Source organism: Streptomyces sp. NPDC059895 (assembly GCF_042731035.1).
Lineage (GTDB): Bacteria > Actinomycetota > Actinomycetes > Streptomycetales > Streptomycetaceae > Streptomyces.
Genome location: NZ_JBHWKO010000030.1, coordinates 1 through 57,179 on the forward strand (window position 1 = coordinate 1; position 57,179 = coordinate 57,179).

General features: G+C 73.1%; 50 protein-coding genes, 2 pseudogenes and 1 riboswitch (1 of these 53 running past the window's edge). Of the genes and pseudogenes, 43 read left to right on the forward strand and 9 right to left on the reverse strand.

Annotated elements, in window-relative coordinates:
* Nucleotides 1-60 precede the first annotated feature (60 nt).
* Nucleotides 61-561, reverse strand: a complete 501-nt coding sequence (gene bldD / locus ACFV9M_RS28170; RefSeq protein WP_385067049.1) for a transcriptional regulator BldD — start codon at nt 559-561, stop codon at nt 61-63.
* Nucleotides 562-811: 250 nt separating this feature from the next.
* Between bldD and pyrR the strand changes: the two genes are divergently transcribed.
* From pyrR to ACFV9M_RS28240, 14 genes are all read left to right on the forward strand, one after another.
* Nucleotides 812-1,405, forward strand: coding sequence for a bifunctional pyr operon transcriptional regulator/uracil phosphoribosyltransferase PyrR (pyrR, locus tag ACFV9M_RS28175; protein ID WP_385067052.1), 594 nt, complete (start codon nt 812-814; stop codon nt 1,403-1,405).
* Between the two features lie 82 nt (nt 1,406-1,487).
* Complete coding sequence (locus tag ACFV9M_RS28180) at nt 1,488-2,477, forward strand: aspartate carbamoyltransferase catalytic subunit (protein WP_385067055.1); 990 nt, start codon at nt 1,488-1,490, stop codon at nt 2,475-2,477.
* 6 nt (nt 2,478-2,483) lie between these two features.
* Nucleotides 2,484-3,770, forward strand: coding sequence for a dihydroorotase (locus ACFV9M_RS28185; protein WP_385067058.1), 1,287 nt, complete (start codon nt 2,484-2,486; stop codon nt 3,768-3,770).
* Nucleotides 3,767-4,345 carry a hypothetical protein gene (locus tag ACFV9M_RS28190; protein WP_385067061.1) on the forward strand — a complete coding sequence of 193 codons (579 nt, stop codon included), beginning with the start codon at nt 3,767-3,769 and terminating at the stop codon, nt 4,343-4,345. Before ACFV9M_RS28185 ends, ACFV9M_RS28190 begins: the two co-directional genes overlap by 4 nt.
* A complete protein-coding gene (gene carA / locus ACFV9M_RS28195; protein WP_385067064.1) occupies nt 4,342-5,484 on the forward strand; it encodes a glutamine-hydrolyzing carbamoyl-phosphate synthase small subunit in 1,143 nt (380 codons plus the stop codon). The genes ACFV9M_RS28190 and carA overlap by 4 nt, the downstream gene beginning before the upstream one ends.
* Nucleotides 5,477-8,785 (forward strand): carbamoyl-phosphate synthase large subunit, encoded by a 3,309-nt coding sequence (carB, locus tag ACFV9M_RS28200; protein ID WP_385067067.1) that lies wholly within the window; start codon nt 5,477-5,479, stop codon nt 8,783-8,785. Before carA ends, carB begins: the two co-directional genes overlap by 8 nt.
* Nucleotides 8,786-8,846: 61 nt before the next feature.
* Nucleotides 8,847-9,953 carry a quinone-dependent dihydroorotate dehydrogenase gene (locus ACFV9M_RS28205; RefSeq protein WP_385067070.1) on the forward strand — a complete coding sequence of 369 codons (1,107 nt, stop codon included), beginning with the start codon at nt 8,847-8,849 and terminating at the stop codon, nt 9,951-9,953.
* Nucleotides 9,950-10,792, forward strand: coding sequence for an orotidine-5'-phosphate decarboxylase (gene pyrF / locus ACFV9M_RS28210; protein WP_385067073.1), 843 nt, complete (start codon nt 9,950-9,952; stop codon nt 10,790-10,792). Before ACFV9M_RS28205 ends, pyrF begins: the two co-directional genes overlap by 4 nt.
* A 278-nt stretch (nt 10,793-11,070) precedes the next feature.
* On the forward strand, nt 11,071-11,394 hold the full coding sequence (locus tag ACFV9M_RS28215; RefSeq protein WP_130444535.1) for an integration host factor: 324 nt from the start codon (nt 11,071-11,073) through the stop codon (nt 11,392-11,394).
* A 60-nt stretch (nt 11,395-11,454) separates the two neighbouring features.
* Nucleotides 11,455-12,012, forward strand: a complete 558-nt coding sequence (gmk, locus tag ACFV9M_RS28220; RefSeq protein WP_385067076.1) for a guanylate kinase — start codon at nt 11,455-11,457, stop codon at nt 12,010-12,012.
* A gap of 51 nt (nt 12,013-12,063) precedes the next feature.
* Nucleotides 12,064-12,336: a DNA-directed RNA polymerase subunit omega gene (gene rpoZ, locus ACFV9M_RS28225; protein ID WP_003977348.1), complete on the forward strand. Its 273-nt coding sequence runs from the start codon at nt 12,064-12,066 to the stop codon at nt 12,334-12,336.
* Nucleotides 12,337-12,456: 120 nt separating this feature from the next.
* On the forward strand, nt 12,457-13,659 hold the full coding sequence (coaBC, locus tag ACFV9M_RS28230; protein ID WP_385067080.1) for a bifunctional phosphopantothenoylcysteine decarboxylase/phosphopantothenate--cysteine ligase CoaBC: 1,203 nt from the start codon (nt 12,457-12,459) through the stop codon (nt 13,657-13,659).
* A gap of 239 nt (nt 13,660-13,898) precedes the next feature.
* Nucleotides 13,899-15,107, forward strand: coding sequence for a methionine adenosyltransferase (metK, locus tag ACFV9M_RS28235; protein WP_385067083.1), 1,209 nt, complete (start codon nt 13,899-13,901; stop codon nt 15,105-15,107).
* 169 nt (nt 15,108-15,276) lie between these two features.
* Nucleotides 15,277-17,445 carry a primosomal protein N' gene (locus tag ACFV9M_RS28240; protein ID WP_385067085.1) on the forward strand — a complete coding sequence of 723 codons (2,169 nt, stop codon included), beginning with the start codon at nt 15,277-15,279 and terminating at the stop codon, nt 17,443-17,445.
* Between the two features lie 304 nt (nt 17,446-17,749).
* Here the strand turns inward: ACFV9M_RS28240 and ACFV9M_RS28245 are convergent, their stop codons facing one another.
* Nucleotides 17,750-18,292, reverse strand: a complete 543-nt coding sequence (locus ACFV9M_RS28245; protein ID WP_385067088.1) for a hypothetical protein — start codon at nt 18,290-18,292, stop codon at nt 17,750-17,752.
* A 467-nt stretch (nt 18,293-18,759) separates the two neighbouring features.
* Here ACFV9M_RS28245 and fmt point away from each other — a divergent pair, with 467 nt between their 5' ends.
* The 10 genes and pseudogenes from fmt (at nt 18,760) to ACFV9M_RS28295 (ending at nt 29,846) form a co-directional block, all read left to right on the forward strand.
* Nucleotides 18,760-19,692 carry a methionyl-tRNA formyltransferase gene (fmt, locus tag ACFV9M_RS28250; protein ID WP_385067090.1) on the forward strand — a complete coding sequence of 311 codons (933 nt, stop codon included), beginning with the start codon at nt 18,760-18,762 and terminating at the stop codon, nt 19,690-19,692.
* Nucleotides 19,693-19,768: 76 nt separating this feature from the next.
* A complete protein-coding gene (locus tag ACFV9M_RS28255) occupies nt 19,769-21,193 on the forward strand; it encodes an RsmB/NOP family class I SAM-dependent RNA methyltransferase (protein WP_385067093.1) in 1,425 nt (474 codons plus the stop codon).
* Between the two features lie 150 nt (nt 21,194-21,343).
* A complete protein-coding gene (locus ACFV9M_RS28260) occupies nt 21,344-22,333 on the forward strand; it encodes an STM4015 family protein (protein WP_385067096.1) in 990 nt (329 codons plus the stop codon).
* Nucleotides 22,334-22,374: 41 nt separating this feature from the next.
* The gene (locus tag ACFV9M_RS28265) at nt 22,375-25,098 is read left to right on the forward strand and encodes a hypothetical protein (protein ID WP_385067100.1); all 2,724 of its coding nucleotides are present in this window, start codon (nt 22,375-22,377) and stop codon (nt 25,096-25,098) included.
* Between the two features lie 263 nt (nt 25,099-25,361).
* Entirely contained in the window at nt 25,362-26,048 is a 687-nt protein-coding gene (gene rpe, locus ACFV9M_RS28270; RefSeq protein WP_385067103.1) for a ribulose-phosphate 3-epimerase, read from the forward strand.
* A gap of 78 nt (nt 26,049-26,126) precedes the next feature.
* The gene (locus ACFV9M_RS28275) at nt 26,127-27,170 is read left to right on the forward strand and encodes a sugar-binding transcriptional regulator (protein WP_385067106.1); all 1,044 of its coding nucleotides are present in this window, start codon (nt 26,127-26,129) and stop codon (nt 27,168-27,170) included.
* Between the two features lie 77 nt (nt 27,171-27,247).
* The gene (locus ACFV9M_RS28280) at nt 27,248-27,553 is read left to right on the forward strand and encodes a barstar family protein (RefSeq protein WP_385067109.1); all 306 of its coding nucleotides are present in this window, start codon (nt 27,248-27,250) and stop codon (nt 27,551-27,553) included.
* Between the two features lie 129 nt (nt 27,554-27,682).
* A complete protein-coding gene (locus ACFV9M_RS28285; protein ID WP_385067273.1) occupies nt 27,683-29,122 on the forward strand; it encodes a GuaB1 family IMP dehydrogenase-related protein in 1,440 nt (479 codons plus the stop codon).
* 115 nt (nt 29,123-29,237) lie between these two features.
* A pseudogene (locus ACFV9M_RS28290) lies at nt 29,238-29,383 on the forward strand (amino acid permease C-terminal domain-containing protein); the annotation flags it as partial.
* Nucleotides 29,384-29,393: 10 nt separating this feature from the next.
* Nucleotides 29,394-29,846, forward strand: coding sequence for an Lrp/AsnC family transcriptional regulator (locus ACFV9M_RS28295; protein WP_385067111.1), 453 nt, complete (start codon nt 29,394-29,396; stop codon nt 29,844-29,846).
* A 117-nt stretch (nt 29,847-29,963) separates the two neighbouring features.
* Here ACFV9M_RS28295 and ACFV9M_RS28300 read toward each other — a convergent pair whose 3' ends face one another.
* Complete coding sequence (locus ACFV9M_RS28300; protein WP_385067113.1) at nt 29,964-30,461, reverse strand: hypothetical protein; 498 nt, start codon at nt 30,459-30,461, stop codon at nt 29,964-29,966.
* A 94-nt stretch (nt 30,462-30,555) separates the two neighbouring features.
* Between ACFV9M_RS28300 and ACFV9M_RS28305 the strand changes: the two genes are divergently transcribed.
* The 3 genes from ACFV9M_RS28305 (at nt 30,556) to ACFV9M_RS28315 (ending at nt 34,435) form a co-directional block, all read left to right on the forward strand.
* Nucleotides 30,556-31,734: an MFS transporter gene (locus tag ACFV9M_RS28305; protein WP_385067114.1), complete on the forward strand. Its 1,179-nt coding sequence runs from the start codon at nt 30,556-30,558 to the stop codon at nt 31,732-31,734.
* A gap of 148 nt (nt 31,735-31,882) precedes the next feature.
* The gene (locus ACFV9M_RS28310; RefSeq protein ID WP_385067117.1) at nt 31,883-32,680 is read left to right on the forward strand and encodes a carbon-nitrogen hydrolase family protein; all 798 of its coding nucleotides are present in this window, start codon (nt 31,883-31,885) and stop codon (nt 32,678-32,680) included.
* 42 nt (nt 32,681-32,722) lie between these two features.
* A complete protein-coding gene (locus ACFV9M_RS28315; RefSeq protein ID WP_385067120.1) occupies nt 32,723-34,435 on the forward strand; it encodes a flavin monoamine oxidase family protein in 1,713 nt (570 codons plus the stop codon).
* A gap of 6 nt (nt 34,436-34,441) precedes the next feature.
* Here ACFV9M_RS28315 and ACFV9M_RS28320 read toward each other — a convergent pair whose 3' ends face one another.
* On the reverse strand, nt 34,442-35,158 hold the full coding sequence (locus tag ACFV9M_RS28320; RefSeq protein ID WP_385067122.1) for a DUF5995 family protein: 717 nt from the start codon (nt 35,156-35,158) through the stop codon (nt 34,442-34,444).
* Between the two features lie 141 nt (nt 35,159-35,299).
* Here ACFV9M_RS28320 and ACFV9M_RS28325 point away from each other — a divergent pair.
* Nucleotides 35,300-36,356 (forward strand): annotated as a pseudogene (locus ACFV9M_RS28325) (glycoside hydrolase family 6 protein).
* Here the strand turns inward: ACFV9M_RS28325 and ACFV9M_RS28330 are convergent.
* Entirely contained in the window at nt 36,338-37,756 is a 1,419-nt protein-coding gene (locus ACFV9M_RS28330) for a uracil-xanthine permease family protein (RefSeq protein ID WP_385067125.1), read from the reverse strand. The pseudogene ACFV9M_RS28325 and the gene ACFV9M_RS28330 overlap by 19 nt on opposite strands.
* 144 nt (nt 37,757-37,900) lie before the next feature.
* Here ACFV9M_RS28330 and ACFV9M_RS28335 point away from each other — a divergent pair, with 144 nt between their 5' ends.
* Nucleotides 37,901-38,359 (forward strand): acyl-CoA thioesterase, encoded by a 459-nt coding sequence (locus ACFV9M_RS28335; protein WP_385067126.1) that lies wholly within the window; start codon nt 37,901-37,903, stop codon nt 38,357-38,359.
* Here ACFV9M_RS28335 and ACFV9M_RS28340 read toward each other — a convergent pair.
* Entirely contained in the window at nt 38,319-39,530 is a 1,212-nt protein-coding gene (locus tag ACFV9M_RS28340; protein ID WP_385067128.1) for an MFS transporter, read from the reverse strand. The two genes, ACFV9M_RS28335 and ACFV9M_RS28340, sit on opposite strands and share 41 nt — an antisense overlap.
* Nucleotides 39,531-39,638: 108 nt before the next feature.
* On the opposite strand from ACFV9M_RS28340, the gene ACFV9M_RS28345 reads away from it, so the two are divergent.
* From ACFV9M_RS28345 to ACFV9M_RS28390, 10 genes are all read left to right on the forward strand, one after another.
* A complete protein-coding gene (locus ACFV9M_RS28345; RefSeq protein ID WP_385067131.1) occupies nt 39,639-40,931 on the forward strand; it encodes an ROK family transcriptional regulator in 1,293 nt (430 codons plus the stop codon).
* 212 nt (nt 40,932-41,143) lie between these two features.
* A riboswitch (FMN riboswitch) is annotated at nt 41,144-41,274 on the forward strand.
* A 148-nt stretch (nt 41,275-41,422) separates the two neighbouring features.
* Nucleotides 41,423-42,028, forward strand: a complete 606-nt coding sequence (locus ACFV9M_RS28350) for a riboflavin synthase (protein WP_385067134.1) — start codon at nt 41,423-41,425, stop codon at nt 42,026-42,028.
* Nucleotides 42,025-42,669, forward strand: coding sequence for a nicotinamide riboside transporter PnuC (locus tag ACFV9M_RS28355; protein ID WP_385067136.1), 645 nt, complete (start codon nt 42,025-42,027; stop codon nt 42,667-42,669). The genes ACFV9M_RS28350 and ACFV9M_RS28355 overlap by 4 nt, the downstream gene beginning before the upstream one ends.
* Entirely contained in the window at nt 42,666-43,955 is a 1,290-nt protein-coding gene (locus tag ACFV9M_RS28360) for a bifunctional 3,4-dihydroxy-2-butanone-4-phosphate synthase/GTP cyclohydrolase II (protein ID WP_385067138.1), read from the forward strand. Before ACFV9M_RS28355 ends, ACFV9M_RS28360 begins: the two co-directional genes overlap by 4 nt.
* A 52-nt stretch (nt 43,956-44,007) precedes the next feature.
* On the forward strand, nt 44,008-44,514 hold the full coding sequence (gene ribH / locus ACFV9M_RS28365; protein WP_385067141.1) for a 6,7-dimethyl-8-ribityllumazine synthase: 507 nt from the start codon (nt 44,008-44,010) through the stop codon (nt 44,512-44,514).
* Between the two features lie 13 nt (nt 44,515-44,527).
* Nucleotides 44,528-44,800: a phosphoribosyl-ATP diphosphatase gene (locus tag ACFV9M_RS28370; protein ID WP_189936437.1), complete on the forward strand. Its 273-nt coding sequence runs from the start codon at nt 44,528-44,530 to the stop codon at nt 44,798-44,800.
* Between the two features lie 59 nt (nt 44,801-44,859).
* Nucleotides 44,860-45,708, forward strand: coding sequence for an ATP phosphoribosyltransferase (gene hisG, locus ACFV9M_RS28375; protein WP_385067144.1), 849 nt, complete (start codon nt 44,860-44,862; stop codon nt 45,706-45,708).
* A gap of 14 nt (nt 45,709-45,722) precedes the next feature.
* On the forward strand, nt 45,723-46,178 hold the full coding sequence (locus ACFV9M_RS28380) for a PH domain-containing protein (protein ID WP_385067147.1): 456 nt from the start codon (nt 45,723-45,725) through the stop codon (nt 46,176-46,178).
* A 200-nt stretch (nt 46,179-46,378) separates the two neighbouring features.
* Complete coding sequence (locus tag ACFV9M_RS28385) at nt 46,379-47,704, forward strand: hemolysin family protein (protein WP_385067149.1); 1,326 nt, start codon at nt 46,379-46,381, stop codon at nt 47,702-47,704.
* Nucleotides 47,701-48,747 (forward strand): hemolysin family protein, encoded by a 1,047-nt coding sequence (locus ACFV9M_RS28390; RefSeq protein WP_385067152.1) that lies wholly within the window; start codon nt 47,701-47,703, stop codon nt 48,745-48,747. Before ACFV9M_RS28385 ends, ACFV9M_RS28390 begins: the two co-directional genes overlap by 4 nt.
* Nucleotides 48,748-48,804: 57 nt before the next feature.
* Here ACFV9M_RS28390 and ACFV9M_RS28395 read toward each other — a convergent pair whose 3' ends face one another.
* Entirely contained in the window at nt 48,805-50,670 is a 1,866-nt protein-coding gene (locus ACFV9M_RS28395) for an AAA family ATPase (protein ID WP_385067155.1), read from the reverse strand.
* 490 nt (nt 50,671-51,160) lie between these two features.
* Entirely contained in the window at nt 51,161-51,733 is a 573-nt protein-coding gene (locus ACFV9M_RS28400; RefSeq protein ID WP_385067275.1) for a uridine kinase, read from the reverse strand.
* Between the two features lie 438 nt (nt 51,734-52,171).
* On the opposite strand from ACFV9M_RS28400, the gene ACFV9M_RS28405 reads away from it, so the two are divergent.
* The 3 genes from ACFV9M_RS28405 to ACFV9M_RS28415 all read left to right on the forward strand — a co-directional run bounded on the left by ACFV9M_RS28405 (nt 52,172) and on the right by ACFV9M_RS28415 (nt 54,630).
* A complete protein-coding gene (locus ACFV9M_RS28405) occupies nt 52,172-53,617 on the forward strand; it encodes a peptidase C39 family protein (protein ID WP_385067158.1) in 1,446 nt (481 codons plus the stop codon).
* 117 nt (nt 53,618-53,734) lie between these two features.
* Nucleotides 53,735-53,875, forward strand: a complete 141-nt coding sequence (locus ACFV9M_RS28410) for an SCO1431 family membrane protein (RefSeq protein ID WP_385067160.1) — start codon at nt 53,735-53,737, stop codon at nt 53,873-53,875.
* A gap of 95 nt (nt 53,876-53,970) precedes the next feature.
* Nucleotides 53,971-54,630, forward strand: a complete 660-nt coding sequence (locus ACFV9M_RS28415; RefSeq protein WP_385067161.1) for a TetR/AcrR family transcriptional regulator — start codon at nt 53,971-53,973, stop codon at nt 54,628-54,630.
* A 57-nt stretch (nt 54,631-54,687) separates the two neighbouring features.
* Here the strand turns inward: ACFV9M_RS28415 and ACFV9M_RS28420 are convergent, their stop codons facing one another.
* Entirely contained in the window at nt 54,688-55,989 is a 1,302-nt protein-coding gene (locus tag ACFV9M_RS28420) for a glycoside hydrolase family 18 protein (RefSeq protein WP_385067163.1), read from the reverse strand.
* A gap of 224 nt (nt 55,990-56,213) precedes the next feature.
* Between ACFV9M_RS28420 and ACFV9M_RS28425 the strand changes: the two genes are divergently transcribed.
* Nucleotides 56,214-57,179, forward strand: the 5' portion of a protein-coding gene (locus ACFV9M_RS28425) for an acyl-CoA dehydrogenase family protein (RefSeq protein ID WP_385067166.1). 207 nt of this gene lie beyond the right edge of the window; only the first 966 of its 1,173 coding nucleotides appear in the window; its start codon is at nt 56,214-56,216; its stop codon lies off the right edge, out of view.

The following is a 57,179-nucleotide window of genomic DNA, read 5'->3' on the forward strand; positions in this document are numbered from 1 at the left end:
GGCCGGAACCGTACGGTTCCGGCCACCCCGGCGGCACGTTTCTGCTGAGACGCCCGGCGCTCAGTTCTCCTCGTGGGTGACCGCGCGACGCGCGTCCGCGTCCAGGACGCCCCAGCTGATCAGCTGCTCGGTCAGGACCGACGGCGACTGGTCGTAGATGACGGCGAGCGTGCGCAGGTCGTCCTGGCGGATCGAGAGCACCTTGCCGTTGTAGTCGCCGCGCTGCGACTGGATCGTCGCCGCGTACCGCTGGAGCGGACCGGCCTTCTCGACCGGCACGTGGGCCAGCCGCTCCAGGTCCAGGACGAGCTTCGGCGGGGGCTCGGCCGCGCCGCCCGGCGTGGTGCCCGGCAGCAGTTCCTGTACCGGGACGCCGTAGAAGTCGGCCAGTTCCGCAAGACGCTGCACGGTCACGGCACGGTCGCCGCGCTCGTACGAACCGACCACGACCGCCTTCCAGCGTCCCTGGGACTTCTCCTCGACACCGTGGAGGGAAAGGCCCTGCTGGGTGCGGATCGCCCGGAGCTTGGCCCCGAGCTGTTTGGCGTATTCGCTGGACATATGGCTCCCGGCACTGGGTCGACGCGGCCGGCGTGTTCCCTGCCGCGCGGTTGGTAACTCACTGTGAGGTTACGCAGCGTGATTCTTCTGCGTCAAGCCGAATGGTCCACCCCGACTCTTCCGTGGTATCGATGGCCGGTTGCGCCAGGGGGGTGATCAGGGGTGTCGTTCCGGCCTGATACCGTGGATGGCGCAATTCCGACGTCCTTTAAGGTCCGTCCCGTGAGGCGGAGAAGGAGGTCCGTTTCTTATGGACAAGCAGGACACCCGGCCCGAGACACAGCGGTCCGACGCGAGGCCCGTCCTCGAGGCCCCCGACATCGCGCGGGTGCTGACCCGCATCGCCCACGAGATCGTCGAACGCGCCAAGGGCGCCGACGACGTGGTACTCCTCGGCATCCCCACCAGGGGCGTCTTCCTCGCCCGCAGGCTGGCCGGCAAGCTGGAGGAGATCACCGACCGCGGCATCCCGGTCGGCTCCCTGGACATCACGATGTACCGCGACGACCTGCGCATGCACCCGCCGCGTGCGCTGGCCCGCACCGAGATCCCCGGTGACGGCCTCGACGGCAAGCTGGTCGTCCTCGTCGACGACGTGCTGTTCTCCGGCCGCACCATCCGCGCCGCCCTCGACGCCCTGAACGACATCGGGCGCCCGCGCGCGGTGCAGCTCGCGGTCCTGGTCGACAGAGGCCACCGCGAACTGCCCATCCGCGCCGACTACGTCGGCAAGAACCTCCCCACGTCGCTGCGGGAGACGGTCAAGGTCCAGCTCGCCGAGGAGGACGGTCGCGACACCGTGCTGCTCGGTGTGAAGCAGGCCGCCCCGGGCGCGCAGCACTAGCGGTCCGGCGTACGCCCACGCGTGCGTGCCCCTGTGCGCCCGCATGCCCGAAAACTCCCGAAAGTCTTACGGAGCCTGACAGATGCAGCGTCATCTCATCTCGGCCGCCGACCTCACCCGCGACGACGCCGTCCACATTCTCGACACCGCGGAGGAGATGGCCCGGGTCGCCGACCGGCCCATCAAGAAGCTGCCGACCCTGCGCGGCCGCACGATCGTCAACCTCTTCTTCGAGGACTCCACGCGCACCCGGATCTCCTTCGAGGCGGCCGAGAAGCGGCTGTCCGCGGACGTGATCAACTTCTCCGCCAAGGGGTCCAGCGTCTCCAAGGGCGAGTCCCTGAAGGACACCGCCCAGACCCTGGAGGCCATGGGCGTCGACGCCGTCGTCATCCGGCACGGCGCCTCCGGAGCCCCCTACCGCCTGGCCAACTCCGGCTGGATCGACGCCGCCGTCATCAACGCCGGCGACGGCACCCACCAGCACCCCACCCAGGCCCTGCTCGACGCCTTCACCATGCGCCGGCGGCTCGTCGGCCGGGACGCCGGCCTCGGCCAGGACCTGTCCGGCCGGCGCATCACCCTCGTCGGGGACGTCCTGCACAGCCGGGTCGCCCGCTCCAACGTCGACCTGCTGCACACCCTCGGTGCCGAGGTCACCCTCGTCGCCCCGCCCACCCTGGTGCCGGTCGGCGTCGAGACCTGGCCCTGCGCGGTCTCGTACGACCTCGACAGCACGCTGGCCAAGTCCGACGCGGTGATGATGCTGCGCGTCCAGCGCGAGCGGATGAACGCCGCGTTCTTCCCGACCGAGCGCGAGTACTCGCGCCGCTACGGCCTCGACGCGGACCGGATGGCGCGGATGCCCGAGCACGCCATCGTGATGCACCCCGGGCCGATGGTCCGCGGCATGGAGATCACCGCCGAGGTCGCCGACTCCGACCGCTGCACCGTCGTCGAGCAGGTTGCCAACGGCGTGTCCATCCGCATGGCCGTCCTCTACCTGCTCCTGGGCGGGAACGAACCCGCCGTCCGCCACACCCGTACCACCGGTCCCACCGAGGAGAAGTAAGCGACCATGAGCAAGATCCTGATCCGTGGTGCGAAGGTGCTCGGCGGCGAGCCGCAGGACGTCCTGATCGACGGAGAGATCATCGAGGCCGTCGGTGCCGGGCTGTCCGCCGACGGCGCCCAGGTCGTCGAGGCCGACGGCAAGGTGCTGCTGCCCGGCCTGGTCGACCTGCACACCCATCTGCGCGAGCCGGGCCGCGAGGACTCCGAGACCGTCCTGACCGGCACCCGGGCGGCCGCCTCCGGCGGTTACACGGCCGTGTTCGCCATGGCCAACACCTTCCCCGTGGCCGACACGGCCGGTGTCGTCGAGCAGGTCTACCGGCTCGGCCGGGAGCACGGCTACTGCGACGTGCAGCCCATCGGCGCCGTCACCGTCGGCCTGGAGGGCAGCAAGCTCGCCGAGCTGGGCGCCATGCACGAGTCGGCGGCCGGCGTCACCGTCTTCTCCGACGACGGCAAGTGCGTCCACGACGCGGTGATCATGCGGCGGGCGCTGGAGTACGTGAAGGCCTTCGGCGGTGTCGTCGCCCAGCACGCGCAGGAGCCCCGGCTGACCGAGGGCGCCCAGATGAACGAGGGCATCGTCTCCTCCGAGCTGGGCCTGGGCGGCTGGCCCGCGGTGGCCGAGGAATCGATCATCGCCCGGGACGTCCTGCTCGCCGAGCACGTCGGCTCCCGCGTCCACATCTGCCACCTGTCCACCGCGGGCTCGGTCGAGATCGTGCGCTGGGCGAAGTCCCGCGGCATCCAGGTCACCGCCGAGGTCACCCCGCACCACCTGCTCCTCACCGACGAGCTGGTGCGCACCTACGACCCGGTCTACAAGGTCAACCCGCCGCTGCGCACCGAGCGCGACGTGCACGCCCTGCGCGAGGCGCTCGCCGACGGCACGATCGACATCGTCGCCACCGACCACGCCCCGCACCCGCACGAGGACAAGGACTGCGAGTGGGCCGCGGCCGCCATGGGCATGGTCGGCCTGGAGACCGCGCTGTCGGTGGTCCAGGAGACGATGGTGGAGACCGGGCTCCTCGACTGGGCCGGGGTCGCCGACCGCATGTCCTCCACGCCGGCCCGGATCGGGCGGGCGAAGGGCCACGGGCGTCCCGTCTCGGCTGGTGAGCCCGCCAACCTCACGCTCGTCGACTCGGCATACCGTGGGTCGGTGGACCCCGCGGGCTTCGCCTCGCGCAGCCGGAACACCCCGTACGAGGGGCGTGAGCTGCCGGGCCGTGTGACGCACACGTGGCTCCGGGGCAAGGCCACGCTCGTCGACGGGAAACTCACGTGACACCTGTAATCCTGCTCGCGGCCGAGAAGGAATCGGCCGAAGTGACCGACTGGGCCGCCCGGATCGGCTGGGTCGTAGGCCTCGCCCTGTTCGTCGCGCTCGTGTACTGGCTGATGCGCGAGGGCTGGAAGTGGCGCGGCACGCTCCAGGGCGACCTGCCCGCCCTGCCCACCGTGCCGGACGACCCCGGCCCGGCGAGACTGAGCATGAGCGGCCGCTACCACGGCTCCACCACCGCCGGGCAGTGGCTCGACCGCATCGTGGCGCACGGCCTGGGAACCCGCAGCCGGGTGGAGCTCACCCTGACGGACGCGGGACTGGACGTCGTACGCCCCGGCGCGACCGACTTCTTCGTCCCGGCCGGCGCGCTGCGCGAGGCCGTGCTCGGCAAGGGCATCGCCGGCAAGGTCCTCACCGAGGGCGGACTGCTCGTGGTGACCTGGGCGCACGGCGACAAGCTGATCGACTCCGGATTCCGCTCGGACACCGCCGCCGAGCACAACGAGTGGGTCGACACCATCAACGCAATGATCAAAAAGACGGAAACTCAGACGGAAACGGAAGGCGCGCGATGACGACCTCCACCAGGGGAACCGCCAAGGCTCCCGCCGTACTCGTCCTGGAGGACGGCCGTGTCTTCCGCGGCCGTGCCTACGGGGCCGTGGGGGAGACCTTCGGCGAAGCGGTGTTCTCCACCGGCATGACCGGCTACCAGGAGACCCTCACCGACCCGTCGTACGACCGGCAGATCGTCGTCGCGACCGCCCCGCAGATCGGCAACACCGGCTGGAACGACGAGGACGACGAGTCCCGGCGCATCTGGGTCTCCGGCTACGTCGTGCGCGACCCCGCGCGCGTGCCCTCGAACTGGCGCTCCCAGCGGTCGCTCGACGACGAACTGGTGCGCCAGGACGTCGTCGGCATCTCCGGCATCGACACCCGCGCCCTCACCCGCCACCTGCGCGAGCGCGGCTCCATGCGGGCCGGGATCTTCTCCGGCCAGGCCCTCGCCGCCGACGCGGACCTCGTGGCGCGGGTGCAGGCCCAGCCGCACATGAAGGGCGCCAGCCTCTACGAGGAGGTCGCCACCCAGGAGGCGTACGTCGTCCCCGCGGTCGGCGAGAAGCGCTTCACGGTCGCCGCGATCGACCTCGGCATCAAGGGCATGACCCCGCACCGCATGGCCGAGCGCGGCATCGAGGTGCACGTGCTGCCCGCGACGGCCTCCGCGGACGAGGTCTACGCCGTCAACCCCGACGGCGTGTTCTTCTCCAACGGCCCCGGCGACCCGGCCACCGCCGACGGACCGGTCGCGCTGATGACCGAGGTGCTTCAGCGCAGGACGCCCCTGTTCGGCATCTGCTTCGGCAACCAGATCCTCGGCCGCGCCCTCGGCTTCGGCACCTACAAGCTGAAGTACGGCCACCGCGGCATCAACCAGCCGGTCCAGGACCGCACGACCGGCAAGGTCGAGGTCACCGCGCACAACCACGGCTTCGCCGTGGACGCGCCGCTGGACCGGGTCAGCGAGACCGAGTTCGGCCGCGCCGAGGTCTCCCACGTCTGCCTCAACGACGACGTCGTGGAGGGGCTGCAGCTGCTCGACCAGCCGGCCTTCTCCGTCCAGTACCACCCCGAAGCGGCCGCCGGTCCGCACGACGCCGCCTACCTGTTCGACCGCTTCGTATCCCTGATGGAGGGCCAGCGTGCCTAAGCGCACCGATATCCAGTCCGTCCTGGTCATCGGCTCCGGCCCGATCGTCATCGGCCAGGCCGCCGAGTTCGACTACTCCGGCACCCAGGCGTGCCGCATCCTGCGCGCCGAGGGGCTCCGGGTCATCCTGGTCAACTCCAACCCGGCGACGATCATGACCGACCCGGAGATCGCCGACGCCACCTACGTCGAGCCGATCACCCCGGAGTTCGTCGAGAAGATCATCGCCAAGGAGCGCCCCGACGCCCTGCTGCCCACGCTGGGCGGCCAGACGGCCCTGAACACCGCCATCTCGCTGCACGAGAACGGCGTCCTGGACAAGTACGGTGTGGAGCTGATCGGCGCCAACGTCGAGGCCATCCACAAGGGCGAGGACCGCGACCAGTTCAAGCTGGTCGTCGAGGAGGTCCGCAAGAAGATCGGGCACGGCGAGTCCGCCCGCTCGGTCATCTGCCACACCATGGACGACGTCCTCGCCGGCGTCGACGAGCTCGGCGGCTACCCGGTCGTCGTCCGCCCCTCCTTCACCATGGGCGGCGCCGGCTCCGGCTTCGCCCACGACGAGGAGGAGCTGCGCCGCATCGCCGGCCAGGGCCTCACGCTCTCCCCGACCACCGAGGTGCTCCTGGAGGAGTCCATCCTCGGCTGGAAGGAGTACGAGCTGGAGCTGATGCGCGACAAGCACGACAACGTCGTGGTCGTCTGCTCCATCGAGAACTTCGACCCCATGGGCGTGCACACCGGCGACTCGATCACCGTCGCGCCCTCGATGACGCTGACCGACCGCGAGTACCAGGTCCTGCGCGACATCGGCATCGCCGTCATCCGCGAGGTCGGCGTCGACACCGGCGGCTGCAACATCCAGTTCGCGGTGAACCCCGTCGACGGCCGGGTCATCGTCATCGAGATGAACCCGCGCGTGTCCCGCTCCTCGGCGCTGGCCTCCAAGGCGACCGGCTTCCCGATCGCCAAGATCGCGGCCAAGCTCGCCGTCGGCTACACCCTCGACGAGATCCCCAACGACATCACGCAGGAGACCCCGGCCTCCTTCGAGCCGACGCTCGACTACGTGGTCGTGAAGGCCCCCCGCTTCGCCTTCGAGAAGTTCCCGAGCGCCGACTCCACGCTGACGACGACCATGAAGTCGGTCGGCGAGGCCATGGCCATCGGCCGCAACTTCACCGAGGCCTTCCAGAAGGCGCTGCGCTCGCTGGAGAAGAAGGGCAGCCAGTTCACCTTCGTCGGCGAGACCGGTCACAAGGAGGAGCTGCTGCGCGAGGCGGTGCGCCCCACCGACGGCCGGATCAACACCGTCATGCAGGCGATCCGCGCGGGCGCCACCCCGGAGGAGGTCTTCGAGTACACGAAGATCGACCCCTGGTTCGTCGACCAGCTGTTCCTCATCAAGGAGATCGCGGACGACCTCGCCGCGGCGCCGGAGCTCACCTCCGAGCTGCTCGCCGAGGCCAAGCGGCACGGCTTCTCCGACCAGCAGATCGCCGAGATCCGCGGGCTGCGCGAGGAGGTCGTGCGCGAGGTGCGGCACGCGCTGGGCATCCGCCCGGTCTACAAGACGGTCGACACCTGCGCCGCCGAGTTCGCCGCGAAGACGCCGTACTTCTACTCCTCCTACGACGAGGAGAGCGAGGTCGCGCCGCGCGAGAAGCCGGCCGTCATCATCCTGGGCTCCGGCCCCAACCGCATCGGCCAGGGCATCGAGTTCGACTACTCCTGCGTCCACGCCTCCTTCGCGCTGTCCGACGCCGGGTACGAGACCGTGATGGTCAACTGCAACCCGGAGACCGTCTCCACCGACTACGACACCTCCGACCGCCTGTACTTCGAGCCGCTGACGCTCGAGGACGTGCTGGAGATCGTCCACGCGGAGTCCCAGGCAGGCCCGATCGCGGGCGTCGTCGTCCAGCTCGGCGGCCAGACCCCGCTGGGCCTGGCGCAGGCGCTGAAGGACAACGGCGTGCCGATCGTCGGCACCCCGCCCGAGGCGATCCACGCGGCCGAGGACCGGGGCGCCTTCGGGCGGGTGCTCGCCGAGGCGGGCCTGCCCGCCCCGAAGCACGGCACGGCCACCACCTTCACCGAGGCCAAGGCCATCGCCGACGAGATCGGCTACCCGGTCCTCGTCCGGCCGTCGTACGTCCTCGGCGGCCGCGGCATGGAGATCGTCTACGACGAGACCCGGCTGTCCTCCTACATCGCCGAGTCGACCGAGATCAGCCCCACCCGGCCGGTCCTCGTCGACCGCTTCCTCGACGACGCCATCGAGATCGACGTCGACGCCCTCTACGACGGCGAGGAGCTGTACCTCGGCGGTGTCATGGAGCACATCGAGGAGGCCGGCATCCACTCCGGCGACTCGGCGTGCGCCCTGCCCCCGATCACCCTCGGCGGCTTCGACATCAAGCGGCTGCGCGCCTCCACGGAGGCCATCGCCAAGGGCGTCGGCGTCCGCGGCCTGATCAACATCCAGTTCGCGATGGCCGGCGACATCCTCTACGTCCTGGAGGCCAACCCCCGCGCGTCCCGCACGGTGCCCTTCACCTCGAAGGCGACGGCGGTGCCGCTGGCGAAGGCGGCCGCCCGCATCTCGCTCGGCGCGACCGTCGCCGAGCTGCGCGGCGAGGGGCTGCTCCCGGCGACCGGCGACGGCGGCGAGCTGCCGCTGGACGCGCCGATCTCGGTGAAGGAGGCCGTGATGCCCTGGAGCCGCTTCCGGGACACCTCCGGACGCGGCGTCGACACCGTCCTCGGCCCGGAGATGCGTTCCACCGGCGAGGTCATGGGCATCGACTCCGTCTTCGGCACGGCGTACGCCAAGTCGCAGGCGGGCGCCTACGGCCCGCTGCCCACCAAGGGCCGCGCGTTCATCTCGGTCGCCAACCGCGACAAGCGCTCGATGATCTTCCCGGCGCGCGAGCTCGTCGGCCACGGCTTCGAGCTGCTCGCCACCTCCGGCACCGCCGAGGTCCTGCGCCGCAACGGCATCAACGCCACGGTCGTGCGCAAGCAGTCCGAGGGCACCGGCCCGAACGGCGAGAAGACCATCGTCCAGCTGATCCACGACGGCGAGGTCGACCTCATCGTCAACACCCCGTACGGCACCGGTGGCCGCCTCGACGGCTACGAGATCCGCACGGCGGCCGTGGCACGGTCCGTGCCCTGCCTGACGACGGTCCAGGCGCTCGCCGCCGCCGTCCAGGGCATCGACGCCCTCAACCACGGTGACGTGGGCGTCCGCTCGCTCCAGGAACACGCGGAACACCTGACCGCGGCCCGCGACTAGCAAGCAGCCGACGAGGGGGACACCGGAAACGGTGTCCCCCTCTGTATGAGGACACGCCTTCATGTACAAGCTCTTCTTCCACCTGGTCTTCCGGCGGATGGACCCCGAGAAGGCCCACCACCTGGCCTTCCGCTGGATCCGCCTGGCCGCCCGCGTCCCCGTGCTGCGCGTCTTCGTCGCCGCCGTGCTGGCCCCCCGCCACCGGGAGCTGCGCACCGAGGCCTTCGGGCTGCGCATGCACGGCCCCTTCGGGCTCGCCGCCGGCTTCGACAAGAACGCCGTCGCGATCGACGGGATGTCCATGCTGGGCTTCGACCACGTCGAGATCGGCACGGTGACGGGGGAGGCGCAGCCGGGCAACCCCAGGAAGCGGCTGTTCCGCCTCGTCGGCGACCGGGCGCTGATCAACCGCATGGGCTTCAACAACGAGGGGTCGCTGGCCGTCGCCGCCCGGCTGGCGTCCCGCGAGCCCGTCTTCAAGACCGTCGTCGGCGTCAACATCGGCAAGACCAAGGCCGTCCCGGAGGCCGAGGCCGTCGCCGACTACGTGAAGTCGACCGAGCGGCTCGCGCCGTACGCCGACTACCTGGTCGTGAACGTCTCCTCGCCGAACACGCCCGGTCTGCGCGACCTCCAGGCGACCGAGGCGCTGCGCCCCCTGCTCGGCGCCGTCCGCGAGGCCGCCGACCGCACGGTGCTCAACCGCCGGGTCCCGCTGCTGGTGAAGATCGCGCCCGACCTCGCCGACGAGGACGTGGACGCGGTCGCCGACCTGGCCGTCGAGCTCGGCCTGGACGGGATCATCGCCACGAACACCACCATCGCGCGCGACGGGCTCGGTCTGACGTCCGACCCCTCGCTGGTGGGGGAGACGGGCGGACTGTCCGGCGCTCCGCTCAAGACGCGCTCCCTGGAGGTGCTGCGCCGCCTCTACGCGCGCGTGGGCGACCGCGTCACCCTGGTGGGCGTCGGCGGCATCGAGGACGCCGAGGACGCCTGGCAGCGCATCCTCGCCGGCGCCACCCTCGTCCAGGGCTACAGCGCCTTCGTCTACGAGGGGCCCTTCTGGGGCCGCGCCGTCCACAAGGGGCTCGCGGCACGGCTGCGCCAGAGCCCGTACGCCACCCTGGCCGACGCGGTCGGCGCCGACGTGAGGAGCACGGCATGACCCTGGAACCCTTCGGCGCGCGCCTGCGCCGGGCCATGGACGAGCGCGGCCCGCTCTGCGTCGGGATCGACCCGCACGCCTCCCTGCTGGCCGAGTGGGGGCTCGGCGACGACGTCGCCGGGCTGGAGCGGTTCAGCCGGACCGTCGTCGAGGCGCTGGCCGGCCGGGTCGCCGTCATGAAGCCGCAGAGCGCCTTCTTCGAGCGCTTCGGCTCCCGCGGCATCGCCGTCCTGGAGCGGGTCGTCCAGGAGGCGCGCTCGGCCGGGACCCTGGTCGTGATGGACGCCAAGCGCGGCGACATCGGCTCGACCATGGCCGGGTACGCCGAGGCCTACCTGCGCGAGGACGCCCCGCTGTTCTCCGACGCCCTCACCGTCTCGCCCTACCTCGGCTACGGCTCCCTGAGCCCCGCCGTCGCCCTCGCGCGCGAGAGCGGCACCGGTCTGTTCGTGCTGGCGCTGACGTCGAACCCCGAGGGCGGCGAGGTCCAGCACGCGGTGCGCGCGGACGGCCGCGGTGTCGGCGCGACGATGCTGGCGCACCTGGCCGCCGAGAACGAGGGGGAGGAGCCGCTCGGCTCCTTCGGAGCGGTCGTCGGCGCCACCGTGGGCGACCTGTCGTCGTACGACCTCGCCGTCAACGGCCCGCTCCTCGCACCCGGCATCGGGGCGCAGGGGGCGACCGCGGCGGATCTGCCCCGGGTCTTCGGGGCCGCGGTGCGCAACGTCGTGCCGAACGTGAGCCGGGGAGTGTTGCGCCACGGTCCCGACGCGGTCGCTCTGCGTGACGCCGCGGACCGGTTCGCCGACGAGGTCAGGACCGCCGTGGCGGCCGTCTGACCACCGCTGGCCGCCCGACCGGGGATTCGGCCGGGCGGCCGGGGCCGGTTTTGAGCCTGGATACATCCTCAAATCCGGGGCATTATGTCCTCAATGTCCGGCCTGACGGAGGCTGACCAGGACTTTTCCTCTGTTCTCGCTGACTCTGACGGAGTTGGCCGCTAGTCTCCGACGGAGAGTGAACGGGCAAGCGTGTTGCTCGTGGCTCCCCAGGTGTGGGGCGACTAGGTTCCTCACCGGTCCGTATCCGACAGTTCGACATCCGAGGTGACGTAGGCGTGGCTCTTCCGCCCCTTACCCCCGAACAGCGCGCAGCCGCGCTCGAAAAGGCCGCCGCGGCTCGCCGGGAGCGGGCCGAGGTCAAGAATCGACTCAAGCACTCCGGCGCCTCCCTTCACGAGGTCATCAAGCAGGGCCAGGAGAACGACGTCATCGGCAAGATGAAGGTCTCCGCCCTGCTCGAGTCCCTGCCGGGCGTGGGCAAGGTCCGCGCCAAGCAGATCATGGAGCGACTCGGCATCTCCGAGAGCCGCCGGGTGCGCGGCCTCGGCTCCAACCAGATCGCCTCTCTGGAGCGTGAGTTCGGCGAGACCGCCAAGTGAGTCCGAGGTGCCCCGGGCAGCGGGTCCCGGGCACCGCGGGACAACTGGAATAATCGCTGCATGAGTGAACGTCCGCGGCTGACCGTGCTCTCCGGCCCCTCCGGGGTCGGCAAGAGCACGGTCGTCGCCCATATGCGCAAGGAACACCCCGAGGTCTGGCTCTCGGTGTCGGCGACGACCCGCAAGCCCCGCCCCGGTGAGAAGCACGGGGTCCACTACTTCTTCGTCGCCGACGACGAGATGGACAAGCTGATCGCCAACGGTGAGCTGCTGGAGTGGGCCGAGTTCGCCGGCAACCGCTACGGCACCCCGCGAGCCGCCGTGCTGGAGCGTCTGGAGGCCGGCGAGCCCGTCCTGCTGGAGATCGACCTCCAGGGCGCCCGGCAGGTCCGCGCGTCCATGCCGGAGGCCCAGCTGGTGTTCCTGGCTCCGCCCTCCTGGGAGGAGCTGGTGCGCAGGCTCACCGGGCGGGGCACCGAGCCGCCCGAGGTGATCGAGCGCCGTCTGGAGGCGGCGAAGGTCGAGCTGGCGGCGGAGCCGGAGTTCGACGAGACCCTGGTCAACACCTCCGTCGAGGACGTGGCGCGTGAGCTGCTAGCCTTGACAGACGTTGTGTGATCGAGCCTGATCCTTCAGACTGATCCTTTTCCATCCATCGGAAGGTAGAGCGTGTCCTCTTCCATCTCCGCGCCCGAGGGCATCATCAACCCGCCGATCGACGAGCTCCTCGAGGCCACCGACTCGAAGTACAGCCTCGTGATCTACGCGGCCAAGCGGGCCCGCCAGATCAACGCGTACTACTCGCAGCTCGGCGAGGGCCTCCTCGAGTACGTCGGTCCCCTCGTCGACACCCACGTCCACGAGAAGCCGCTCTCGATCGCCCTCCGCGAGATCAACGCGGGGCTGCTGACGTCCGAGGCCATCGAGGGCCCGGCTCAGTAGCCCTTCCGGCTCGCGGTTGTTTGTTCCACAGGCCCGGCAGCGCGACTGTCGGGCCTGCGGTGTGTGATGACCGGTACGCCCGAGCCGCGGCGTGCCCTATCCGAGGTCCGGGGAGAGACGGTGGACAAGCCGAAGGTCGTTCTGGGGGTCAGCGGTGGCATCGCCGCCTACAAGGCGTGCGAGCTGCTGCGCAGGCTGACGGAGTCCGGCCATGACGTACGGGTCGTCCCCACCGCCTCCGCCCTGCACTTCGTCGGCGCCGCGACCTGGTCCGCGCTCTCCGGGAACCCGGTCTCCACCGAGGTCTGGGACGACGTCCACGAGGTCCCCCACGTCCGGATCGGCCAGCGCGCCGACCTGGTCGTCGTCGCCCCCGCCACCGCGGACACGCTCGCGAAGGCCGCCCACGGACTGGCGGACGACCTGCTGACGAACACCCTGCTCACCGCCCGCTGTCCGGTCGTCTTCGCCCCCGCGATGCACACCGAGATGTGGGAGCACCCGGCCACCCAGGAGAACGTGGCGACGCTGCGCCGCCGGGGCGCCGTCGTCATCGAACCGGCTGTGGGCCGCCTGACCGGCGTCGACACCGGCAAGGGACGGCTGCCCGACCCGGCCGAGATCTTCGAGGTGTGCCGCCGCGTGCTGGCCAGGGGAGTGCGCGAGCCCGACCTCGCCGGCCGGCACGTCGTCGTCAGTGCCGGCGGGACCCGCGAACCCCTCGACCCCGTCCGCTTCCTCGGCAACCGCTCCTCCGGCAAGCAGGGCTACGCCCTGGCCCGGACCGCCGCCGCCCGCGGGGCCCGGGTCACGCTGGTCGCGGCCGACACCGGCCTGCCCGACCCCGCGGGCGTGGACGTCGTCCACGTCGGTACGGCCCTGCAGATGCGCGAGGCGGTGCTGAAGGCGGCCGCCGACGCCGACGCGGTCGTCATGGCCGCCGCCGTCGCCGACTTCCGCCCGGCGGCGTACGCGACCGGCAAGATCAAGAAGCAGGACGGCCAGGAACCGGAACCCCTCCTCCTCGTGCGTAATCCGGACATCCTCGCGGAGATCTCGACCGGACGCGTCCATCCGGGTCAAGTGGTCGTCGGCTTCGCCGCGGAGACGGACGACGTGCTGGCCAACGGCCGCGCGAAGCTGCACCGCAAGGGCTGTGACCTGCTGGTGGTCAATGAGGTGGGGGAGCGCAAGACCTTCGGCTCCGAGCACAACGAGGCCGTCGTCCTTGGCGCCGACGGCAGCGAGACCGCCGTACCTTACGGCCCGAAGGAAGCCTTGGCCGAAACCGTGTGGGACCTGGTGGCGCGACGCCTGGGCTGACTGTTTGATGCGCTTCGCCGTTCCGTTACGGCTCGCGCGATCGGGCGTGGCTCATCTGGCCAACGGTGCCGGGCATTCGGCAGAATGCCAGTGCCGCAGGTCACAGCGCTCCCGAGAGGCGAGACGGGTGGGCCGGCGGCGAAGCGCGACCGATAAACTGTTCTCGGACGACGCCGGGCGCAGCTCCTGTCGCGTCCGCCAATGATCAGCCAGCAGCCGCTGCAACCCCAGGGAGCGTTGTGTCCCGTCGCCTGTTCACCTCGGAGTCCGTGACCGAGGGTCACCCCGACAAGATCGCTGACCAGATCAGCGACACCATCCTCGACGCGTTGCTCCGCGAGGACCCCACGTCCCGAGTCGCCGTCGAGACGCTGATCACGACCGGCCTCGTGCACGTGGCCGGAGAGGTCACCACCCAGGCGTACGCGCCGATCCCGCAGCTCGTCCGGGACAAGATCCTCGAGATCGGCTACGACTCCTCCAAGAAGGGCTTCGACGGCGCCTCCTGCGGTGTCTCGGTGTCGATCGGCGCGCAGTCCCCGGACATCGCCCAGGGTGTCGACACGGCGTACGAGACCCGCGTCGAGGGCGACGACGACGAACTGGACCGGCAGGGCGCCGGCGACCAGGGCCTGATGTTCGGCTACGCGTCCGACGAGACACCGACGCTGATGCCGCTGCCGATCTTCCTGGCCCACCGCCTGTCCAAGCGGCTCTCGGACGTCCGCAAGAACGGGACCATCCCCTACCTGCGCCCCGACGGCAAGACCCAGGTCACCATCGAGTACGACGGCGACAAGGCGGTCCGCCTCGACACCGTCGTCGTCTCCTCGCAGCACGCGTCCGACATCGACCTGGACTCCCTGCTGGCTCCCGACATCCGCGAGTTCGTCGTCGAGCCGGAGCTGAAGGCGCTCCTCGACGAGGGCATCAAGATCGACACCGAGAACTACCGCCTGCTGGTGAACCCCACCGGCCGCTTCGAGATCGGCGGCCCCATGGGCGACGCCGGCCTCACCGGCCGCAAGATCATCATCGACACGTACGGCGGCTTCGCCCGCCACGGCGGCGGCGCCTTCTCCGGCAAGGACCCGTCCAAGGTCGACCGTTCCGCGGCGTACGCGATGCGCTGGGTCGCGAAGAACGTCGTCGCCGCCGGCCTGGCCGCGCGCTGCGAGGTCCAGGTCGCCTACGCGATCGGCAAGGCCGAGCCGGTCGGTCTGTTCGTCGAGACCTTCGGCACGCACAAGGTCGACCCGGAGAAGATCGAGAAGGCCATCGACGAGGTCTTCGACCTCCGCCCGGCCGCGATCATCCGCGACCTCGACCTGCTCCGCCCGATCTACGCCCAGACGGCCGCCTACGGCCACTTCGGCCGTGAGCTGCCCGACTTCACGTGGGAGCGCACGGACCGTGTGGAGGCGCTGCGCGAGGCGGCGGGCCTGTAGGACCGTCCACCACGCCACGCGGTGAGCGAGGCCCGGTGCCCCTTCGGGGGGCGCCGGGCCTTTCGCGTGCGGAGCGGGTGTCCCGGGCGGTCGCCCGCCCCTCGGGCGGGCCGGGGCGGCTGGGCTGCGATGGGGGCCGTTGTCGGAGGGGTTTGGTAAGAATGCAAGCGTGAGCAGCGAGAACGGGCACGGGGAAGGCGGCGCCGGTGGCGACGGGGCGCCGCCGGAGCAGCTCGCGCTGATCCGGGAGAGCGTGCGCCGGGCCAAGGTGCCGCGGGCCAAGCCGCGCACGTGGCGGGGGGCCGCCCTGGCCGAGGAGCTGCCGGTCGCCCGGGTGCTCGTCGACAAGGGGGTGCTGCATCTCGACCGGTATTTCGACTACGCGGTGCCGGCCGAGCTGGACGCCGACGCCCAGCCCGGTGTGCGGGTGCGGGTCCGGTTCGGGGCCGGGCGCGGGCGGGTGCGCGAGGGACGGCGGGAGGGCGGCGGGCTCATCGACGGCTTCCTGGTCGAGCGGCTCGCCGCGTCGGACTACGCGGGGCCGCTGGCCGCCCTCGCCCAGGTGGTGTCGCCGGAGCCCGTCCTGAGCACGGAGCTGCTCGGGCTGGCGCGGGCCGTCGCCGACCGGTACGCGGGGAGCCTGGCGGACGTGCTGCAACTGGCCGTGCCGCCGCGCAGCGCCAAGGCGGAGCAGCGGCCCTCGCCCTCGCCGCTGCCACCCCCGCCGGCGCCGGAGACGGGGTCCTGGGCGCGCTACGAACGGGGGGCCGCGTTCCTGGGGGCGCTGGCGTCCGGGGCGTCCCCGAGAGCCGTGTGGAACGCGCTGCCGGGGCCCGGGTGGAGCGAGGAGGTGGCGCGGGCCGTCGCCGCGACGCTGGCCTCCGGGCGCGGTGCCCTCGTCGTCGTCCCGGACGGGCGGGCAGCCGCGCGCGTGGACGCGGCGCTGACCGGCGTGCTGGGGGAGGGACGGCACGCGCTGCTCACCGCCGACGCCGGGCCTCAGAAGCGGTACGGGCAGTGGCTCGCCGTGCGGCGGGGTGCGGTCCGGGCGGTCGTCGGGACGCGGGCGGCCATGTTCGCCCCGGTGCGCGACCTCGGGCTGGTGGTGATCTGGGACGACGGCGACGACAGTCACAGCGAGCAGCACGCGCCGCAGCCGCATGCGCGGGACGTGCTGCTGCTGCGGGCCGCGCAGGACGGCTGCGCCTTCCTGATGGGGGGGTGGAGCTGCACCGTCGAGGGTGCGCAGCTCGTCGAGACCGGGTGGGCGCGGCCGCTGGTCGCCGCGCGGGAGCAGGTGCGGCGCGCGGCGCCCCTCGTGCGGACCGTGGGGGACCAGGACCTCGCGCGCGACGAGGCCGCCCGGGCGGCCCGGTTGCCGACGCTCGCCTGGCAGGCCGTCCGGGAGGGGCTGCGGCACGGGCCGGTGCTCGTCCAGGTGCCGCGGCGGGGGTACGTGCCGCGGATGGCGTGCGCCGCCTGCCGGGCGCCGGCGCGGTGCCGGCACTGTTCCGGCCCGCTGGAGGCGCGCGACGGCGGCGAGCTGTCGTGCGGGTGGTGCGGGCGGGAGGAGAGCGCCTGGCACTGCCCCGAGTGCGGGGGGTTCCGGCTGCGGGCGCAGGTCGTCGGGGCGCGGCGGACCGCCGAGGAACTGGGGCGGGCGTTCCCCGCCGTCCCCGTGCGCACGTCCGGGCGTGAGCAGGTGCTGGACACCGTGCCGGGGACGCCCGCGCTGGTCGTCAGCACCCCGGGCGCCGAACCCGTCGCCGAGGGCGGCTACGCGGCGGCCCTGCTGCTGGACGGCTGGGCCATGCTCGGGCGGCCCGACCTGCGGGCCGGGGAGGACGCCCTGCGGCGGTGGATCGCGGCCGCCTCGCTGGTCCGGCCGCAGGGCGACGGCGGCACCGTGGTCGTCGTCGCCGAACCGACCCTGCGGCCGGTGCAGGCGCTGGTGCGCTGGGACCCGGTCGGGCACGCGGTGCGGGAACTCGCCGAGCGGGCCGAACTGGGATTCCCGCCGGTGTCCCGGATGGCGGCGGTGGCGGGCACGGGGGAGGCGGTGGCCGCGTTCCTGGACGCCGTGGAACTGCCCCCGGAGGCCGAGGTGCTGGGGCCCGTTCCGCTGCCGGTCACCCCGCCGGGGCGGGCGCGGCGGCCGGGGGCGCCGCCGCCCGGGGAACAGTGGGAGAGGGCGCTGGTCCGGGTGCCGCCGGGGAGGGGGGCCGCACTGGCCTCCGCGCTGAAGACCGCGCAGGCGGCCCGGATGGCCCGGGGAGGGAACGGGGGAGGGGCGTCGTCGCCGGTGTGGGTGCGGATCGACCCGGCTGACATCGGGTGACGGCCGGCTCCGGCGGGGACCGGACCCACGGAGGGTCCTCGTCGTCGTGCGGGCCGGGTACGGGCTCGCTGTCTCTCGGCCGTCGTGCGGGCCGGGTACGGGCTCGCTGTTTCTCGGCCGTCGTGCGGGCCGGGAGGGGGCTGCCCCTCGCCGCCGGGCGGGGCGCGTACGTGGCTGGCTCCCCGAAGCGCGTTCGCGGCCGGCTCCCCGAGGCGTGCCCGGTGCGCGGCTGCCCCCTCGGGAGCGGGCGCCGAGGGGGCTCGGGAGCGGGCGCGCCGAGAGGGCAGGGGGGACGCGTCGTGCGTCAGCCGTTGCGCGGGCCGGGGAAGGCCGTCGGTCTGGCCTCCTCGCGCAGGACGGGGCTGCCGGCCGTCGGCTGGGTCGGCATCGAACGGGCCGCGGGGACCGTCGGGACCACCGAGACGCCGGTGCCCACGTTGACCGTGCGGGTGCCCGCCGGCTCCGCCGCCCGGTCGGGCTCCGCGGTGGCCTGGGCGGTGGCGCGGCGGGAGCCGTACCGGCGGTGGACGGCCTGCTTGGTGACGCCGAGCGCCGAGCCCACCGCGTCCCACGAGAAGCCGAGCGAGCGGTCGAAGTCGACCGCCGCGGTGACCAGGGTCTCGACGCTGTCCCGCAGCTCCTGCGCGAGGCGGACCGTGGGGGCGGGGGCGCGTCCGTAGACGACGAAGCCCGTGGACGGGCCGGAGCGGCGCGGGCGGTAGACGTTGCCCAACTGGGCGGTCAGGGTGCGCAGTGCGTCCACCTGCCGGCGGACCCGCTCGATGTCCCGCACCAACAAGTGCAGGCTGGCCCGGGCCTGGGCGTCGTGGGTTGCGTGGTCGGCCATGAACAAGCCTCTCGAACCGGCGTTGAGGAGATATGGGGCGGGCCGCCGTGGAGAGCGGTCCGGTGTGGTCAACTCTTTCTTGACCAACGCGGGTTCGCTCCGCTGGTCACGGTGTGGGGGCGTATGGGCATATGCGTACGCCCCCGTCGCGGGGCCCGCGCTGTGCGGCCCCGGCCTGCGCCGATCGGTCCTCGGCCTGCGCCGGATCGGTCCCCGTCCCGCGGCGATCGGCCATCGTCCCGCGGCGATCGGCCATCGTCCCACGCCGACCGGTCCCCGTTCCGCGCACGGCGGGCCCGTTCTCCGGCGCCGGGCACCGCACGGGCCGTTTCCCGGCCGGACCGCTCCCGGGAAGGCCGCTCCCGGCGGCGGACGCGTCCCCAGGGGCGTCGCCGGTTCGCGTAGCCCTCCCCGGTCATAAACTTGTGCGCTGCCCCGTACCCCGTCCGAGAGGCCCGTGTCCACCCATGAAGCTCGTCTTCGCCGGTACCCCCGAGGTCGCCGTCCCCGCACTGGACGCCCTGATCGCCTCCGGGCGGCATGAAGTGGCCGCCGTCGTCACGCGGCCCGACGCTCCCGCGGGGCGGGGGCGCCGGCTGGTCGCGTCCCCCGTGGCGCAGCGCGCCGAGGAGGCCGGGATCGAGGTGCTGAAGCCGGCCCGGCCGCGGGAGCCGGAGTTCCTGGAGCGGTTGCGGGAGATCGCCCCGGACTGCTGCCCCGTCGTCGCCTACGGCGCCCTGCTGCCCCGGCCGGCCCTCGACATCCCGGCCCACGGCTGGGTCAACCTGCACTTCTCGCTGCTGCCCGCCTGGCGGGGGGCCGCGCCCGTGCAGCACGCCGTCATGGCGGGGGACGGGATCACTGGCGCGTCCACCTTCCTCATCGAGGAGGGGCTGGACTCCGGGCCCGTCTACGGCACGGTGACGGAGGAGGTCCGGCCCACCGACACCAGCGGCGACCTGCTGACCCGGCTGGCGTTCGCGGGCGCCGGGCTGCTCGCCGCCACCATGGACGGCATCGAGGACGGCACGCTGAAGGCCGTACCGCAGCCGAACGACGGCGTCACCCTCGCCCCGAAGATCACCGTCGAGGACGCGCGGGTCGACTGGAGCGCCCCGGCGCTGCGCGTGGACCGGGTGGTGCGCGGATGCACGCCCGCCCCCGGCGCCTGGACCACCTTCCGGGGCGAGCGGCTGAAGCTGGTCCAGGTGCGGCCGGCGCCGGTGCGCGACGACCTCGCCCCCGGCGCGCTCGCCGTCGGCAAGAACAGCGTCCACGTCGGCACCGGGTCGTACGCCGTCGAGCTGCTGTGGGTGCAGGCGCAGGGCAAGAAGCCGATGCGGGCTGCGGACTGGGCCCGCGGGGTGCGCATCGCGGACGGCGAGCGCGTCGGGGCGTGACGCTCCCGCACGGCTCCCGACCCGCCCGACGTAGGCTGGGAGCGTCGTTTCTCCTGCTATCCGGAGCACCTTTTTCGTGAGCGATCAGCCCCGTCGTCCCCGTTCCCGTCCCGCCGGCAAGCCCTACCGGCGGCCCCAGAAGGACCCCGTCCGCATCCTCGCCTTCGAGGCGCTGCGGGCCGTGGACGAGCGGGACGCGTACGCCAACCTCGTGCTGCCGCCGCTGCTGCGCAAGGCGCGCGAGCGCGGGGACTTCGACGGGCGGGACGCCGCGCTCGCCACCGAGCTGGTGTACGGGACGCTGCGGCGGCAGGGGACGTACGACGCGATCATCGCCGCGTGCGTCGACCGCCCCCTGAGGGAGGTCGACCCGCCGGTCCTCGACGTGCTCGGACTCGGCGCGCACCAGCTGCTCGGGACGCGGATCCCGAGCCACGCCGCCGTCTCCGCCACCGTCGAGCTGGCGCGGGTGGTGCTCGGCGACGGGCGGGCCAAGTTCGTCAACGCCGTGCTGCGCAAGGTCGCCCGGCATGACCTCGACGCGTGGACCGAGCAGATCGCCCCGCCCTACGACGACGATCCCGAGGACCACCTCGCCGTCGTCCACTCCCACCCGCGCTGGGTCGTCTCCGCGCTGTGGGACTCCCTCGGCGGCGGGCGGGCCGGCATCGAGGACCTGCTGGAGGCCGACAACGAGCGGCCCGAGGTGACGCTGGTCGCCCGGCCGGGCCGGGCCACGGTCGACGAGCTGCTGCGCGAGGAGGCCGCCGTACCGGGGCGCTGGTCGCCGTACGCGGTACGGCTCACCGAGGGCGGCGAGCCGGGCGCCGTCGACGCCGTACGGGAGGGGCGCGCGGGCGTGCAGGACGAGGGGAGCCAGCTCGTGGCGCTCGCGCTCGCCCACGCGCCGCTCGACGGGCCCGACGAACGGTGGCTCGACGGGTGCGCGGGCCCCGGCGGCAAGGCCGCGCTGCTGGCGGCCCTCGCGGCCGAGCGGGGCGCCGTGCTGCTCGCCTCCGAGAAGCAGCCGCACCGGGCGGGGCTCGTGGCCCGCGCCCTCGACGGCAATCCGGGGCCGTACCAGGTGATCGCCGCGGACGGGACCCGCCCGCCGTGGCGTCCGGCGTCCTTCGACCGGGTGCTGGTGGACGTGCCCTGTACCGGGCTCGGCGCCCTGCGGCGGCGGCCCGAGGCGCGGTGGCGGCGCCGGCCCGAGGACCTCGACGGCTTCGCGCCGCTCCAGCGTGGGCTCCTGCGGACCGCGCTGGAGTCGGTACGGGTCGGGGGCGTCGTCGGGTACGCCACCTGCTCGCCCCACCTCGCGGAGACCCGGGCCGTGGTCGCCGACCTCGTCAAGCAGTACCCGGAGACCGAGCTGATCGACGCCCGGCCCCTGCTGCCGGGCGTGCCGGCGCTGGGCGACGGGCCCGACATCCAGCTGTGGCCGCACCTGCACGGGACCGACGCGATGTACCTGGCACTCCTGCGGCGAACCGGCTGACGTCCGCTCCGGTCGGCGTCCGCTCCGGTCGGCGTTCGCGCGGCTTCTCGGAGCGAGCGCCTTCCTCCGCCTCCGTCGCCCCGCCGCCCCGGTGTCACAGGCTGCTGCTAGAACAGTGCGCGTCAGCCGTCACACCGTCAAGGGACCGATGTGGAACTCCAGGTCGATGTACCTCAACACCCGCGTCATCCGGAGCACTTGCGTCACTTCCACGGGCTTCCCGTCCTGACGTTCCCTCAGGCCGCCCACGCCGCGCCACCGCTGCCCGACGCCGCTTCGGTGGCGTGGCGCTTGCGGTGCGGGCTGATGAACGGTGACGAGAGGTCGGACGTCTACTGGGACCGCTTCACCACGAGCGTGCCGCTGGCGGAGGTACGCGCGCTGATCTTCGGCAGCACCTGGTACGGATTCGACGGGTGGCCCTCCGGCACGATCCGGATGCTCGTCGAGCTGAGCCCCCGACTGACCAACCTGGAAGCGGTGTTCCTCGGCGACGTCGACTCCGAGGAGAGCGAGGTCTCCTGGATCACCCAGTCCGACCTCGCCCCCCTCCTGGAGGCGTATCCCCGCCTTCAGGAGCTGGGCGTGCGCGGCAGCACGGACCTCGAGTTCCCCGCGATCCGCCACGAGGGGCTGCGCACCCTGCGCTTCGAGAGTGGCGGGCTGCCGGCCTCGGTGGTGCGCAACACAGCCGCCTCCGACCTGCCGTCGCTGGAGTACCTGGAGCTGTGGCTGGGGGACGAGGAGTACGGCTGCGACGCGACCGTGGAGGACCTGTCACCCCTCCTCCAGGGCGACCGGCTGCCCTCGCTGCGCCACCTCGGGCTGCAGAACAGCCGGTTCCAGGACGAGATCGCCGCCGCCGTGGCCCACGCCCCCGTCGTGGCCCGGCTCGAATCCCTCCGGCTGTCGATGGGCACGCTCGGCGACGAGGGCGCGGAGGCGCTGCTCAGCGGGCAGCCGCTCACCCACCTGCGCTTCCTCGACCTGCACCACCACTACCTCGGCGACGACATGATGCTGCGGGTATGGGAGGCCCTCGAACCGGCGGGCGTACGGGTGGACCTGTCCGACCGGCAGGACGAGGAGGAAGAGGAGGAAGAGGACGACGGCTGGCGCTACACCGCCGTGGCCGAGTGACCGCGCCCGCCCCGACCCCGCCCCCCTCCCGAAAGGCCGCCGTGACCTCCCTTCCGGTCCTCCACAACCACCACGACCGTGTCCTCGCCAGCCGCCACCTCAACGCGCACGCCCCCTGGCTGGACCTCGCGGAGCCCGTGTCGATCGCACACGTCATGTGCGCGGCGCGCGAGACACGCCGTGAGCCCGCCGCGGTCGGCTCCCGGCTCACCGAACTCGGATACCGGGTGCCCACCGCCGAACAGCTGGCCGCCGTCACCGACGACGACATGAAGCTGCTCAGCCGCGACCTCGACGGCGCCCGGCCCTGGATCGTGAACGGTCCTCCCCTCTCCGTCAGGGGGCAGGTCTTCTGGGCCGCCCGGCGGCTGGGCCGGCCGCCCGCCGAGATCGCGGCCCGCTTCGCCGCACTCGGCGTCCCCGTACCCGGTCCCCCGCACTTCCCGGCGACCGTGGACGACTACGACCTGAAACTGATCAGTCAGGACACCGAGGGCGCCCCGGACTGGATCGGGCTCGGTGACGCCCCCCGGCTGCGGGGCCACGTCCTGCGGGCCGCCCTGCGGCTGGGGTGGTCGCCCGCCCGCGCGGCGGCCCGGCTCGCCGGACTCGGCTTCCCGGGCCCCCGCGAGCGCCTGCCCGCGACCGTGGACGACGACGACCTGCTGCTGGTCAGCGGGCGTCTCTTCAGCGGGTGGCCGCCGATGGACGAGGACGACGTGCCCCGGATGAGGGGCCGTGTCCTGTGGGGCGCGGAGCGGCTGGGCCGGCCGCCCGCGGAGATCGCGTCCCGGTTCGCGGAGCTGGGCTACCGGACGCCCGCTGCGGACACCTTCCCGGAGCGGGTCGAGCCCGACGACCGGCACCTGACCTCCAGCCGGTCCGACGACCACACGTACTGGATCCCCGACGACGACCTCGTGCCCCTCGCCCACGTCCTGACGGTCCTCCCGCACATCGGGGACGCGTCCAAGGCGCCGGCGGAGACCGCCTCCGCGGTCGCCGCGCTCTGCGGGCGCTACGCCCGTCTCGGCTACCGCGTCCATCCCGGTGCGGCGGAGGCGACCGCCGACGACCTGGTCCTGGTCAGCGCGGGGCTGGACGGACACGCCCCCTGGCTGGACCCCGAGCAGCCCGTGCCGCTCGCGCACGTCCTGCGCTTCGCCCACGCCCACGGCCGCGTCCCCGCCGAGGTGGTCGCGCGGCTGGACCGGCTCGGGTACCACCGGCTGCCCGAGGACGCGCCGTCCGGGTCCGTGGACGCCGAGGCGGTCGCACTCCTCGGACACGCGTGGGGAGAGCGCCCCTGGCTCGACCAGGACGATCCCGAGTGGTTCCCCCACCTCGTCGCCGTCGGCGCCCGGACCGGGAGAGCCCTCGCCGAGGCGGCGGACCGTCTGCGGGAGCTCGGTTTCCGCATCCCCGAGGAGGAGCTCCCGGACCGCACGACCGAGGAGGACCTGCGGCTCATCAGCCGGCAGGTCGTCACCGCCGGCCCGCCCTGGCTCTCCCGCACGGACCCGGTCCCGGCCGGCCACGTCCTGTGGTCCGCCCACGCCCGGGGTTCGAGCGTCGCGCCCGTCCTGGCCCGCCTGCGGGAACTGGGCTGCACCCGCCTGCCCGACGTCCCCGACACCGTGGTCACCGACGACGACCTCCGGCTCGTCAGCGAGCAGGGCGACGGCCGTCTGCCCGTACTGGCGGACACCGTTCCGTACGGCCGTGTCGTCCAGGCCGCCGTCGCGACGGGGGCCGGCCTCCGTGAGACCGCGGAACGGTACCGGGAGCTGGGCCACACCGACGTGGTCCTCCCGGCCGGGCCGCTGCCCGAGTCCGTGACCGGGGACGACGTCGAGCTGCTCCGGACCGACACGGGCTGGCTGGCGCCCGACGCGGCTGTCCCGCCCCCGCACGTCGTACGGCTGGCGCACGCCGCGGGCACCAGCCCGGCCGGCATCGGACGGCGGTTGCGCGCCCTGGGCTTCCACGGCGTCCCCGCCGCGCTGCCGGACACGCCGTTCGCCGGCGACCTCGTCCTGATCAGCCGGGACGGCGACGCCACCGCGCCCTGGCTCCCGCCGGGCCAGGCCGTGCCGCCGGAACACGTCCGCCGCGCCGCCGGCAAGCTGGACGCGAGCCCGCACGACGTCGCCCACCGGCTGATCGCGCTGGGCCACGCCCTCACGTACACCCCGCAGCCCGACGACGCCGTCATCGTCAGCCAGAACGCCGACGGCCGCGCCCCCTGGCTGGGAACCTCGGGGCCCGGGCACGTCCTGCTCACCGCGAAGGTGCTCGGCCGCACCCCGGCCGACATCACCGACCGTCTCGCGGAACTGGGCCACGAGGGGCGTCCCCTGCCGGAGCCGGACGGCTTCGACGACGAGGACCTCCTCGTCCTCAGCGAGGGGCTCGACTCCCGCGCGCCCTGGCTCGCCTGGGGGACGACCCCGTCGATGCGGCACGTGCTGAGTGCCGCACGGCTGACCGGCAGCAGTCCCCAGGCGGTCGGGGAACGCCTGACCAGGCTCGGCCTCACCGTCCACGTGCCGCCCACGGTCGCCCTGGACGACCTCGACATCGTGGAGGCGATCACCCGGTACGAGGGCGAACGCATGGAGATCGAGAACGTCCTGGAGATCGTACGGAAGACCGGCAGAAGCCCCGCCGAGGTGGCCGCACGCCTGCCCGCGCTGGGCCACGACGTCCCCGACGCCGACTACCCGACCCGGCGCCCCGCCCCCACCCCACCCCGACGCCCCTGAGCCGGACAGACCACGAGAGGACACACCCCGGGCCGGGCGCGGGGAACCGCGCGCCCGGCCCGGGGACGGCCCGCGCTGTCGATTCGGCCGTCTCCGTCCGTCGGGCGGGATGCGGGTCGCCCGGGTGGCACGGGGCGCGGCGTGCCCGGTGAGGGGCGCGGGGAACCGCGCGGCCGGCCCCGGACGGCCCGCGCTGACCATACGGCCCCCTCCGCCCCGGGACCGATGCCACCCACCCCCGGAGGGCATGGCAGGCTTGGGGCATGGCCGCGCAGATCAATCCCAGCATCCTGTCCGCCGACTTCGCCCGCCTGGCGGACGAGGCCCGGGCGGTGGAGGGAGCCGACGGGCTCCACGTCGACGTCATGGACAACCATTTCGTCCCGAACCTCACGCTCGGAGTGCCGGTCGTAGAGTCACTGGCCCGCGCGACGGACACCCCGCTGGACTGCCATCTGATGATCGAGGCGCCCGATCGGTGGGCACCGCAGTACGTCGAGGCGGGTGCCTCGTCCGTGACCTTCCACGTCGAGGCGGCCGCCGCGCCCGTGCGACTCGCCCGCGAGATCCGCGCGAAGGGCGCCCGCGCCTCCATGGCGCTCAAGCCCGCGACGCCGATCGAGCCGTACGAGGACCTGCTGCCCGAGCTCGACATGCTGCTGATCATGACGGTCGAACCGGGTTTCGGGGGCCAGGCCTTCCTCGACATCATGCTCCCGAAGATCCGCCGCACCCGTGAGCTGATCAGCAAGCACGGCCTCCAGCTGTGGCTCCAGGTCGACGGCGGCGTCTCGGCCTCGACGATCGAGCAGTGCGCCGACGCGGGCGCGGACGTCTTCGTGGCCGGGTCCGCGGTGTACGGTGCCGAGGACCCGGCGGAGGCGGTCCGCGCCCTGCGCGCACAGGCGGAAGCGGCCACCGCCAAGGCCTCGTGGGCAGGCGACCACTGAGCCACAGCTACGTGAACGGCTCTCATCAGGGCTGATCGAGTCCGCCGGATCTGCGAGGATGAACGGCGAATCCAGAGTGTGAACAGCAGTGAGGAGATCGCCGTGTCGGGTATGTCGGCGGGCCGGTCAGCCATGCGGATGGGACCCGCTGAGCTGGTGCAGGCGGCGGCCATGGCCCGCCGCTTCTACCTCGAGGGCAAATCCAAGATCCAGATCGCCGAGGAGTTCGGCGTCAGCCGCTTCAAGGTGGCCAGGGTCCTGGAAACCGCTCTCGAACGGGATCTCGTACGCATCGAGATCCGTGTGCCGGCCGAACTGGACGCCGAGCGCTCGGACGCGCTCCGCGCCCGCTACGGCCTTCGGCACGCCGTCGTGGTCGAGTCCCCGGCCGACGCCGAGGAGACGCCCGACCCGGAGAACCTGGGAGAAGTGGCCGCCGACCTGCTCGGCGAACTCGTGAACGAAGGTGATGTGCTGGGCCTGGCCTGGGGCCGCTCCACGATCCACATGGCGGCGGCGCTGGACCGGCTGCCCCCGTGCACGGTGGTGCAGCTGACGGGCGTGTACGACGCCGGGACCGCCGAGCGCGGCTCCGTCGAGGCCGTCCGCCGCGCCGCCCAGGTGTCCGGCGGCGACGCCCACCCCATCTACGCGCCGATGCTGCTGCCGGACGAGGCCACCGCGGCCGCGCTGCGGCACCAGACCGGGATCGCCCGGGCCTTCGAGTACTTCGACAAGGTCACGGTCGCCTGCGTCTCCATCGGCTCCTGGGAACCGGGCATCTCCACGGTGCACGACATGCTCAGCGACGAGGAGCGCTCGCACTACGCCTCGCTCGGCGTCGCCGCCGAGATGTCCGCGCACCTCTTCGACGGGGAGGGCCGCCGGGTCGGGCGGGACCTCGGTGAGCGGTGCATCACCGTCAAGGCCGACCAGCTCCGCCGTATCCCCGAGGTCGTGGCGATCGCGGGCGGGCAGCGGAAGGCGGCCGCGATCGACGCGGTGCTGCGGTCCGGGCTCGTCACCAGCCTGGTGACGGACACCTCGGCCGCGGACTACCTGATGACGGCCGGGCCCCCGCCGAAGCCGGCGCTCAACAGGACGGACCCGGACGGGTCCTGACAGCGGGTCAGTACCGGGGGCGGCGGTCCGGCCGCCCCCGGACACCGGACAACACGACGCGTTCAGGCGGTGCCGATATGACGGAGCACGTGCTCACGCTGGACCTCGACGGAGTCGACGGCAAGGCGGCCCTGATGGACCGCTGCGCCCGCGACCTGGAGCTGCCCGACTGGTTCCCCCGCAACTGGGACGCCCTCGCCGACAGCCTCACCGGCATCCCGGACCGCCCCGAGTCGGGGCCGGTCCTGGTCGTCGTACGCAACTGGCGGCCGTACGCGAAGGCACGGCCGGAGGAGTGGGAGATCGCGCAGGAGGTGTTCTCGTCCGCGGTGGACCAGGCGCCCGCGCTCTCCGTGGTGCTCGCTCTCGGAGGAACCTCCTAAACGCCCCTGAGCTGCTTGGACGTTCTGTCCGGGCACCGCAGCGCGGTCGTCATGGGACAATGAAGTACGTGCTTTCCCCCTGACCGACCTGTCCGGGGGCCACCTCTGACCGACTGGGATGTGCAGCACGTGCGTTTCCTCAACGACATCCAGCCCGCCTACGACCTGACGTACGACGACGTCTTCATGGTGCCGAGCCGCAGCGCGGTCGGATCGCGTCAGGGCGTGGACCTCAGCTCCCCGGACGGCACGGGCACCACCATCCCGCTGGTCGTCGCCAACATGACCGCCGTCGCCGGCCGCCGCATGGCCGAGACCGTGGCCCGGCGCGGCGGGCTCGTGGTGATCCCCCAGGACATCCCCATAGACGTCGTCACCGACGTCATCTCCTGGGTCAAGAGCCGCCACCTCGTGCTGGACACCCCGATCGTGCTCGCCCCGCACCAGACCGTCGCCGACGCGCTGGCCCTGCTGCCCAAGCGGGCGCACGAGGCGGGCGTCGTCGTGGACGAGCACCAGCGGCCGGTCGGCGTCGTCACCGACCGGGACCTCACCGGCGTCGACCGCTTCACGCAGCTCTCCGAGGTCATGTCCCGGGACCTGCTGCTCATCGACGCGGACATAGCGCCGCGCGAGGCCTTCAACAAGCTCGACGCGGCGAACCGGCGCTACGCCCCCGCGGTCGACGCGGACGGCAGGCTGGCCGGCATCCTCACCCGCCGGGGCGCCCTGCGCGCCACGCTGTACACGCCGGCCACCGACGACCGGGGCCGGCTGCGGATCGCCGCCGCCGTCGGCGTCAACGGCGACTTCGCGGGCAAGGCCAAGCTGCTGCTCGACGCGGGCGTCGACACGCTCGTCATCGACACGGCGCACGGCCACCAGGAGTCGATGATCAACGCGATCCGGCTGGTCCGCGACCTCGACCCGCGGGTCCCGATCGTCGCCGGCAACATCGTCTCCGCCGAGGGCGTGAAGGACCTCGTCGACGCGGGTGCCGACATCATCAAGGTCGGCGTCGGCCCCGGCGCCATGTGCACCACCCGCATGATGACCGGCGTCGGCCGCCCGCAGTTCTCCGCCGTCCTGGAGTGCGCCGCCGAGGCACGCAAGTACGGCAGGCACGTGTGGGCCGACGGCGGTGTCCGCCACCCCCGCGACGTCGCCATGGCCCTCGCGGCCGGCGCGTCCAACGTGATGATCGGCTCGTGGTTCGCCGGCACCTACGAGTCGCCGGGCGACCTCCAGCACGACGCCGACGGCCGCGCCTACAAGGAGTCGTTCGGCATGGCGTCGGCGCGCGCCGTGCGCAACCGCACGTCCGAGGAGTCGGCGTACGACCGGGCCCGCAAGGGGCTGTTCGAGGAGGGCATCTCCACCTCCCGCATGTTCCTCGACCCGGACCGCCCCGGCGTCGAGGACCTCATCGACTCGATCATCGCGGGCGTCCGCTCCTCCTGCACCTACGCCGGCGCCGCCTCCCTGGAGGAGTTCGCCGAGAAGGCCATCGTCGGCATCCAGAGCGCCGCCGGCTACGCCGAGGGCAAGCCCCTGCACGCCAGCTGGTAGCTCCACCGGGGAAGCGGGGTCCGCGCCTGCCCGACGGCCGCGACCGGCCGCCAGCCCGTCGTGGCCGGTCGCGCGGTCCCCCGCGCCGGCATCTTCGTCGTCCTCGGAGAGGCGCGTGGCCGTCGTGGTGCTGCGCCGGACCCGTCCCGAGATGCCCCGCACCCCTGGGTGGTCCTCGGGGCCTGGATGGCGGTGGGGCTCGTGGTCTACTTCCTGTACGGCCACCGCCGCTCCCGACTCGCCCCGTCCGAAGTGAAGTGAACCCCCCGCAGTGCTGAACGACCTCGACGAACGCATCGTGCACGCCCTGGCCGAGGACGCCCGCCGCTCCTACGCCGACATCGGGCAGCTCGTCGGCCTGTCCGCGCCCGCCGTCAAACGGCGGGTGGACCGGCTGCGCGCCACCGGCGCCATCACCGGGTTCACGGTGCGCGTCGACCCGGCGGCCCTCGGCTGGGAGACCGAGGGGTTCGTCGAGATCCACTGCCGCCGCAACACCTCGCCGGAGACCATCCAGCGGGGCCTGGAGCGCTACCAGGAGGTCGTCGCCGCCTCCACCGTCACCGGCGACGCGGACGCGATCGCCCAGGTCTTCGCCGCCGACATGCGCCACTTCGAGCGGGTGCTGGAGCGGATCGCGGGGGAGCCGTTCGTGGAACGCACGAAGTCCGTACTGGTGCTCTCCCCGCTCCTGCGCCGCTTCTCTTCGGGCTCGCGCGCCTGAATCAGAGCCGTCGGCCTGGCCACCTGAAAACAGAGCCGTCGGCCCGGCGGCGCCCGAATCAGGCTCATTCGGCCTGTCTGCGCCTGACGCAGAGCCCTTCCGCCCGGCTGCGCCCGATCAGAGTCCTTCCGCCCGCCGCCCGATCGACGACAGCAGCCGTCCGGTGAGGAGGGCGTGCGCGCCCGTGCCGACGACGAGCAGCCGGTAGAGGGCGCCGCCCGGGCCGGGGAACCTGGCCCGGGTCTCCGCCCGCAGCCGGGTGCGGCCCGCGCCGGCCTCGTCGAGGCGGAGGACCAGGGCGTACGTCGAGAAGTAGTGACGCCCCGTCAGGACCAGCTCCCGGGCCGGGGTCGCGGAGTCCGCCCGGAAACCGGGCCACACCGAGCCCTCGGCCGGCGGCCGGGGACCGGACGCCGTCCGGTGGGGGCAGCCCACCAGACGCGCGTAGCCGGACCCGAAGGACCCGTCCAGGACGTCACCGATCCCGCGCCAGACGGCGTCGGCGTCCGCCGCGACCAGCACCGTCCGCTCGTCGACGTACGGCAGTGTGGCGATCTCCATCGAGTCCTCGTTCCGCTGCGCGGCGGGACCGGACCCGCCTACCATCAGATCCATGACCTGGCGACATTGATACACCCGCCGTGCCTCCCGAGGGCCGCCTCGGACGCCGTACCCCCGACGTCCGAACCCGCCCGCCCGGGAAGGCCTCATGACACTCTCACCCGCGCCCGTGCCCGCCACCGGCGTCCGCCGGCTGACGGCCACGCTGTACGGCTACGCGTTCCTCGACGACTTCGTGCTGCTCTACCCGGTGTACGCGCTGCTGTTCGCCGGCACCGGCCTCGCGCTCTGGCAGATCTCCTCCCTCTTCGCCCTCTGGTCGATCACCGGCGTGCTGCTGGAGGTCCCCTCCGGCGTCTGGGCCGACGCCGTCTCGCGCCGGCTGCCGCTGTGGCTCGGCCCGTTGCTCACCGCCGCCGGCTTCGCCCTGTGGGTGACCGTCCCCTCGTACGGCTCCTTCGCGCTCGGCTTCGTCCTGTGGGGCGCGGGCGGGGCGCTCGGCTCCGGTGCGCTGGAGGCACTGGTGTACGACGAGCTGGACCGGCTCGGCGCCGCCGACCGGTACGCGCGGGTCATGGGCCGCTCGCGCGCGGCACGACTGCTCGCCACCATGAGCTCGGCGGGCCTCGCCGGCCCCGTCCTGGCGGTGGGCGGCCACGCCGCCGTCGGCGCGGCGAGCGTCGTGGCCTGTCTGCTGACCGCGGCGACGGCGGCCCGGTTCCCGGAGCACCGGACGCGGCAGGAGACCGGCGCGGACGGCTGGGCGACGACCCTGCGCACCGGGCTCGCCGAAGTCCGCCGGGACCGTTCCGTACGCGGCGCCCTCCTGCTCGTCCCCGCCGTGGCCGCCGTGTGGGGAGCGCTCGACGAGTACACGCCCCTGCTCATCCGTGACCTCGGGGTGGCGGAGGCGACGGTGCCCCACCTGGTCCTGCTGGTCTGGGGCGCGGTCACGGTCGCGAGCCTGCTGACCGGACCGGCCGAACGCCTCGGCACGACCGGCCTCGCGACCCTGCTGGCGGGCGCCGCGCTCGCCCTGGCCGCGGGCGCCACGGCCGAGAGCCCGGCCGGCATCGCCCTGGTGGGCCTCGCCTTCGGCGGCTTCCAGCTCGCCGAGGTGCTCGCCGACGCCCGGCTCCAGCACCGCCTCGACGAATCCCGCCGGGCCACCCTCACCTCCGTCGCGAGCCTGGGCACCGAACTGGTCACGGTCGCCACGTTCGGCGCGTACGCGGTGCTCGGCGCGCGAGCCGCCCACAGCACGGTCTTCGCGATGCTGGCACTGCCCTACCTGGTGACGGCGCTGGTCCTGCGGAGCCGCCGCTGAGCCCGCGCAACGAATCGCCGCCGGCCCGCCGCCGCACGCAACGAACCGCTCACCGGCACGCAACGGCTGCTCCTTGTCCGCCCTGGTCAGCCGCCCGTACCGTCTACGTGGCCCCCCGAACCCCCTCCGTACCGGTGAGGAAACACGCATGCGCACCGCCCTGCTCCAGAGCTCCGGCCGCCCCGGCTCGGTCGCCGGGAACCTCGAGGTTCTCGACGAGGCCGCGGGCCGGGCCGCCGCCGCGGGCGCCGGGCTGCTCGTCGCGCCGGAGATGTTCCTCACCGGGTACGCGATCGGCGACGACATCGCCCGCCTCGCCGAGCCCGCCGACGGCGACTCCGCTGCCGCGGTCGCGGACATCGCGTCCCGGCACGGGCTGGCGCTCGCCTACGGCTACCCCGAGCGGGACGGCGAGGCGGTCCACAACGCCGCCCAGCTGATCTCCGCGGACGGCCACCGCCTGGCCGGCTACCGCAAGACCCACCTCTTCGGCTGCTTCGAACGCGACCGGTTCACGCCGGGCGGGCAGCCGGTCGTCCAGGCCGAGCTGAACGGCCTCACCGTCGGCCTGGTGATCTGCTACGACGTCGAGTTCCCGGAGAACGTCCGCGCCCACGCCCTGGCCGGCACGGACCTGCTGGTGGTGCCGACGGCGCAGATGCACCCCTTCCAGTTCGTCGCCGAGTCGGTGATCCCGGTGCGCGCCTTCGAGAACCAGATGTACGTCGCGTACGTCAACCGGGTCGGCCCCGAGGGCGAGTTCGAGTTCGTCGGGCTCTCCACCCTGGCCGGGCCCGACGGGGTCGCCCGCGCCCGCGCCGGACGCGGTGAGGAACTGGTCCTCGCCGACGCCGACCCCGCGTTCCTCGCCGCCTCCCGCGAGGCGAACCCCTACCTCCGGGACCGCCGCCCCGGCCTCTACGGGTCCCTGGCCCGAACCCCCTGATCCCTCTGTGTCTCTTCCCGTGTCGCAAGGAGTCCGTACCCCATGACGTCCACCGTGCCCAACGCCGTAGAGCACGCCGACGAGCAGCAGCCGCCGATCACCATGTTCGGCCCGGACTTCCCTTACGCCTACGACGACTTCCTCGCCCACCCGGCCGGGCTCGGCCAGGTACCGGCGACCGAGCACGGCACCGAGGTGGCGGTCGTCGGCGGCGGCCTGTCCGGGATCGTGGCCGCGTACGAGCTGATGAAGATGGGCCTGAGGCCGGTGGTCTACGAGGCCGACCGGATCGGCGGCCGGCTGCGGACCGTCGGCTTCGAGGGCTGCGACCCGTCCCTGACCGCCGAGATGGGCGCGATGCGCTTCCCGCCGTCGTCCACGGCGCTCCAGCACTACATCGACCTGGTGGGCCTGGAGACCCGGCCCTTCCCCAACCCGCTCGCCGAGGCGACCCCGTCGACCGTCGTCGACCTCAAGGGCGAGACCCACTACGCCGAGACGCCCGACGACCTCCCGCAGGTCTACCGCGACGTCGCCGACGCCTGGAACCGGTGCCTCGAAGAGGGCGCCGGCTTCTCCGACATGAACCGCGCCCTGCGCGAGCGGGACGTGCCGCGCATCCGGGAGATCTGGGCGAGGCTCGTCGAGAAGCTCGACAACCAGACCTTCTACGGCTTCCTCTGCGACTCCGAGGCCTTCCGCTCCTTCCGCCACCGTGAGATCTTCGGCCAGGTCGGCTTCGGCACGGGCGGCTGGGACACCGACTTCCCGAACTCGATCCTGGAGATCCTGCGGGTCGTCTACACCGAGGCCGACGACCACCACCGCGGCATCGTCGGCGGCTCCCAGCAGCTCCCGCTGCGCCTGTGGGAGCGCGAGCCGGAGAAGATCGTGCACTGGCCGTACGGCACCTCGCTGGCCGCGCTGCACGAGGGCGGCGAGCCCCGCCCGGCGGTGACCCGGCTGAACCGCACCGCGGGCAACGGGATCACGGTGACCGACGCGAACGGCGACATCCGCACCTACCGGGCGGCGGTCTTCACCGCCCAGTCGTGGATGCTGCTGTCGAAGATCGCCTGCGACGACTCGCTCTTCCCGATCGACCACTGGACCGCGATCGAGCGGACCCATTACATGGAGTCCAGCAAGCTCTTCGTGCCCGTGGACCGGCCGTTCTGGCGGGACAAGGCCGTCGACGGCAGGGGGAACCCGACCGGGCGTGACGTGATGTCGATGACGCTCACCGACCGCATGACCCGCGGCACCTACCTGCTCGACGACGGTCCCGACAGGCCGGCCGTGATCTGCCTGTCGTACACCTGGTGCGACGACAGCCTGAAGTGGCTGCCGCTGTCCGCGAACGAGCGGATGGAGGTCATGCTGAAGTCCCTCGGGGAGATCTACCCGGGCGTCGACATCAGGAAGCACGTCATCGGCAACCCGGTGACGGTCTCCTGGGAGAACGAGCCCTACTTCATGGGAGCGTTCAAGGCCAACCTGCCCGGCCACTACCGCTACCAGCGGCGCCTGTTCACCCACTTCGTGCAGGACCGGCTGCCCGAGGACAAGCGGGGCGTCTTCCTCGCCGGCGACGACATCTCCTGGACGGCCGGCTGGGCCGAGGGCGCCGTGCAGACCGCGCTGAACGCGGTCTGGGGGGTCATGCACCACTTCGGCGGGGCGACGGACCCGGCCAACCCGGGCCCCGGCGACGTCTTCGACGAGATCGCGCCGGTGGAACTGCCCGAGGACTGACGGCGCTCACTCGGGCCAGGCGCGCAACGGCGTCAGCAGCATGCGGCCCGCGAAGCCGACCGCCGCGTCGAGGCGGTCGGTGAACTCCTCGGCGAGGTCCGGGAGCCGGCGCAGGGCCCACAGGGCGCGGGCCGCGGACCAGGTGGCGTCGCGGGCGCGCTCCAGGCTCCAGGCGCCGAGGAGATGGGTGAGCGGGTCCGCGATCTGGAGCAGGTCGGGGCCCGGCATCAGCTCTTCGCGGATGCGTTCCTCCAGCGCGACGAGGAACTCGCCCACGCGGTCGAACTCGTCCTCCAGATCGGCCGGTTCGCAGCCGAGACTACGGCAGGCGTCCACGACGGCGAGCGCGAGGTCGTGGCCGATGTGCGCGTTGATGCCCGCGAGCGCGAACTGCGGCGGCCGTACGCCGGGATGGCGGCGGAGCTGGAACAGCGGGCGCCAGCAGGCCGGCGGAGGACGGTCGCGGGCGGCCGCGTCCACGGCCGTGAGGTAGCGCTCCGCGAACCGGACGTCCAGCGTGATCGCGGCCCGCGCGTCCGTGAACCGGCCCGCCTCGATCCGCCGGCCGACCTCCTCCGTGACGGCGAGGTAGACCCGGTTGAAGACCGCGATCCCGTCCCGGGCCGGCAGGCCGGCGTCCAGGGCGCGCATGCGGTGGAGCACTCCGCCGAGGGCGGCGCCGGGAGTGGCCGGGGGCGGGGCGAACTGTTCCGAGTGCGGCATGGGGGAAGGGTGGCAGCCCTAGGCTGGCCCGCGGGCCGACGGCACCGGTGCTTCCCCGGAACGGGGGAACGCGGCCGTCGCGGGGGAGGGGGACAGCACGTGCGGTACTCGCGGGAGGGGAAGACCGTCCGGCGGGGCGTCATGGTGGCCGTCGCCTCGGCCGTGGTCGCCCTGGCCACGGCGGCCGGGATGGTCACGGCGCTCGGCGCCGGCGTCCTCGCCCACCGTGTCCCGGTCCGCCTCCCCGTCCGCCCCGGCGCGGACCCCGGCCCCGGCGGTACGGACCACGACGGCGCCGTCGGCCGTCGCCGGGCGCGGGCAGCGGCAGGCCGCCGGCCTCTACGTCCACCCCGACTCCCAGGTCCGGGACTGGCTCCGGGCCCACCCCGGCGACGCGCGCCGGTCCGTCATCGAGTCCCGCGTCGCGAGCCGGCCGGCCGCGGTGTGGTTCGCCGACCACACGCCCGCGACGATCACCTCCCGGGTCCGCGCGGTCACCTCGGGGGCGGCAGCCCAGGGCCGGGTGCCGGTCCTGGTGCCGTACGCGATCCCGGACCGCGACTGCGGCGGGGCCTCGGAGGGAGGGGCGCCCGACCTCGACGCCTACGGCGCCTGGATCGACCGGTTCGCCGCCGGGCTCGGCTCGCGGGAGGTCGTGGTGATCCTGGAGCCCGACTCGATCGCCCAGACCGACTGCCTCTCCGCGGGGCGGCGGGCCGCCCGGTTCGCCGCGCTGGCCCGCGCCGGCCGGGTCCTGAAGGCGGCGAACCCGAGGGCGCGCGTCTACTACGACGCCGGCCACTCGCACTGGCACGACCCCGCGCACCAGGCCGCCCTGCTGCACCGGGCCGGGGCCGGCTCCGCCGCCTCGGCGGGCATCTTCAGCAACGTCTCCAACTTCCGCGCCACGGCCGACGAGATCGCCTACGACCGGCGGGTCCTCGACGCCCTCGGCGCCCTCGGCGGGCGCGGGGACCTGGGCGCCGTGGTCGACACCAGCCGCAACGGCAACGGCCCGCCCGCCGACGGCCGGTGGTGCGACCCCGACGGGCGCAGGATCGGCCGGGCCCCCACCCTCGACACCGGCGAGGCCCGCGTCGACGCCTACCTGTGGGTGAAGCTCCCCGGCGAGTCCGACGGCTGCAAGGGGGCGCCGGGCACCTTCAGCCCGTCGTACGCCTACGAACTCGCCCGCTGACCGCCGCCGGGCCGGTCCTGCGGCAGGTCCTCGGTGTCGTACGACGACGTGCCCTCGTCCAGCAGGGGCTCCTGCGGCTTGAGGTGAGCGGGGGAGAAGGCACGCAGGGTGTGGTAGCCGGTGATGACGACGAGGGTGCCGAGGGCGATGCCGCTGAGGGAGAAGGTGTCGGTGAACTCCATGGTGACGTTGCCGACGCCGATGATGATGCCGGCGGCGGCGGGGACCAGGTTGAGCGGGTTGCGCAGGTCGACCCCCGCGGTGATCCAGATCTGCGCGCCGAGCAGGCCGATCATGCCGTACAGGATGACGGTGATGCCGCCGAGGACCCCGCCGGGGATCGCGGCCACCACCGCGCCGAACTTGGGGCACACGCCGAACAGCAGCGCGAAGCCGGCGGCGGCCCAGTAGGCGGCGGTGGAGTAGACGCGGGTCGCGGCCATCACGCCGATGTTCTCGGAGTACGTGGTGTTGGGCGGGCCGCCGACCGCGGTGGACAGCACCGAGCCGAGGCCGTCGGCCGCGATGGCCGTGCCCAGCTTGTCGTCGAGCCGCTTGCCGGTCATCTCGCCGACCGCCTTGACGTGTCCCGCGTTCTCCGCGACCAGGGCGATGACGACCGGGAGCGCGACCAGGATCGCCGACCACTCGAAGGACGGGCCGTGGAAGGAGGGCAGGCCGATCCAGTCGGCCTGGCCGACGCCGGAGAGGTCGAGCCGCCAGTGGTCGGTGATCTTGCCGCTCGCGTCCGCGGAGTGGATCCGGCCGAAGACCCGGTCGAACACCCAGGAGATGCCGTAGCCGAAGACCAGGCCGAGGAAGATCGCGACACGGGACCAGAAACCGCGCAGGCAGACCACGGCCAGACCGGTGAACAGCATGACCAGCAGGGCCGTCCACTGGTCCTGCGGCCAGTAGGTGGTGGCGGTGACCGGGGCGAGGTTGAAGCCGATCAGCATCACGACCGCGCCCGTCACGATCGGGGGCATCGCGGCGTGGATGATCCGCGCGCCGAAGCGCTGCACGGCCAGCCCCACCAGGAACAGGGCCACTCCGACGACGAGGACCGCGCCGGTGACGGTGGCGCTCGTGCCGCCCTGCGCGCGGATGACCGCGGCGACGCCCACGAAGGACAGGGAGCAGCCGAGGTAGCTGGGCACCCGGCCGCGGGTGGCGAGGAGGAAGATGACGGTCGCGACGCCCGACATCATGATCGCCAGATTCGGGTCGAGGCCCATCAGGACGGGTGCGACGAAACTCGCCCCGAACATGGCCACCACGTGCTGTGCGCCGAGTCCGACCGTACGGGGCCAGGAGAGCCGTTCGTCGGGGCGGACGACCGCGCCGGGCGCCGGCGTGCGTCCGTCGCCGTGCAGTTTCCAGCGGACGCCAAGATCCATGGTGCGGTTTCGCTTTCGTTCGTGCGGTGCGGGTGCGCGGCCCATTGTCGCGTGAAAACGGAGGGTGAGCGGCCGCTTAGGATAGGGGCGGTTGTCCTGTACACCCATCCTTCTCAGCCGTCCCGCACCTCAGGAGCACCACCCGTGACCGCCCAAGCCCCGACCGCCCCCGCCCCGTCGTACGGCCGGACGGTCCCCGTCACCGTCCACTTCGACGACCTGGACGCGCTGGGACTGCTGCACAACGCCCGCTACCCGCTGCTGGTCGAACGGGCCTGGACCGAGCTGTGGCAGGGCTACGGGGTGCGCTTCGAGGGCGACTGGGCCGCGGCCGGAGACGCCTGCAACGCCGTCAAGGAGCTGCGCGTCACCTACGAGGCCCCGGTCACCCGGCCGGGCGCGTACGCCGTCCACCTGTGGCTGGAGCGGCTCGGCACCACCGGTCTGACGTACGGCTTCCGGTTCTGCTCGCCCGACGGCGCGGTCACGTACGCCCACGGCACCCGGGTCCTCGTCCGGCTGGACGCGGCGACCATGCGCCCGGCGCCGTGGAGCGAGACGCTCAGGTCCGCGGGCCGGGAACTGCTGCGTCCGGCCGGCTGACCTGCGGCCGGTCGCGGTCGCCCGCGCGCAGGACCCCGGCGAACACCACCAGCCCGGCGGCCAGCAGCGTCACCAGCGTGAACGACACCGTCAGACTGGTCGCCTGGGCCAGGCCGCCGATGGCGCTCGGCGCGATCAGCCCCGAGGTGTAGGTGATCGTGGCGACGCCCGCGATGGCCTGACTCGGGTTGGGGCCGCTGCGGCCCGCCGCCGCGAAGCAGAGCGGGACGACGACGGCGATCCCCAGGCCCATGAGCGCGAACCCGCCGATCGCGACGGCGGGATGGTCCGCCACGACGATGAGCAGACCGCCGGCGACGGCGAGGACGCCGCTCGCGCGGACCGTTCGCACGGACCCGTACCGGTCCACGACCCGGTCGCCGACGATCCGCGCGAGCGCCATGGTGAGCGTGAAGCCCGTCGTGCACGCGGCGGCGAGCCCGGCCGAGGAGTCGAGCCGGTCGCGCAGGTAGACCGCCGACCAGTCCAGGCTCGCGCCCTCCGCGAACACGGCGCAGAAGCCCACGGCGCCGATGAGCAGCGCCGACCTCGGCGGCAGGGCGAACCGCGGAGGCGGCTCCTCGTCCTCGGCGGTGTGCAGGTCGAGCACCCAGCCGCAGGCCGCCACCCCCACCGCGGTCAGCACCGCCGCCGCCAGCAGGTGGTGCAGGCGGGCGTCCGAGCCGAGATGCGCGGCGAGCGTCCCGCCGGCCGAGCCGAGCAGGGCGCCCGCGCTCCACATGCCGTGCAGACCGGACATGATCGACCGGCCGAGGCGGTTCTCGACCTCCACGCCGAGCGCGTTCATCGCCACGTCGGCCATCCCCGCCGTCGCGCCGTAGGCGAACAGGGCCAGGCACAGGGTCGCCAGGTTCGGGGCGAGGGACGGCAGGACCAGGGACAGCGTCCACAGGGCGATCAGAGCGCGCAGCGCGTTGCGGGCGCCGAACCGGTGGCTGACGCGCCCGGCGAGCGGCATCGCGACCGACGCGCCGAGCGCGGGGAAGGCGAGCGCGAGCCCGAGCTGACCGGCGCTGACCGACGCGTGGTCCTGGATCCACGGCACCCGGGTGGCGAACGAGCCGGCGACCGCGCCGTGCACGGTGAACACGGCGGCCACGGCGTACCGGGCCCGCCTCACCTCAGGTCGGCCCTTCACCACGTCGCTCATCCTCCACCCTCCCTGACACCAGCGGAGCCGTAAACTATCAGGAACCCTGCCTGATAAATAGTGGGCCGTCCGGCACGGCGTCCGGCGCCCCGTGGGAGGATTCGCCGTATGCCCGCATCCCCGAGCACCGCCCGGGTCATCAACGACCGGCTCGCCCTGCGGTTGATGCAGGATCGGGGCCCGCTGACGGCAGGGCAGCTCAAGCAGCTCACCGGCCTGTCCCGGCCCACCGTCGCCGACCTCGTCGAACGCCTCACCGCCTCCGGCCTGATCGAGGTCGTCGGCGAGGCCGGCGAACAGCGCCGCGGCCCGAACGCCAGGCTCTACGGCATCGCCGCCGACCGCGCCCACCTCGCCGCCCTGGACGTGCGCACCGAGAGCGTCGCGGTCCTCGTGTCCGACCTGGTCGGCCGGGTGCGTGCCGAGGCGTCCGTGCCGATCGGCGGCGACACCGGCACCGGCCCCGCCGTGGAGCAGGCGGTGACGCTGGTCGAGCGGGCGGGCAAGGAGGCCGGGGCCGACCGGCTGCACACCGTGGGCATCGGCGCGCCCGGCCTGATCGACCCCGCGAGCGGTGAACTGCGCGACTCCGGCGGCCTGCCCGCGTGGCACCGCCGCCTGGTCGCCGCCCTCCAGGAACGGCTGCCCGAGGCCCGCGTCAGCGTCGAGAACGAGACCAACCTCGCCGCCCTCGCCGAACAGCGCGAGGGCGCCGCCCGCGACCGCGACACCTTCGTCCTCCTCTGGCTCGGCCACGGCACGGGCGCCGCCGTCGTCCTCGACGGCACCCTGCGCCGGGGCGCCTCCGGCGGCACCGGGGAGATCGGCTTCCTCCCGGTTCCCGGCACGGGCGGCCTGCCCTCGGCGACGGGCTGCGAGGGCGGCTTCCACTCCCTGGCCGGATCGGCGGCGATCGTCGCGCTGGCGGGGGAGCACGGGCTGGAGACGCGGGCCGAGGGCGGCGGACCGGCGGGGGCCGCGCTGGTGCGGGCCGCGCTGCGGGCGGTGGACGAGGCCCACGGCGGCGGGGCGGACCCGGCGCACGCCCGTGCGGCCGCTCCCGGGGGCGGCGGTACGCGCCCCGCCCCGCCCCCCGCGGAGACGGCGCGGGAGGCGCACGCCCGCGCGGCCGCCGGCTTCCTCGACGCCCTCGCCGACCGCCTGGCCGTGGGAGCCGCCAGTGTCGTCGCCGTCCTCGACCCCGGGTGTGTCGTCCTCGGGGGCGAGATCGGACAGGCCGGCGGGCAGGCGCTCGCTGGCCGGGTGGAGGAACGGCTGCGGCGGATGACCCCGCTGCCGACCCAGGTGCGGCCGAGCGGCCTGGGCGGCGGCGCGGTGCTGCGCGGGGCGCTCCTCACGGCCAGGCAGTCCGCGCTGGAGGAACTGTTCGGCACGTCGTGAGGGCAGGGCCGTGGAGGGGGCGATGGTGGGCGCACGGACGTAGATCCCGTACGTCCATGGGTGTGGACTCGACTCGAGTTCGCCTGCCCGAGAGGGAGTTGGCGCAACTCCCGGCCGCCCGAGAAGTCCGCTTCCGCGGCCTGTGAGCCACCCCACATCACCCGCCCCTCTGGACGACGATCGGGCGTGGCACACTGACCCTGTACCTAAAGCAGCGCACTCCGGGGTCGGTGAAATTCCGAACCGGCGGTTACAGTCCGCGACCCGGCCGCTTCCAGCGGCCGGTTGACCAGGTGAAATTCCTGGACCGACGGTTAAAGTCCGGATGGGAGGCAGTGCGCGGCGGGCGGGCATTAGTGCGCGCCGCCGTCTGTGCTCGTTCCAGCGGGACGAGTCCGTCCGGCGTCGCTCCCGGTGTCGTCGCCCGTACGTTCTGTCGTCATCGACAGGCCCCGGAGTCCGTGCCCCAACGTGGCAGGAGGACCCGGGAAGTGTTCACCGGAATCGTCGAAGAGCTGGGTGAGGTCACCGCCGTCGAGAACCTCGGCGACGCCTCCCGCTTCCGGCTGCGCGGACCCGTCGTCACCGAGGGCGCGAAGCACGGCGACTCCATCGCCGTGAACGGGGTCTGTCTCACCGTCGTCGACCACGAGGGCGACGAGTTCACCGCCGACGTCATGGCGGAGACCCTCAAGCGTTCCAGCCTCGGCGCCCTCACCGTCGGCGCCCGCGTCAACCTCGAACGGCCCACCGCCGTCGGCGCCCGCCTCGGCGGCCACATCGTGCAGGGCCACGTCGACGGCACCGGCCAGGTGCTGGAGCGCACGCCGTCCGAACACTGGGAGATCGTCAGGATCTCGCTCCCGGCCGACCTCGCCCGGTACGTCGTCGAGAAGGGCTCCATCACCGTCGACGGCATCAGCCTCACCGTCGTCGACGCCGGCGCCGACCACTTCACCGTCAGCCTCATCCCCACCACCCTCGCGCTGACCACCCTCGGCCTCAAGCAGCCCGGCGACCCGGTCAACCTCGAGGTCGACGTCGTCGCCAAGTACGTCGAGCGCCTGCTCGCGGCCGGCCAGGGGGGCACCCGGTGAACCAGCTGAACTCCGAGGCGTTCGTCCTCTTCGACCAGCACATCCTCTGGTCGGACATGATCGGCAACATCCTCGGCCTGGCCGCCCTCGCCCTCGGCTGGCGCCGCTCCATCTGGAGCTGGCCCGTGCAGTTCCTCTCCGGACTCGTCCTGTTCGGCGCCTTCTTCGGCCACCTCACCGGCAGCGCCGGCAAGCAGGTCGTCGTCATGGCCGTCGCCCTGTACGGCTGGTGGCAGTGGAACCGGAGCAAGGGGCGGGCCGCGGACGGCCAGATCACCCCCCGGTTCGCCACCTGGCCCGAGCGCGCCGCCATGGCCGTCGCCGCCGCCGTCGGCACGGTCGCCGTCGCCCTCCTCTTCCAGGCCTACCCCACCCTGTCCTGGGACCCCTGGCCGGACGCCTACATCTTCGTCGGCACCATCGTCGCCATGTACGCCCAGGCCCGCGGCATGGTCGAGTTCTGGTTCGCCTGGCTCCTCGTCGACCTCGTCGGCGTCCCCCTCAACTTCGCCAACGGCTACGCCTTCTCCGGCTTCGTCTACGTCATCTACGGCGCGCTCGTCCTGTGGGGCATGCGCGACTGGTGGCTGCGCTCCCGCAAGGGCCCGGCGCAGCCCACTCTGGAAGGAGCGCCGGCATGAGCACCGCACCCGTCCTGTACCCCGCCGACGACATCGGGGACTTCGCCCTCGACCCGATCGAACAGGCCGTCGCCGACATCGCGGCCGGCCGCCCGGTCGTGGTCGTCGACGACGAGAACCGCGAGAACGAGGGCGACCTCGTCATCGCCGCCCAGAAGGCCACCCCCGAGATCGTCGCCTTCATGATGAGCGAGTGCCGCGGCCTGATCTGCGCCCCCATGGAGGGCGACGAACTCGACCGGCTCCGGCTCCCGCAGATGGTCGCCGACAACACCGAGTCGATGAAGACCGCCTTCACGGTCTCCGTCGACGCCACCGCCGCACACGGCGTCACCACCGGCATCTCCGCCTCCGACCGCGCCACCACCCTCCAACTGCTGGCGAGCGGCACCGCCGAGCCCACCGACCTCGTCCGCCCCGGCCACATCTTCCCGCTGCGCGCCAAGCCCGGCGGGGTCCTCGTCCGCAACGGACACACCGAGGCCGCCGTCGACCTCGCCCGGCTCGCCGGCCTGCGTCCGGCCGGCGCGATCGTCGAGATCGCCGGCGAGGACGGCCGCATGCTGCGCCTGCCCGAGCTGATCCCCTTCGCCCGCAAGCACGGCCTGACGATCATCTCCATCGAGGATCTGATCGCCTACCGCCGCAGCGCCGAGCCCACCGTCCGCCGCGAGGCCGCGACCCGCCTGCCCACCGCCCACGGCACCTTCACCGCGTACGGCTACCGCTCCACCGTCGACGGCGTCGAACACGTCGCCCTCGTCCACGGCGACATCGGCGACGGCCGCGACGTCCTGGTCCGCGTCCACTCCGAATGCCTCACCGGCGACGTCTTCTCCTCCCAGCGCTGCGACTGCGGCCCCCAGCTCGACGCCGCCCTCCAGCGCATCCAGGCCGAGGGCCGGGGCGTGGTCGTCTACCTGCGCGGCCACGAGGGCCGCGGCATCGGCCTGCTGTCCAAGCTGCGGGCCTACGAACTCCAGGAACAGGGCCGCGACACCCTCGACGCCAACCTCGAACTCGGCCTGCCCGCCGACGCCCGCGACTACGCGGCCGGCGCGCGGATCCTCGCCGACCTGGGCGTACGCAGCGTCCGCCTGATGACCAACAACCCCGACAAGACGGACGCGCTGCTGCGCCACGGCCTCGAGGTCGGCGCCCGCGAACCGATGCCCGTCCAGGCGGGCGAACACAACATCCGCTACCTGCGCACCAAGCGGGACCGGATGGGCCACGACCTGCCCTGGCTGGACACGGCCCCCGTGTCCCCCTGCGGCAACCAGTAAGCACGGCACGACAGCTACACAGCTCGACAGCACTACGGCACCGAGGAGAGACGTGAGCGGCAAGGGCGCACCGGAACTGTCCGTGGAGAACGTGGGCGACCTGCGGGTCGCCGTCATCGCGGCCCAGTGGCACGAGAAGGTGATGGACGGTCTGGTCGACGGCGCCCTGCGCGCCCTGCACGACCTGGGCATCGACGAACCGACCCTGCTGCGGGTCCCCGGCAGCTGGGAGCTCCCGGTCGTCGCCAAGGTCCTCGCGGGCCGCGGCTACGACGCGATCGTCGCCCTCGGCGTCGTCATCCGCGGCGGCACCCCCCACTTCGACTACGTGTGCCAGGGCGTCACCCAGGGCCTCACCCAGGTCAGCGTCGACACCGGCGTCCCCGTCGGTTTCGGACTGCTCACCTGCGACACCGAGGAACAGGCCCTCGACCGGGCCGGCCTCGACGGCTCCAGCGAGGACAAGGGGCACGAGGCGGTGACGGCGGCGGTGGCGACCGCGGCCACCCTCCGCTCAGTATCCGAACCGTGGCGTCAGCCCGGCCGGCACACCACGTAAAGTGGGCGGCACCATGTCCAAGAAGACGTTCGAGGAGCTCTTCGCCGAGCTCCAGCAGAAGGCCGCCACCGGCGACCCCGCCACTTCCCGCACCGCCGAACTGGTCGAGAAGGGCGTCCATGCCATCGGCAAGAAGGTCGTCGAAGAGGCCGCCGAGGTCTGGATGGCCGCCGAGTACGAGGGCAAGGACGCGGCAGCCGAGGAGATCTCGCAGCTGCTGTACCACGTCCAGGTGATGATGGTCGCCCGCGGGATCTCCCTGGACGACGTCTACGCCCACCTCTGAGCCGCACCCCGTCCCCCCGTCCCTCACGCATTCCCGCCCGAACGAAGGAAGCTCGCCTCATGCTGCGCATCGCCGTCCCCAACAAGGGTTCCCTGTCAGGCCCTGCGGCGGAGATGCTGCATGAGGCCGGCTACCAGCAGCGCCGGGAGTCCAAGGAGCTGCGGATCGTCGACCCGGAGAACGAGGTCGAGTTCTTCTACCTCCGCCCCCGCGACATCGCCATCTACGTCTCCTCCGGCCGCCTCGACATCGGCATCACCGGCCGCGACCTGCTGATCGACTCCGGCGCCAACGCCGAGGAGATCCTCCCGCTCGGCTTCGCCCGCTCCACCTTCCGCTACGCCACCAAGCCCGGCACCGCGAAGGGCGTCGAGGACCTCGGCGGCATGACCGTCGCCACCTCCTACGAGGGCATCGTCGCCAAGCACCTCGCCGACAACGGCATCGACGCCTCCGTCGTCCACCTGGACGGCGCCGTCGAGACCGCCATCGAACTCGGCGTCGCCGAGGTCATCGCGGACGTCGTCGAGACCGGCACCTCCCTGCGCAACGCGGGCCTGGAGGTCATCGGCGAGCCGATCATGAAGTCCGAGGCCGTCGTCATCCGCCGCACCGGCGCCGACACCGACGAGCCCAAGGTCCAGCAGTTCCTGCGCCGCCTCCAGGGCGTCCTCGTCGCCCGGACGTACGTGATGATGGACTACGACTGCCGCGTCGAGCAGCTCGAGAAGGCCGTCGCCCTGACGCCGGGCCTGGAGTCGCCGACCGTCTCCCCGCTGCACAACGAGGGCTGGGTCGCCGTCCGCGCCATGGTCCCCGCCAAGGAGGCGCAGCGGATCATGGACGACCTGTACGACATCGGCGCCCGCGCCATCCTGACCACGGCGATCCACGCCTGCCGCCTCTGAGGTACCCGCCGACGATGTCCGACCTGCCCACCCTCCCCGTCACCTTCCGGCCGGGCCGCACGCGCGCGGTGCTGCTCACCGCCGGTGCCGTGATCTTCGTCGTGATCTCGGGCGTCTCGCTGCTCCTGGAGCAGCTCGGCCCGGGGGAGCGGCTCAGCTTCATCGTCACCGGCGGCCTCAGCTTCTGGGTGCTGGCCCAGCTGGCCCGCGTCAAGGTCGTCGCCGACGACTCCGGTGTCACCGTCGTGAACATCGCCAGCCGCAGGCACCTGGACTGGGCGGAGATCCTCCGGGTGAACCTCCGTCCGGGCGACGCCTGGGTCTTCCTCGACCTCAGCGACGGCACCAGCCTGCCCGCGCTCGGCATCCAGCCGGGCATCGCCAGGGAGCGCGCCATCGCCGACGCACGCGCCCTGCGGACCCTCGTGGAGGCCCGCTCCCTCCGCGACCCCGAGCAAGATCAGGGCTGACTCGGGGTCGTCCACCCTGCCGCACATGCCCGTGTCTTGATTAACCTGGTGGCGGAGACGTTCCCGCGACGTCTCCGCCCCTGTCGTGCCGGGCCCGGCGCACAGGGGTTCCTGCTACCCGAGGAGTGACCCTCTCAGGCGATGGACGGTTCGTCCTGTAGTACCTGCGCCGCCCCCTCCACAGCGGAGGCGGCGGTTTCATGACCATCCCCCTGCTGCTCCTGGCAGCCGCGTTCCTGCTGATTCTGGCCAACGGCTTCTTCGTCGCCGCCGAATTCGGCCTCGTCACCGTCGAGCGACCGGAGGCCGAGAAGGCCGCCGCCGACGGCGACCGACGAGCCCGTACGGTCGTCGAGTCGCTCAAGGAGCTGTCCTTCCAGCTCTCCGGCACCCAGCTCGGCATCACCATCACCTCCCTCGTCGTCGGCATGCTCGCCGAACCCGCGCTGGCCGAGCTGCTGCACGGCCCGATCACGGCGACCGGCATCCCCGAGGGCGCGGTCTCCGGTGTCGCCGTCGCCATCGGCATGCTGCTGGCCTCCGCCGTGCAGATGGTGATCGGCGAACTCGTGCCCAAGAACTGGGCGGTGTCCAAACCCCTCCAGGTCGCGCGTTTCGTCGCCGGCCCGCAGTACGCCTTCGCCCGCCTCTTCCGGCCGGTCATCGCCGGCCTCAACGCCGTCGCCAACCGGCTCGTGCGGGCCCTGGGCGTCGAGCCCGCCGAGGAACTGGCCTCCGCCCGCACCCCGGGCGAACTGGTCTCCCTGGCCCGGCACTCCGCACAGGCCGGCGCCCTCGAACAGGACACGGCCGACCTCTTCGTCCGCACCCTGTCCCTGGCCGAGCTCACCGCGCAGCACGTCATGACCCCGCGCGTGAAGGTCAGCGCCCTCCAGGCGTCGGCCACCGCCGAGGACGTGGTCAACCTGACCCGCGCCACCGGCCTGTCCCGCTTCCCCGTCTACCACGAGAAGATCGACGAGATCGTCGGCATGGTCCACCTCAAGGACGCCCTCGCCGTCCCTGTCCACGAACGGCTGCGCACCCCCGTCGGCCGGATCGCCCGCCCGGCGCTGCTCGTCCCCGAGACGCTGCCCGTCCGGCCCCTGCTGGCCCGGCTGCGCAGCGAGCAGCCCATCGCCGTCGTCGTCGACGAGTACGGCGGCACGGCCGGCGTGGTGACCCTGGAGGACATCGTCGAGGAGATCGTCGGCGAGGTCCGCGACGAGCACGACGGCCTGGACACCCCGGAACTGGCCGCCGTGCCGCCCGAGGACGGCCGGCCCGCCTGGGACGTCGACGGCAGCTGCCGTGTCGACACCCTGCTGCGGATAGGCCTCGACGTGCCCGAGGGGCCCTACGAGACGGTCGCCGGACTCGTCGCCGACCTGCTGGGCCGCATCCCGGCCGTCGGCGACCGGGCCGAGCTGCCCGGCTGGCGGCTGTCGGTGCGCCGCGTCGGCCACTACCGGGCCGAGCGGGTCCGGCTCGTCCGCACCGGGGCCGTCGCGGAGGCCGCCCGATGAGCGTCCTCCAACTCGCCCTCGCCGCTCTCCTCGTGCTCGCGAACGGCTTCTTCGTCGGCGCCGAGTTCGCCCTGGTGTCGGTCCGCCGCAGCCAGATCGAGCCGGTCGGCACGGCCCGCGCCCGCCAGGTCCTGCACGGACTGGAGCGCCTGCCCCAGATGATGGCCGCCGCCCAGTTCGGCATCACCGTCTGCTCGCTCACGCTGGGCGCGGTCGCCGAACCCACGGTCGCGCACCTGCTGGAGCCCGTCTTCGAGTGGGTCCACCTCCCGCACGGGATGATCCACCCGCTGGGCTATGTCATCGCCCTCGCAGCCGTGGTCTTCTTCCACCTCGTCATCGGAGAGATGGTCCCGAAGAACCTCGCCATGGCGGCCCCGGAGAAGGCCGCGCTGTGGCTCGGCCCGGGGCTGGTCGCCTTCGCCCGGCTGTGCCGTCCGATCACCGTCGCCCTCGGCGCCTGCGCCGGGGGCATCCTGCGCCTCTTCGGCGTCGAGCCCAAGGACGAGGTGGAGGCCGTCTTCACCAGCGAACAGCTCAACCGGCTGGTGGAGGACTCCGGTCAGGCCGGTCTGCTCGACCCCGAGGAGCAGGAGCGGCTGGAGGACGCGCTGGAGCTGGGCTCCCGGCCGGTCACGGACGTGCTGCTGCGGCGCGAGTCGCTGGTGACGGTCAGTCCGTCGGTCACCCCCGGCGAGATCGTCGACCTCACCGCCCGCACCGGCTACTCCCGCTTCCCGGTCGCCGCGGAGAACGGCGCCTTCATGGGCTACCTCCACGTGAAGGACGTCCTGGACCTGGAGCACTCCGACCGGGCGGTGCCGCAGCAGGTGTGGCGCTCCATGACGACGCTCCGGGCGGACCTGCCGCTCGACGACGCGCTGACGGTCATGCGCCGGGCGGCGACCCATCTGGCGCAGGTCGCCGACGCCTCGGGCAAGGTGCTCGGCCTGGTCGCCCTGGAGGACGTGCTGGAGCTGCTCGTCGGCGAGGTGCGCGATCCTGCCCACCGGGACGTGCCCGAGGTGGTGATGGCCTCGTAGCCGTCGTAGGCGGGCGGGCCGCTTCCCGCGGCGCGCCCGCCCGACGGGCCGGGCGGTCTACGGGGCCGACGGATCCTGCGGTCCCCGGCCCGACAGCACCTCCCCGTACGCCTGCATCAGGTCCGGCAACCGCAGCGTCGACAGATCGTCCCGTGTCAGGGCCCCGGGATACACCGACAGCCGGAGGTCCCGGTAGGCGCAGCTCTTCTCGTACAGGGTCCGCAGGAACCGGCCGTTGCCCAGCTCGTCGATCCACCCCTGCTCCACCACGTGCCCGGCGATCGACCGCAGCTCGTCCAGGGCCTCCTCGTCCCACACGTCACCGTTCTCCGCGGCGAGGACCTCGCCGATCGAGGTGAGTTCGAGGGGCCGGTACGACGGGAAGTCGACACGGGTCGTGAAACGGGACGACAGCCCGGGGTTCGCGGCGAGCAGACGGTCCATGCCCTCCGGATAGCCGGCCAGGATCACCACCAGGTGGTCCCGGTTGTCCTCGGCCCGCTTCAGCAGCACCTGGAGTGCCTCGTCGCCGTACGCGTCGCCCTTGCCGTAGCCGGAGTTGGACAGGGAGTACGCCTCGTCGACGAAGAGGACACCGCCCAGCGCGGAGTCGATCAGCTCGTTGGCCTTCACCGCCGTCTGGCCGAGGTACTCGCCGACCAGATCGGCCCGCTGGGCCTCCACGAGATGGTCGCCGCCGAGCAGGCCGAGGGCGTAGAAGACGCGGCCCAGGATGCGGGCCACCGTGGTCTTGCCGGTGCCGGAGGGGCCGGAGAAGACGAAATGGCGCTTGGGCGGCTGGACCGGGAGGCCCTGCCCGGCTCTCAGCCGGGCCATGTTCAACTGCGCCGACAACGCCTTGACCTGGCGCTTGACCGGTTCCAGCCCGACCATGCGCTCCAGCTCGGCGAGCGCCTCCTCCAGAAGGACGGGGTCGGTGGGCCCGGCGGGCAGCACCGAGGGCACCAGCGTCCGCTCGCGCACCGCCGGGCCGGTCACCGAGGGGAGGGGGCCGACGGACGGCAGGTCGCCGGGTTCGGTGAGCTTCAGGTCCCGTCCTTCGGTGCCGAAGAGCGGGTCGAGGACGTCGGGCCCGTCACCGGTGTCCTGGCCGGCACCGGTGAGGGTGATCGCGGCGAGGTCGCCCGGATCGTCGTAGCCGTCGCCCTCGGCGATCGCGGCGAGCCGGGCCGCGGTGTCCATGAAGGCGGGGTCGACGCGGTGGACGGCGCGGTACAGGGGGAGGGCGGCGGCCGAGCGGCCGGTGCCCTCGTGGGCGCGGGCCAGCCAGTAGCGCAGTTCCTTGCGCTGCGGCTGCTCGCTGCGGCAGCGCATCAGCGCCGTCGACAGCAGTGGTTCGGCCTGCCCGTACATCTCCAGCCGGACCCGCGCCATGCCGCCGAACAGGCCGGCCTCGATGCCGAGCAGCGGGTCGTCGACCAGCGGGTCGGTGTGCCGGACCAACTGCTCCCAGTCCTTGACCAGATAGGCGCGGCAGGCGTGCAGGAAGCGGACCTGCTGGTCGGTGTCGACGGGCGGGAGCCCGGCGAGCGCCCGGTCCAGTTCGGGCACGTGCCGGCCGTCCAGCCAGTGCGAGGCGTGCGCGAGCAGCAGGTCGCGGGGGCTTTCGAGTACCGGTTGCACCCACCAGCCCAGCCAGTACCAGGAGTTGAGGGTGCGGCGGTGCCGGGTGCGCTGTTCGCCGAAGCGGTCGCGGTGCCGGAACATCCTGAGCAGCGCGGTCGTCGTGTCGACGCGCAGCGCGTGCAGCCCGAGCCAGCCGTCGGCCATGCCCGGATCGATCCGCACCGCGGTGCGGAACTCCTCCTCCGCCTGCGGATAGGCGCCCATCGTGTAGGCGTCCACGCCTCGCAGCCAGGCGAGGTCGGCCGGGGCCTCGGGGCCCCGCGTGCCGAAGTCCATCACGTCCCCCACAAACCGTGCCCCCGTCGGTATGCCGCCGGGCCGTCGCCCGCCGGCCGCCTTGGCCGAACCGCTGTGCCGCTCACCGGAGTTGCAAGGTGCGCGCGGCAGCTGTCCGTAGGTCGCACCGAGGGCATCGTACCTGCGGGGGTGTCGCCCGCCGAAGGGTGCCGCACAGGCCGTTTGGCGTGGTGGGGGCAGAAGGGGCGCACCTGCGCACGGTGACCCTGGGTGAGCGAACGGCGTCACGCGGCGGTCGTCCGGGGCGGGGAACGCGGGATGGGGGCAGAACGAAGCCCCCGATCACGGGGGAACAACCGGGGGCTTCGCGTCCTGGGGCGGCTTGGAATGCCGCACATTGAGAACGTAAGTCCTGTACGGGCCACCGGTCAAGCACGGTCGGGGCACTTGGCGAAGTTCGCGCGTACGGCCCTTCACAGGTTCACCACATCGCGGGCATTCCCTCACGGTGCGTGACCGGACGGTGCGGTCAATGTGTTCCCGCGGGCCCCGGCAGCACCTCGTACCCCTCATTCACCTGGCGCACCACAGTGTCCGCGTACGGTCTCGACGGGTCTTCGGCGAAATGACGCTCCTCGGCCCGGACCCATCCGTCCCAGAAGTCCCTTTGTTCCTCCCCGTCCCGTGAGCGTCCCCGCGCCCAGGCCTCCTCGCGGGGCACCTCCATCCACAGCAGGTGCGCCAGGTGGGGCCGCAGGGCGCGGCGGCCCGCGCCGACGCCCTCGACCAGGATCACCGGGGCGGGCGGGAGCGGGCGGGGCGGGCCGAAGCGGCGGGCGCGCCAGTCGTAGGGGGTGTAGCGGGCCGTTCCGCCGGAGCGGAGGGGGGTGATCACCTGGGTCAGCAGGCGTCCGGTCCACGCGAAGGGCTCGTCGTGGCTCGCGATGTCGTCCAGATGGAGAACGGGCGCGTCGCCCAGCGCCTTCGCCAGGCGCCCGGCGAACGTGGACTTCCCCGAGCCGGCATGCCCGTCGACGCCGATCAGACGGACCGGGCCGCAGGACGGGGGCAGCCGGCGGAGCCGGGAGGCGAGCTGGTGGATGGCGGGTCCTGGTGATTTCGGGCGTGCCCTGGGGGGGGGCTCGGGCGGTGCCGCCCGGGGCGGTGCGTGGGGTGGGGGTCTGCGGCGGGCCAGTCTAGTGCGGGACGGGGACCGCCACCGCCCGGCCGACGGCGCACCGGCGGCCCTACGCCGGGGTGCGGTCAGGAGGGGGGTCGGGCGAGGGGATGCCGTCGCGACGCCCGGGGCGGTCAGGGGTATCGGGCGGGGATGCCGTCGCGACGCCCGGGGGCCGTCAGGGGTATCGGGCGAGGGGCCCCACGGGACGCCCGTGGGCCGTCAGTGGTCCGGACCGATGTCGCCGGGCGTGGCACGGGCGTCGGTACTGGCAGGCCCGGCCGCCTGCGGCCATAGTGGGCGCACACCGTGCACCCGGACCCGCCCCGCCCCGACCCGCCAGACCCTGGGAGTCGTTCGCCCATGAGCAGAGCCGAACAGCCGTCCAGCGAAGCGGACCAGCGCTCCGGCGGAATCGATCCGTGTCCCGCGGCGGCCGACCGGCCCACCCGCAGGATCGTCCTCGCCGCCGCGGTCGCCGCGGCCGTCACGGGGGGTTCGGCACCGGCGGCCGCCGACGCGGCCGGCACCGCGGCCCCCGACGCGGCCGGCACCGCGGCCGCCGGAGCTGCCGCCGGCCGGCCCGTCGACCACCGTTCCTGGACGACCCTCGCAGACTGGAGCGCCGGCACCGCCCGGGGCGCCCAAGCGGTCGCCGGGAACCGGCCCGGCGTCGTCATCGGCACCCCCGCCGGCACCACCGACTACACCGACCCGCACACCGGCACCACCGCCGCCTGGGAGTACGCCACTTGGACCTCCCCGGTCCACCGGCTCACCGTCCCCGCGACCGAGGCGATCGCCTCCTGGAACGCGAGCACCCCGGGCGGCACCTGGCTCCAGGCCGAACTGCGGGCCACCTACTCCGACGGCACGGACACCCCCTGGTACGTCATGGGGCGGTGGGCGTCCGGAGACCGGGACGTCCGGCGGACCTCCGTCGACGGCCAGAGCGACGGCAGGAGCACCGTCTGGACGGACACGCTGGCCGTCGACGACGCCTCCACCGGCCTGCGCCTCACCTCGTACCGCCTCCGGCTGACCCTCTACCGCAGGCCCGGTACGAAGCTCACCCCGACCGTGTGGCGGCTGGGCGCGATGGGCTCCGACGTCCCCGACCGCTTCACCGTCCCGGCCTCCGTGCCCGGCGCGGCCGGGGAGCTGAGCGTGCCGCGGTACTCCCAGGAGATCCACACGGGGCAGTACCCCGAGTACGACAACGGCGGCGAGGCCTGGTGCAGCCCCACCTCGTCGCAGATGATCATCGAGTACTGGGGCGGCCGCCTCACCCCGGAGCAGCTCGCCTGGGTCGATCCCGCGTACGCCGACCCGCAGGTGTGCCACGCCGCCCGGTACACGTACGACCACCAGTACGCGGGCTGCGGCAACTGGCCGTTCAACGCGGCCTACGCGGCCACCTTCGAGGACCTTCAGGCAGTGGTGACCCGGCTCACCTCCCTCACCGATCTGGAGACGCTGATCGCGGCCGGCATCCCGGCCATGACCTCCCAGTCCTTCCTGAAGGAGGAGCTGACGGGCGCCGGGTACGGCACGGCCGGCCACCTGATGACCGTCATCGGGTTCACCGCGGAGGGCGACGTGATCGCCAACGACCCGGCCTCGCCGAGCAACGCGGCGGTGCGGCGCGTGTACCGGCGGCGCGAGTTCGAGAACATCTGGCTGCGCACCAAGCGGTACAACGCGAGCGGCGCGGTCGTCTCCGGCACCGGGGGCGTCTGCTACCTCTACTTCCCGGCGCGTCCGACCGCGCGCCAGCGCACGGCGCTCGCGGCGGTCGGGGTGCACTGAGCCGGGCACACGGCGGGGCGCGTCCCCGCCGTGTGAGCAAGCTCTCGACCACAAAAGCCCTGACCGGTGGCAAGGTGGACAGTCCGGACCCTGTACACCCGACCTCAGCGAGACACCATGACCGCACACGCAGCCACCGCTTCCCGTACCCGCACCGGCGGTCCCCGGGACGACGGGCCGAAGATCCTCGAACACGTCATGGGGTGGGTCCTCGTCGCCGTCGTGGCCATGTTCGTGACCCAGCTCGGACTGCTCTGACGCCGGTGTCCGCGACCTCCGGCGCTGTGATCTGACACACCGTTCGACCTGACATACTGACGTCGTCCCGCCGACCGTTGAGACCAGGGTCGACCTTGAACATCAGTCACCAGCGCGCCGGTGCCCGTCCCCAGGCGCGCGGCACCGAGCGCTCACTGGCACGTCGCGCCGAACTCATCTCCATCGGGCGGAAGTTGTTCGCCGACACGTCCTACGACGCGCTCTCGATGGACGACATCGCCCGGCAGGCGCACGTCGCCAAGGGGCTGATCTACTACTACTTCCGGTCCAAGCGCGGCTACTACATGGCGATCATCCAGGACTCCGTCGCCGACCTGGTCTCCTTCGCCGCGAGCGGCCTGGAGCTGCCCCAGGTGGACCGGGTGCACCGCACGGTCGACGGCTACCTGCGCTTCGCGGAGCACCACCAGGCCGCCTACCGCACGATCGTCAGCGGCGGTGTCGGCTTCGACACCGAGGTGCACGCCATCCGGGACGGGGTGCGCGAGGCCATCGTGGCGACCATCGCCGAGGGCGCGTACGGCCGCAGCGACATCCCGCCGCTGCCCCGGACGGGCCTGCTGTCCTGGGTGTGCAGCGTGGAGGGCGCCACCCTCGACTGGATCGACCGCCCCGACCTCTCCCGCGAGGTCATGTGCGACCTCCTGGTGAGGACCCTGGGCGGCGTCCTGCGTGCCGTCGAGGAACTGGACCCCGCCTTCCCCGCGCCCGAACCGGCGCGCCGGAACGCCTGACCCGCCCCCGGGGCGGAGGCTCGTGGTCCTCCGCCCCGGGGGCCCTCGCGGGTCCGGCTAGCCGATGGCCTTGATCAGCTCACCCCCCGCCGTGTCCCCGCTCAGCTCCCAGAAGAAGGTCCCGCCCAGGCCCTGCTGGTTCTTGTACGCCGTCTTCGTCGCGATGGTCGCCGGGGTGTCGTAACTCCACCATTCACTGCCGCACTTCGCGTAGGCGGTGCCGCCCACCGTCCCGGTCACGGGGCACTTGGTCCTGAGCACCTTGTAGTCGTCGATGCCCTGCTCGTACGTCCCCGCCGCCGGACCGGTCGCGGTGCCGCCGGGTGCCGCCTGGGTGACGCCGGCCCAGCCTCGCCCGTAGAAGCCGATGCCGAGCAGCAGCTTCGCGGCGGGGATGCCGAGTCCCCGGAGCTTGGCGATGGTCGCCGAGGTGTGGGTGCCGGCCTTCGGGATGCCGGTGTAGGAGTTCAGCGGCGAGTGCGGGGCCGTCGGCCCGGTGGCGTCCCAGGCGCCGAAGTAGTCGTACGTCATCGGGTTGTACCAGTCGACGTACTGGGCGGCGCCCGCGTAGTCCGCCGCGTCGATCCTGCCGCCCGCCGAGGCGTCGGCGGTGATCGCCGCCGTGACGAGGTTGCCGGAGCCGAACTTCGCGCGCAGTGCCCGCATGAGGCCCGTGAAGGCCGTCCGGCCGCTGGTGTCGCAGGTGGCGCCGCAGGCGTTCGGATACTCCCAGTCGATGTCGATGCCGTCGAAGACGTCGGCCCAGCGGGAGTTCTCGACCAGGTCGTAGCAGGACCGGGCGAACGCGGCCGGGTCGCCGGTCGCTTCGCCGAAGCCGCCCGACCACGTCCAGCCGCCGAAGGACCACAGGACCTTCAGGCCCGGGTGCTTCTTCTTCAGCTCACGCAGTTGGTTGAAGTTGCCGCGCAGGGACTGGTCCCAGGTGTCGGCGACGCCGTCGACGGACTCGGCGGCGGTGTGGGTGCGGTCGGTGGCGGCGTAGGCGTCTCCCATCGCGCACCTGCCGCCGGTGACGTTCCCGAAGGCGTAGTTGATGTGGGTCAGTTTCGCCGCCGAGCCCGACGTCTCGATGTTCCTGACGAGGTACTTGCGGTCGTAGACGCCCCATTCCGTGAAGTAGCCGACGACTTTCGAGCCGGCGGCCGCCTGCGCGGACGGGGCCGCGGTCGTGGAGGCGGTGGCGTTCGTGGTCGTGGAGGCGGTGGGGGTCGGGGCCGAGGAGGCGGTGGCGGTCGTGGTGCCGGCTCCGGCGAGCAGGCCGGCGCCCAGGACGGCCGTACAGGCGGCGGCGACGAGCGCCCGGATCCGGGAGCGCCGGCGGTGCGGAGGATGCTGCATCGGGTGTCACCTCGTGGGGGGAGGGAGCGTGCGCCGATTGGCATGAACGCGAAAATGCGGTGCCCGAGAGCGTAGGAGGACTAGACCAGTTCGGTCAATGGTGCGGACCAAGCTCGTCGGCTCCGGCCGTGCGGGCGGCGGGCGCGGCGGGCATACTCGCAGCGCCCGGTCTCCGCCGGCCCGGGCAGGAGGCCTCCGGTGGGCCCAGGGAGGAGAGTGCCGCCATGACCGACCGCTCCCCGCCGCCGGTGGACCGCCTCCTGCCCACGGACGAGGCCCGGGACCTGCTCGCCCTCGTCCGGGACATCGCCGGCCGCGAGATCGCCCCGACGGCCGCCGCGGAGGAGGCCGCCGGGCGCTTCCCGCGCGCGCTGTTCACCCTCCTGTCGGAGGCTGGTCTCCTGGGCCTGCCGTACGACCCCGCGTACGGCGGCGGGGGCCAGCCCTACGAGGTCTACCTCCAGGTCGTGGAGGAACTGGCCGCGGCCCGGCTCACCGTCGGGCTCGGCGTCAGCGTCCACACCCTGGCCACCTGCCCGGTCGCCGACCACGGCACCGAGGAGCAGCGGGCCGCGCACCTGCCCGGGATGCTCGGCGGCGGGCGGCTCGGCGCCTACTGCCTGTCCGAGCCGTCCTCCGGTTCGGACGCGGCCGCGCTGCGGACCAGGGCGGTGCGCGACGGCGACGAGTGGCGGATCAGCGGCACCAAGGCGTGGGTCACGCACGGCGGCGTCGCGGACTTCTACACCGTCCTGGCGCGTACCGGCGGCGAGGGTCCGCGGGGCATCACCGCGTTCCTGGTCCCCGGTGACGCCGAGGGCCTGACCGCCGCGCCGCCGGAGCGGAAGATGGGGCTGCGGGGCTCGCCCACCGCCCAGCTCCACTTCGACGGCGTACGGATCCCCGACGCGCGCCGCGTCGGTGACGAGGGGCAGGGCTTCGCGATCGCCCTGGCCGCGCTGGACCGCGGGCGGCTCGGCATCGCGGCCTGCGCGGTCGGGCTCGCCCGGGCGGCCCTCGACGAGGCGGTCGCGTACGCCGGGCAGCGGCGGCAGTTCGGGCGGCCGATCGCCGACTTCCAGGGGCTGCGCTTCCTGCTCGCCGACATGGCGACCCGGATCGAGGCGGGCCGGGCCCTCTACCTGGCGGCGGCGCGGCTGCGGGACGCCGGCCGGCCGTTCGCGCCGCAG

What these genes read in the sequence shown, in the direction of transcription:
- bldD (WP_385067049.1), bottom strand. Translation starts at nt 561, where the DNA reads ATGTCCAGCGAATACGCCAAACAGCTCGGGGCCAAGCTCCGGGCGATC.
- pyrR (WP_385067052.1), top strand. Translation starts at nt 812, where the DNA reads ATGGACAAGCAGGACACCCGGCCCGAGACACAGCGGTCCGACGCGAGG.
- ACFV9M_RS28180 (WP_385067055.1), top strand. Translation starts at nt 1,488, where the DNA reads ATGCAGCGTCATCTCATCTCGGCCGCCGACCTCACCCGCGACGACGCC.
- ACFV9M_RS28185 (WP_385067058.1), top strand. Translation starts at nt 2,484, where the DNA reads ATGAGCAAGATCCTGATCCGTGGTGCGAAGGTGCTCGGCGGCGAGCCG.
- carA (WP_385067064.1), top strand. Translation starts at nt 4,342, where the DNA reads ATGACGACCTCCACCAGGGGAACCGCCAAGGCTCCCGCCGTACTCGTC.
- ACFV9M_RS28205 (WP_385067070.1), top strand. Translation starts at nt 8,847, where the DNA reads ATGTACAAGCTCTTCTTCCACCTGGTCTTCCGGCGGATGGACCCCGAG.
- pyrF (WP_385067073.1), top strand. Translation starts at nt 9,950, where the DNA reads ATGACCCTGGAACCCTTCGGCGCGCGCCTGCGCCGGGCCATGGACGAG.
- gmk (WP_385067076.1), top strand. Translation starts at nt 11,455, where the DNA reads ATGAGTGAACGTCCGCGGCTGACCGTGCTCTCCGGCCCCTCCGGGGTC.
- ACFV9M_RS28245 (WP_385067088.1), bottom strand. Translation starts at nt 18,292, where the DNA reads ATGGCCGACCACGCAACCCACGACGCCCAGGCCCGGGCCAGCCTGCAC.
- fmt (WP_385067090.1), top strand. Translation starts at nt 18,760, where the DNA reads ATGAAGCTCGTCTTCGCCGGTACCCCCGAGGTCGCCGTCCCCGCACTG.
- rpe (WP_385067103.1), top strand. Translation starts at nt 25,362, where the DNA reads ATGGCCGCGCAGATCAATCCCAGCATCCTGTCCGCCGACTTCGCCCGC.
- ACFV9M_RS28280 (WP_385067109.1), top strand. Translation starts at nt 27,248, where the DNA reads ATGACGGAGCACGTGCTCACGCTGGACCTCGACGGAGTCGACGGCAAG.
- ACFV9M_RS28300 (WP_385067113.1), bottom strand. Translation starts at nt 30,461, where the DNA reads ATGGATCTGATGGTAGGCGGGTCCGGTCCCGCCGCGCAGCGGAACGAG.
- ACFV9M_RS28305 (WP_385067114.1), top strand. Translation starts at nt 30,556, where the DNA reads ATGACACTCTCACCCGCGCCCGTGCCCGCCACCGGCGTCCGCCGGCTG.
- ACFV9M_RS28310 (WP_385067117.1), top strand. Translation starts at nt 31,883, where the DNA reads ATGCGCACCGCCCTGCTCCAGAGCTCCGGCCGCCCCGGCTCGGTCGCC.
- ACFV9M_RS28315 (WP_385067120.1), top strand. Translation starts at nt 32,723, where the DNA reads ATGACGTCCACCGTGCCCAACGCCGTAGAGCACGCCGACGAGCAGCAG.
- ACFV9M_RS28320 (WP_385067122.1), bottom strand. Translation starts at nt 35,158, where the DNA reads ATGCCGCACTCGGAACAGTTCGCCCCGCCCCCGGCCACTCCCGGCGCC.
- ACFV9M_RS28330 (WP_385067125.1), bottom strand. Translation starts at nt 37,756, where the DNA reads ATGGATCTTGGCGTCCGCTGGAAACTGCACGGCGACGGACGCACGCCG.
- ACFV9M_RS28340 (WP_385067128.1), bottom strand. Translation starts at nt 39,530, where the DNA reads ATGAGCGACGTGGTGAAGGGCCGACCTGAGGTGAGGCGGGCCCGGTAC.
- ACFV9M_RS28345 (WP_385067131.1), top strand. Translation starts at nt 39,639, where the DNA reads ATGCCCGCATCCCCGAGCACCGCCCGGGTCATCAACGACCGGCTCGCC.
- ACFV9M_RS28360 (WP_385067138.1), top strand. Translation starts at nt 42,666, where the DNA reads ATGAGCACCGCACCCGTCCTGTACCCCGCCGACGACATCGGGGACTTC.
- ACFV9M_RS28370 (WP_189936437.1), top strand. Translation starts at nt 44,528, where the DNA reads ATGTCCAAGAAGACGTTCGAGGAGCTCTTCGCCGAGCTCCAGCAGAAG.
- hisG (WP_385067144.1), top strand. Translation starts at nt 44,860, where the DNA reads ATGCTGCGCATCGCCGTCCCCAACAAGGGTTCCCTGTCAGGCCCTGCG.
- ACFV9M_RS28380 (WP_385067147.1), top strand. Translation starts at nt 45,723, where the DNA reads ATGTCCGACCTGCCCACCCTCCCCGTCACCTTCCGGCCGGGCCGCACG.
- ACFV9M_RS28385 (WP_385067149.1), top strand. Translation starts at nt 46,379, where the DNA reads ATGACCATCCCCCTGCTGCTCCTGGCAGCCGCGTTCCTGCTGATTCTG.
- ACFV9M_RS28390 (WP_385067152.1), top strand. Translation starts at nt 47,701, where the DNA reads ATGAGCGTCCTCCAACTCGCCCTCGCCGCTCTCCTCGTGCTCGCGAAC.
- ACFV9M_RS28395 (WP_385067155.1), bottom strand. Translation starts at nt 50,670, where the DNA reads ATGGACTTCGGCACGCGGGGCCCCGAGGCCCCGGCCGACCTCGCCTGG.
- ACFV9M_RS28405 (WP_385067158.1), top strand. Translation starts at nt 52,172, where the DNA reads ATGAGCAGAGCCGAACAGCCGTCCAGCGAAGCGGACCAGCGCTCCGGC.
- ACFV9M_RS28410 (WP_385067160.1), top strand. Translation starts at nt 53,735, where the DNA reads ATGACCGCACACGCAGCCACCGCTTCCCGTACCCGCACCGGCGGTCCC.
- ACFV9M_RS28420 (WP_385067163.1), bottom strand. Translation starts at nt 55,989, where the DNA reads ATGCAGCATCCTCCGCACCGCCGGCGCTCCCGGATCCGGGCGCTCGTC.